This is a genomic window from Methylobacterium sp. Leaf89, from assembly GCF_001422215.1.
Lineage (GTDB): Bacteria > Pseudomonadota > Alphaproteobacteria > Rhizobiales > Beijerinckiaceae > Methylobacterium.
This window is the reverse complement of the sequence record NZ_LMML01000023.1, coordinates 1,148-58,318: the sequence shown is the minus strand read 5'-3', so window position 1 is coordinate 58,318 and position 57,171 is coordinate 1,148. Positions and strand designations below refer to the sequence as shown.

Below are 57,171 nucleotides of genomic sequence, written 5' to 3'. Positions count from 1 at the left end.
TCTGTCGAGCAGAAGATTGTTCTACAATTGCGCCGTGCGCTTCCTTTTTCACACAGCGTGCACCCATGTCGGTCGTGGAGCGAACTGGCTGATCCCGACCTACGTCGGACGCTAGTTTTATGGGCCACAACATGCTGACCTGATGGTCGCCCGTTTAGTAACTCCCACCAACTCCACGCGGACATGCGAAAGCTTGGGCTTTAAGTCAGAACTTGATCACGCCGTAGGCGTGGTGGCGACGTTCGCTTTTATGCAAATCTGTCCATAAGCAGACCTTCTTAAATCGACCCAACCCGGTCGTTCAGGCTGCGAAATCAGATGCTCGGAAGCAGACGTTGATATGGCTTCGACGCCAATGTGCTGAGCCATCCTCGCCCCCTGCTAGACCGTAAGGTCTCTCAGCCTTTCGGCCAGGCTTGCCGAGGCGAGGTCGCCGCGATTGAGGATCTGGCTCGCGCCGCGAAGCTTACTCCGGTCGTCCGCCGAGAACTCTCGACCCGTCAGCACGATCACCGGGATGTCCGCGCATCCGGGCACGGCTCGAACGCCTTCCAGGAAGCCGAAGCCGTCCAGGATGGGCATGTTCAGGTCTACGATCACCACGTCCGGCTTGTTATCGATCACCTGCTGCAAGCCCTCCTGGCCGTTCGAGGCCTCCACGACCGACCAGCCGTCCTCCTCCAGGGTGGAGCGCATCGCCATGCGGGTCATGGCCTCGTCTTCGACCAAGAGCACGGTGCCGCGCCGGTCCGGCTCCGCCAGCCTGAACTGGTTCACGATCTTGCCGAACCGAGCCCAGTTGACCGGCTTCAGCATGTAGTCCGAGGCGCCGAGGGACGCCGCCAGCTTGCGTTGGTCGACGGATGTCACCATCACGACCGGGATTGGCGCCAGCAACGCGTCCGACTTGATCTGGCTCAGCACCGACCATCCATCCACGCCCGGCATCATCACGTCCAGCAGGATGGCTCGCGGCCTCAGCTTCCGGGCAAGGTCAAGCCCGCTCCTGCCGTTCGTGGCCGTCCGGACCTGGAAGCCCTCGCGGTGGAGGAACCGCGTCGTGAGGGCGAGCTGATCTGTATCGTCGTCGATGACCAGGATGATGTCACCCTCCGCCCCGCCATCGCCGATGACGTCCGGATCGGGGGAGGCCTGCTCGTCGACGGGTGGAACATAGATCGCCGGCACGGTGAACGTGAAGGTGCTGCCCTGGCCGGGCACGCTGGACACCGTGATGGTCCCGAAAAGGATGTCGGCGAAGGCACGCGTGAGCGAAAGACCAAGGCCGGTCCCGCCGAAGTTGCGCGTCGTGGAGGAATCGGCTTGCTCGAAGCGCCGGAACAGACGCGACACCTGCTCGGCCGTCATGCCTATTCCCGAGTCCGAGACGGAGAACGATAGCTGGTCTCCACCCGAGGGGTCCGTGATGCGGGAGGCGGCAACCGTGATGGTCCCCTTGTCCGTGAACTTAGCTGCGTTACTCAGGAAGTTGAACAGCACCTGCCGCGTCTTGGTCAGGTCTGAATGCATCCGGCCCAGCCCGGGGGCGAACTGCATTTCAAGGCTGTTGCCCTTCTTGCCAACCAACGTCGCGACAGAACCCGCGACGTCGCGGAGCATGTCCTCCACCGCGAAATCCTCGGCATAGACATCCATCTTGCCGCTCTCGACCTTGGAGAGGTCCAGCACGTCGTTGATGAGCCCGAGCAGGTGGCGGGCGTTGCGCTCGACCTTGCCGATGTCGGCCACGAGGTCCGACGCCGCACAGCGGTCGCGATCTCCTCTCCCATCATCTCGCTGTAACCGATGATTGCGGAAAGCGGGGTGCGGAGTTCATGGCTCATGTTCGCGAGGAAGTCGCTCTTCGCCGCGTTGGCTTGCTCGGCCGCTTCCTTGGCGGCCTTCGCCACGGCGTTGGCGTCGGTCAACGCCGTTTCCCTGTCAACGAGGACGTGGTTCGCGGCGTTGAGCCGCTCCAGTGTGGCTTCGTTCTGCGCGACGGACCGTCGCAGGGCATGGCAGATCCACACCATGGTCGCGCCGACCGTCGCGTACTGGCATAGCAGGGCGACGTCGACACTGCCGAGCATCCCATCGCGGGTGTAGAACCACGCGGCGATCAGGGTGGACAAAAACAGTGCCATCGTCCCGGCACTCCAGCCGAAAGCCAGGGTGACAACGAGCAGGACGGGAATATACAGCAGGAACGGTGCGACATGGGCCGGGGCCAGGAACCGGACGAACGTCATGGCCCCCACGAGCAGCAACGTGACGCCGTAATCGGTAACCGGTGAATGACGTCGGCGGGCGACGGTCCCGATCAGTTTGTGCAAGCTGCTCATGGAAGGGGAGTGTCACGGCCCGGGGGCTTTGGAAAGCGACCGATTCCCGCTGCCGGTTGCTTCCAAACGAAATGACCGTCGTTGCAGAATGCGGGTTTAGCAGTCCAGCCTGAACAGGCCGGACGAATGGTTTCGGCACAAGGTCGCCCAGGGTCATTCCTAAAAAAACGCCCGCCCTTTTGCTTTTATCGCCCTCGAAGCGAGGCAGTGAAATCTACCCTTTGCCGACAGGACCGGGAGCTGCCAAGTGCTGGGGCTAGCCTCCTGCGGTAGATTTTAATGAGCAGTGGCGAGTGGGCTAAGATGTGCTCGACTTAACTCAGTCAACGGAACTTCCATGCCGACACGTAAGCCCTTCTCCGCGTAATCGAGGGTGACCTTCCCGTCGAGTTCGCGCTCAATGCTCATCGTGATCAAGCGCGTGCCAAAACCGCGACGTTCGGGAGAAGCTGCCGGTGGACCCCGAGCCTCAATCCAATCAAGGAGCAGGTGCCGCTCGCTGCGCCCAGTGCCGGCAATCGACCAGGCGACACGCACTTCGCCCCCCGGCACGGAAAGCGCGCCGTACTTGGCTGCGTTGGTGACGAGCTCATGCAGTGTCATGCCGAGCGATAGGACGTGACGGGGCGGCAGGTCGACGTCGGGTCCCTCGATCACGAAGGTGCAATCGCCGCCCCGGTATGGCCCAATCTCATTCTCCAGCACCGCGCGAAGGGGGGCGCTCGACCAATCGTCCTGCGTCAGCAGGTCGTGGGTCTTTGATAACGCTAGGATACGGGCCTCCAGCCGCTCCCCGGGTGCGTCGCCGCCCCGGGTCGACTGCCGCGCCAATGCCTGGACCGTGGCGAGTGTGTTCTTCACGCGGTGATTCAACTCGTGCAGCATCGTCACCTGCCGTTCCTGCATCGCCCGGCCGTTGCGGATCTCCTCTCGCAGCTCCGCCTCGTTGCGTTGCAGGCTTCCCGCCATGGCATCCAGCTTGCGCCCGAGCCTGCCGAACTCATCTCCCCCCTCAAGCCCGTTGCGGGCGGCGAAATCGCCGGCCTGCCACCGGGACGCCGTCCGAAGCAGGCGGCCGAAGGGACGCCGGATGAAGAAGCGCCCGGCAAAAAGCGCGGCCATGACCGCCATGATGGCACCTAGCGCGATCAGGACCACTCCCCGACGTGTCGCCGCATCGACGTCGGCGTAGGCAAGGTCGCGGTCGCGGCCGACGGTGACCCAGGCTGCCGAGGTCGGGCCGGAAGGTTGGGTGTTTGCCAGGACCCTCTCGCGTCCGTCGATCCCGAGATCGACACGGACACCTTCGCCCCGTTCAATAAGGATGCGTAGTCGCTCAGGCGGGATCGGCTTTCCGATCCAACCATCGCCGCCCGGGTAGCGGACCAGGATCACATGGTTCTCGTCAGCGACGGTGACCGAGGTGCTCGACAGACGCAGGTTGCGCCGCAGATATTTAGCGAGCCAGTCGAGGTCTATGGCGGCGGCCAGGACGCCGACCGTCTGGCCGTCTGCACCGTGAAGGGGCTGCGCGAAGTGTAGTGAGTCCTTCCGCGAGGCGTTGCCTCGGGCATAGGTGCCCATGACGAACGTGTCTTCAGCGACCGCACGACGCTGGTAGCTGCGGTCGGGTACCGCATACGAGCCAGCGGGCGATCCCACGCTGTTGCATACGACGGTCCCGTCGATCCGCGTCAGCGCCAGGACCGCGAGATGAGTATTGTCCGTCGCGGCACGGCGAAGGTACTCGGTGCAACCTGCGGGTTCCATGGCGCGCACGGAGGGGTCCTGCGCCACGAAGTTTAGCGCTTGGCGTGCCGTCTCGGCGACCTGCGAGAGGTCTTCAGCCACGGTCCGGGCGGTGGCCATGGCATCGGCGCGCACCGCCTCGTCGCGCGAGGTACGCAGGGCGTATTCGTTATATCCTTGAATCGCGAGGGCCGGCGTGAGCGCGAGCATCACCAGCAGCAGTATGCGGGTCGTCAGGGTCACGGCCGGCTCCGACCCGCGGTCACTCCGCCGCGGCTGACTTAGGATCGAGGAGAACGATCCGCATCCACCGCACTATCGAAACAAGGTTAATATCCGGCATCGCGCACCTCTAACGCTGGGCGACGGAATCCTACAGGGGCCGCTAACCCTTCGAGGTTCGTGGAAGATGCGGCATAGCGATGTGGATCCAACCGTCGCGATCAGGCGGGACCTTCCGACGCTTCTTGACCGCAGCGCTCCCCGGCTTAGAACCGCGAAGTCTACTTCCGAGCCTTCCTCACCCTTGCGTCCGGCAAGAGGGGCGGTCGAACGCAGGTGATCCGTCCATGGCGCTGGTGAAGAGGACGCGGCTCGCGCCGCAGGGAGAGGCCGCGGATGCCGGCGCGACCGTTCCGAACCCTTCGCCCGTCGCGCCCATCCCAGCCGGACGTTCGCGCGAACGGTCCCGCGCCAGACGGGAGAAGGCATCCGAACGGCTTGCGGCGGCGACGGAGGAACTCGCCGCCGGGGTGATCGAGGCTTCGTCGGCCGCAGAGGAACTGCGACGCTCGATGGAGCAGATCGCTTCCGGTGCCGAGGAAGCCGCCGGCGCCGCTCAGGAGTCCCTCGGTGCCATCGCCGGAATTTCCAGTCGCCTTTCCGAGGCCCGAGGGCGGGCGGACGCCTCGCGCCAGTCGACCACGGCATTCCAGACGCTGCTCACGGAGACCGGGGTCCATATCACCACGTCGGTCGCCGCCGTACAGGCCAATTCCGAACGGCAATCCGCCTCGGTCACGCTGATCGACGAGCTCGACCGCGCGGCCACGAGCATCGGCGAGATCACCGGCACGGTCGAGCACGTTTCCGACCAGACCAACCTTCTGGCCCTGAACGCCGCCATCGAGGCAGCGCGGGCGGGCGAGGACGGCCGGGGCTTCGCTGTCGTCGCCGATGAGGTGCGGGCTCTCGCCGAGACATCCGAGGCGAGCGCGGCCGAGGTCCGGACGCTGGCCGAGGCGATCCGCACCGAGGTCCGGGGCATTGGGGAGATCATCCGCGCTGCAGCCCGCACGGCGACGGCCGAGGCCGAGGCAGGCGCGCAGGTGACCGAGCGGTTGGAGGCGGCGCGGTCGGAGCTCGGCACGGTGTCGAACGGCGCACAGGCGATCCTCGCCGCGGCAATCGAGGCCGAGACGGCCATCAGGGAGGCGCAACGTGGCGCCGAACAGATCGCCGCCGCGGCCGAGGAACAGGCGGCGGCCGCTGGCCAGGCTCAGCAGGCGGTGGCGCAGCAGACTCAATCCCTCGACCAATCCCAGACGACGGCACAGGCGTTGGCGGGCCTTGCCGACGACCTGACGGGTAGCGGGTCGGTTCAGGGGCAGGCCGATGAGGTCGCCTCGGCTGCCGAGGAACTCTCCGCCACGGTCCAGGAGCTTTCCGGGGCGGCGAGCGAGATCCTCGCCGCCATCGACCAGATCAGCCGCGGCACCGGCATCCAGAGCGCCGCCGCACATCAGTCCAGCGTGGCGATGGAACAGGTCGAGCGCAGCGCCGCGGTCTTCAAGGCGAACGCGACGGTTGCCCGGGAGACGGTCGCGGGCATCGCCGCAACCCTGGCGGACGTGCGGGTCGGGGTGGGCTCACTTGTCGACGGGGTGGCGCGCTCGCTCGACGAGACCCGCGCCTGCCTAGGACGCGTCGGTGCACTGGAAGCCAGCAATCGCCGCATCGAGAAGATCATCGGGTCAATCGCCCTCGTCTCCGTGCAGGTGAACATGCTCGCGGTCAGCGGCGCCATCGAGGCTGCGCGTGCCGGCGAAGGGGGTCGAGGCTTCGCCGTCGTGTCGAACGACATCCGCGCCTTGGCCCGCGACGCCTCGGAGAACGCCGACCGCATCCGCGACACCGTCCGCGACATCCAGGACGGGGTCGGCGGTGTCCGCAGGGCACTTGAGCAGGTCGTCGCGGCGTCCGAGACGGAGATGCAACGCAATCGAGTGCTTTTCGCCACCCTCGCCGGCGTGGAGGGGGACGTCGTACGTTTGGAGGCAGGCAACACCGATGTCCTGGCCGCCGCAGACGTTATTGTCGTCGCGGCCCGAGAGGGACTAAAGGGCTCGCAGCAGATCGCCGCCGCGGCGGAGCAGGCCGACCGTGCCTCCGGCGAGGCCGCCACCGCCGCACGCCAGCAGTCGAAGGGCGCCGAGGATCTCGCGGCGAGCATCGAGGAAATCGCATCGCTCGCCGACGAGCTGCAGGCCACGGATGCCTGAGGCAGACGGCACGGGCGACAGGCGCTACCTCGTCTTCACGCTGGGCACAGACGATTACGCCCTCGATGCGGGCCTCGTCCGCGAACTGCTTCGTCCGCCTCGGCTGACGCGGGTGCCCGGCGCCCCGGCCGCCTTGGCCGGGCTCGCCAACCTTCGCGGCACCGCCCTTCCGGTGCTCGACCTCCGTCGCGTTGTCCGCCCCGATCTGGAGCCCCCCACGGAACCGACCCGGGTCGTTGTGGCGGAGGCGGGCGAGGCGGTCGGGCTGATGGTCGACCGTGTCGTGTCATTCTTGGGGGGAACGGAATCGTTCGAGGGGGACGAGGCATCCAAGACCCGGCATCTCACCACCGCGGTCGGGTCGGGGCAGATTCGCGTGCTCGATCTCGGGACATTGATCACCGCCGCATTTCCCCGACGCCGGGCCGGAACGCCAGCGGTAGCTGGCGTTCGGCCCTCACGAGAGGAGTTTTCGGGCGCGGCGGAGGCGGAGCGCGTCGCGTTGGTTTCGTTCACGGCGGGTGGGCGATCCTATGCCCTGCCGTTGGAGCGGGTCGCGGAAGTTCTGGCGCTGCCGCCGGACGTCGTGCCGGTGCCGGGTGCCCAGACCGCCGCCCTGGGCATCATGGCGTTGCGAGGCGGAGTGCTGCCGTTGCTGAGCCTGCCGGTCCTGCTCGGCCTGGCCGCTCCCCCGCCAGGGGCGGAGGCGCGCATCGTCGTCGCGCGGATGGGGGGAACGGAAATCGGCCTCGTCGTCGATGCGCTGGGTCCGATCCTGCGGCTGGCGCCCGATGCTGTCGATCCGGTGCCGGCGGCGCTGGGTCGAGGCGGAACGACCGCAATCGACGCGATCTGCCGCATCGACCAGGCAGGTACGCTGATCTCCGTGCTCTCCGCCGACCGTTTGATCGAAGGAACGACCGTGACCGCCTCGCCTGCACGTTCCTCCGACGCCAGGACCGAGAACGCCGAGGCGGCGGGAGCGACGGAACAGTTCGTCGTCTTCGACGTCGCGGGTGAGAGCTACGGCGTCTCGGTCGGGTCGGTGCGCGAGGTGCTGCGCGTACCCGAGGTGATGACGCGTCTGCCCCGGTCGCCGCATATCGTCGTAGGCGCCATCGACGTGCGCGGCACCGTGCTCGCCGTGGTTGACCAGCGCCGGAGCTTCGGCCTTCCGCCCGGCGAGGCAAGTCCGCGGCGACGCATCGTCGTGCTCGAAGCCGGGGCCAATGTCGCCGGCCTGCTGGTCGACGGCGTCTCGCGGATGCTGCGCCTCGAAGCGGACGCCATCCGGCCGACGCCCGATTTTTCCGGCGACGCTGGGAACGGGGTCGACCGGGTCGCGACCCTGGATGACGGCAGCCTCCTGCCCATCGTTGACGCATCGGCCCTGCTTGCCGGGACCGAGCGGAGGGTGCGGGCGACGAATAAGCGGTCGGGCGTGCGAGAGGCCGGGACGGATACCGCGGAATGATCCGCCTCCTGGTCGTCGACGACTCCGCGCTGATGCGTAAGCTGCTTGGCGGCGTGTTCGCGCAAGAGGCGGATTTCGAGGTGGCCTTCGCCCGTGACGGCGAACAGGCGCTGGCCGAGCATGCCAGCTTCCGCCCCGACGTCATCACGCTCGACATCAACATGCCGGGCCTGGACGGTCTCGCCTGCCTCGACCGCATCATGCTGGATCGACCGACCCCGGTGGTGATGCTGTCGTCCCTGACCGCGGACGGCGCGGAAGTCACCCTCGATGCGTTGGAGCGCGGTGCCGTCGACTTTGTCGCCAAGCCCGGCGGAGCGGTTTCCCTGGAGATGGACCGTCTCGGCCCGCTAATCGTGCAAAGGGTACGGGCGGCTGCACGCGCCCGCCTTCGTCCAACTCTGCGCCTCGCCGAGCGCATCCGGGCCAGGAGCGCTACTTCGGCACGCGGTGCGGTGACACGTGCGCCGAGGCCGAAGTCCCTACCTTCGCCCGGCCCGACGTCCGACCCGTCTCCCACGCCCGGGCGCATCGAGGGCATCGAGGGCATCGAGGGCATCGTACTGGTCGGGACATCCACGGGCGGGCCGCCTGCGCTCGATGCCTTGCTGTCGCGTCTGCCCGCGGATTTCTCGTGGCCGGTCGTGATCGCCCAGCATATGCCCGGCAACTTCACGGGTCCCCTGTCACGCCGGCTCGACGGCCTGTGCGCCCTGAAAGTGCAGGAAGCCTCGCGGCCGATGCCGCTGACCCCGGGCAACGTCTACGTCGGCAAGGGAGACGCGGACATGACGCTCGCGCGCCGGCCCTCCGGATTGGTCGTGCAGCCGGTGCCGGCCCATGCCGACTATCCCTGGCACCCGAGCGCCGACCGTCTCGTCGCCAGTGCCCTCGAACTGGTCGAGCCCTCACGGCTGATCGGTATTCTCATGACGGGCATGGGTCGGGACGGCGCGGCGACGATGGCGGAGTTGCGGGCGAAGGGCGGCCGCACCATCGCCGAGAGCGAGGAGACGGCGGTGGTCTGGGGCATGCCGGGCGAACTCGTCAGGGCCGGCGGCGCAACGGTCGTCGTCCCGCTCGACGGCATCGCCGACGCACTCCTCGATATGGTGCTCTGATGCCGCTCGTCCGCCGAGATCCAACTTCTCCGACGATTTCCGCGACCGCGTCCACGCCTGACCTACAAAGGGATGCGGACGATCTCGGCTTCGACCTCGGAACGGAAAAAGACCCGCGCGCCCGCGAAACCCTGCTTGCGACGCTGGTGGCCATCGCCGATCCATCCGCTGCCGTCGCGCTCGCCCGGCACCTGCGCTCGGAGGATGCCGGGCTGCGCAACGCGTGCATTGAGGCGCTTCAGTCGATGCCCGCCGCAGCGGGCTCGGTGCTTCCGGGATTACTCTCCGATCCCGACCCCGACGTCCGAATCCTCGCAACCGAGATCGTGAGGACGCAGCCGACCGGACCCGCAAACGAATGGCTGGCGGGCCTGCTCGACGTCGAGACGCACCCGAACGTCTGCGGCGCGGCGGTCGAGGTCTTGGCCGAGGTCGGGACGCCGGACGCGATATCGGCGTTGCTGGCCGCCCGGACACGGTTCGCCTCGGAGGCATTCCTGCCATTGGCCATCGATACCGTGCTCGCGCGCCTCGACAAGGGTCGTTGAGCGCGTGGTCGATACCCCATCGCCGGTCACCGACGCCGACTTCGCGCGCTTCTGCGAGTTCCTCTACCGGCGCACCGGCATCTTGTTCACGCCGGCCAAGCGCTACTTCGTCGACCGCCGGCTCGCCGAGCGCATGCAGGCGACCGCGTCCCGCTCGTTCACGGTATATCTCGCCCGCCTGCGCGCCGACCTGGACGGCGAGGTCGAGAACCTCATCAACGCCTTCACCATCAACGAGACCTACTTCTACCGCGAGGACCACCAACTCCGCTGCCTGACGTCCTCCTTGCTACCGGAACTCGTCGCCCACCGACCGGAAGGATCGACCGTGCGGATCTGGTCGATGCCCTGCTCGACCGGGGAGGAGCCGTACTCGGTGGCGCTCTGGCTGCTGGAGAACTGGCCGGAGGTCGACCGCTACGACATCGAGATCGTCGGATCGGACATCGATACCCGCGCGCTCGCCGCGGCCGAGGCAGGTCTGTACGGTGAGCGCGCTCTGATGCGGTTGAGCCCGGAACTCGTCGCCCGCTATTTCGTGCGCGAGGAGACGCGGCTCGGCCCGGCATGGCGCATCCTAGCGGACTTGCGCGGCTCGGTGCGCTTCACCCCTTGCAACCTGACCGATGCGACGACGATGGCTGTCCACGGCCGCTTCGACGTCGTGTTCTGCCGCAACGTGCTGATCTACTTCGACGACGCCTCCCGGCGGCTCGCGGCGGACAACATCTACGATGCCCTGGTTCCGGGCGGCTTCGTCTGCCTCGGTCATACCGAGAGCATGAGCCGGATTTCCCCGTTGTTCAGGGTCTGCCGCTACGACGACGCCATCGTCTACCGGCGGCCGCGTGAGGGCGAGCATGTCTGACACCGGTTCCCTACGCGTTGAGGCGCCACGCGTGCTCGTCGTCGACGACGGAGCTCTCGTGCGGATGTACTATCGCGGCATCCTTGAGCGGGCGGGTTTCGTGGTGGACGAGGCGCTCAACGGCATCGAGGGGCTGGAGCGCGTGTTGGGCGCGACCTACGACCTCCTCGTCGTGGACGTGAACATGCCGAAGATGGATGGATACAGCTTCCTTCGCGCCGTGCGTGGTCGCGAGCCCCCGATACGTTCGATCCCGTCCTTAATGACCAGCACGGAGGCCGCCGATGGCGACCGGGAAGCGGCGCGGGTCGCGGGCGCGAACTTCTACCTGGTGAAGCCTTTGTCCGAGGACGTGCTGGTCGCGCATGCCAGGGCGCTTGTGGGCTCCTGTCCGTGAACGACCTGCTCGAACAGTTCCTCGACGAGACGCGCGAACTCGTCCTGTCGGCCACCGAGGACCTGTTGGCGCTGGAGGCGGCGCCGGATGATACCGAGGCGGTAAACCGGGTGTTCCGCGCCTTCCACACGCTCAAGGGGTCCGTCGGGCTCTTCGATTTCCCGCCATGGTTCTCGCTCCTGCACGCCGCCGAGGACGGTCTGTCCGCAGCACGGGCCGGGACCCTCGCCGTCGATGCCGCGCTGATTGATCTCTCGCTGGAGACCCTCGACGCGACCGGACGCTGGGCCGACGCCGTCGAGACCGAAGGGACACTGCCGGGGACTGCCGACGCCGAGGGAAGCGTCCTTGCCGGACGATACCGTTCCCTTCTCTCGTCAGGACCGAAGGCTCGCGCGATGGACGCCTCGGCGCTACCGGGCTGGGCGTCACGCCTCGCAGAGCCCCTGCGCGGTGTCGAGGGAAGGCCGCGGATCGCGGTGCGGTACCAGCCTCGCAGTGATTGCTTCTTCTCCGGTGACGATCCCCTCGGCCTCGTCCGGAAGGTCCCCGGCCTGCTCGCCGTCTCGGTCGAGCCGGCGGCGCCGTGGTCCCCGGACGAGGAGTTCGACGCCTTCGCCTGCAACCTCGCCATCGCGCTGATTTCGGATGCGCCTCGCGCCGAGATCGAGACCGTTTTCCGTCTGGTGGGCGATCAGGTCACGGTCGTGGACTTGCCGACCGCGACCGACCAGCGAAACGCGTCGGGCGGGACGATATCGGCTAGCGCACCCGCGATGGAGCCAGTCGTTGCCGCGATACTCGCGGAACAGGTCCGGGTACTGGCCGCAGCGGGAGAGGCGCAAACCGACGCGGGCCGTTTGGAAGCCTGCGCGCGCTCGGCGATGAATACCCTGCGGTCGGCCGGGCGATCCGGTGACGCCGACCGCTGTGGACAGGCACTCGGAAGCGGTCCGGATGCGCTTCGAGCGACCCTCGAAGCCATCCTGACCGACCGGTCAGACGCCGCGTCGCCAACGGATGGCGAGGAGGATCATGGAGCGTCCGAGCCGCTCGGCGGTGACGCGGTCCGCACCCTGCGGGTAGACGCGGCTCGGGTCGACGCCCTCGTCGCGCTGGTCGGCGAGCTCGTCGTCGCGCGCAACGGCCTGGGCTATCTCGCCGCCCGGGCCGAGGCCGGCGAGGATGCGGGCATGCTGGCCCGGGCGATCCGGGAAGCGGATGCGAACATCGGACGCCTCTCGAGGTCGTTGCACCGGAGCGCGATCTCACTCCGGCTCACGCCGCTGTCGAGTGTGTTCCGCCGATTCGGGCGCCAGGTGCGGGACGCGGCGCGCGGCCTCGGCAAGGATGTCGTCCTCGTAGTCGAAGGCGAGGCCGCGGAAGCGGACAAGGGCATCGTCGAGAACCTGTTCGAGCCGCTCCTGCACGTCGTGCGGAACGCGATCGATCACGGGCTTGAGGACGCGGTGAACCGGCGTCAGGTCGGCAAGCCCGAAGCTGGACGCATCTGCCTTGCCGCCGAGCAGGATGGCGACGGCATCGTCGTGTCGGTCTCCGACGACGGGCGGGGGATCGACCCGGCCTTCATCCGGCGCCGGGTCGTCGATCGCGGGCTTCTCCAGCCCGAGGCCGTCGCGAGCATGGATGATGCCGCCGTCACAGAGCTAATCTTCGCCCCCGGTTTCTCGACCGCCGAGAGCGTGGGGGCGCTGTCGGGTCGCGGTGTCGGCATGGATGCGGTACGGGCGGCGGCGGCGCGCATGGGGGGACGCGTCTCGGTCGAAAGCCGCGTCGGCCTCGGTACCACGATCCGCCTGCACCTGCCTCAAACCATCGCCCTGGCACGCATCATGGTCGTCGGTGCGGGCACGGAATCGTATGGCATCGCGATGGACGCCGTCGTGGAGGTCGTACGCAGGCCACGGACGTGCATCCACGCAGTCGCAGGCGGAAACGCGACGGTCCTGCGAGGCCGGACGGTTCCGGTGTTCCGGCTCGTCGAGTTGCTTGGTCGGAGAGATCGTCCCCTCGACGGCGACGATGCGCTACTCTTGGTCGTCCGAGCGAACGGGGAGACGATCGCCGTTGAGGTCGACCGCTTCGAGGACCGCATCGACACCGTGGTCCGGCCGCCTGCGGGCCTCGTCGGGTCCGTGGCGGGCGTGGGGGGGACGACCCTGCTCAGCGACGGCCGCGTGTTGCTCGTGCTTGACCCTGGCGGCATCCTCGCGGACGCGTCGGTACCCGCCAGGGCGGAGGATAGGTGATGGCCGTCGTTCGTCGAGTCGATGCCGGGCCGGGGACGCCGGTACGATTGGAAGGCGTCTGCCCGGTCGAGGACGCCGAGACGCTCGCCTCCCTCATCCTGGAAGACCCGAGTGCACCGGTGGACTGGACCGCCTGCACGCGCATGCACACGGCGGTGTACCAAGTCCTGCTTCGGCTGCGGCCCACCATCCTCGGTACCAGTGGCGACCCGTTCGTCGGCCGCTGGCTGACCCCGCCCAGCCCAGGATAACCCAACGCCACCGATACTTACGGCTTTGACTGGGGATGGTCCCGACGCATAGTGCCCGGCATCCTCATGCCTTCAATCGAAATCAGGGCACCATCGCCTTTCATGCCGACCACAGTCCTCATCGTCGACGACAGCAAGCTCGCCCGCCTTGTCGCCGCCAAGCTCCTACGCCAGCTCAAGCCGGACTGGGAGGTGGCGGAGGCGGCCAACGCCGATGCGGCGATGGCCGTCATGGACGAACGTCAGGTTGACGTGGCGCTGCTCGACTTCAACATGCCGGGAAAGGACGGCCTCGAATTGGCCGCCGACCTGCGGGCATCCAGACTCCACATGCCCATCGCCGTGGTCTCGGCGAACATCCAGGACGAGATCATCGCACGGGCCCGAAGCGTCGATGCCACCTTCCTGCCGAAGCCCCTCACCGAGGAGGCGCTCGCGGGCTTCCTGTCGGGTGCCGCGCTCAGGTTGCGCAGGACGGCCTCGTGACGACGGCCACCGTCGACCTCACGGAACTGCAGCGCGACGCCTTCACCGAGCTCGTGAACATCGGGGTTAGCAAGGCCGCCGCGAGCCTGCGAAAGATGATCGGCGTCCAGGTGCTCCTCTCTGTGCCGGCCGTGGAGATCGTGTCGCAGGCTCAGGCAGCGCGCATGATCGGCGAGCGCGAGGCGTCCGAACTCGTCGTGGTCCAACAGGACTTCACGGGCGCCTTCGCCGGACGCGCCCTCCTGATCTTCCCTCAGGAGAACGGGCGTGAGCTCGTGCGTGCGGTGGCCGGGGAGGAACTCACACCGGAGGAGGTGGCGGAGCTTGAGGACGAGGCCCTCACCGAGACCGGCAACGTCATCCTCAACGGATGCCTCGCCACGATGGCGAACCTGCTGCAGCGAACCCTGACGATGTCGCTGCCGGAGGTCATGCGGGGCGACGGACCCCGGATCTTCCGGACGGTCGGCCACGACGGGACCGACGCGCTTGTCCTGTTCCTCTACATCAACTTCGCGGTGCGGGAGCGCGACATCCGTGGCTACATCGCCATGCTCATGGACCTGCCCTCGCTGGAAAGCCTCAAGGTGTTGATCGACGAATTCGTCGAACGTGCAATCGGTGAGACGGAAGCGTGACGGAAGACCCGGGAGGCGCAGGCATCGAACCGCATCGATCCGAGGAGCTTGGTTCGCTTCGCCAAGCAACGGATGAGATGCGTCGCTTGGCTGGCCCGTTCATCGCTGCGCTGGAACTCATCCGCCAGCCGATGGTGGTCACGGACCCGCGCCTTCCGGACAATCCCATCGTCTTCGCAAACCGCTCCTTCCTGTCGTTGACAGGGTACGACTCAACCGAGGTCCTTGGACGCAACTGCCGATTTCTCCAGGGTCCCGACACGGACCCGGCTTCCGTGGCGCTCGTTCGAAGCGCGGTCGCAGGGCACAGGGAAATCAAGGTCCAGATCCTCAACTACCGCAAGGACGGCGGTACGTTCTGGAACGAGCTCTATCTCAGCCCGGTCTTCGACGAGACCGGTAGGCTCATGTACTTTTTCGCCTCCCAGGTGGACGTCACGCCCTCGCGCCAGGGGGCGGTCGCGCGAGAGCGACTGGCTAGTATCGAGCGGCGCTTGGCCGAAGCGCAGCGTCAACTCAAGATCACCGTCGCGGCGGCGGGTATCGCCGGGACCTGGGCTTGGGACATTCCGGGAAAGCGCCTCCACGTCGACGAACGCTTCGCCCTGCTCAACGGGATCGAACAGGATGTAGGCACCGATGGCGTTCCAACCGGCGCCTTCTTCAACCGCATCCATTCGCAGGACCTACCGAGGGTGCGCCTGGCGGTCAGCGGCATCCTGAATGGCGCCGAGGTCTTCGATAGGGAATATCGCCTCCAGGCACCGGACGGAGCGATCCGCTGGGTCCATGCCCGCGGACGGTGCGATTATGACGCCGACGGCAACCCCTTACGCTTCACCGGCGCCCTCGTCGAGATCACCGAACAGAAGCGGGTCGTCGAGCGATTGCGCATCGCCCAGACCGCCGGCCGCATCGGGACGTTCGAGTTCGTACCGGGGTTCGCCACCGTCGAAGTCTCTCCCCAGTTCTGCGCCCTCCTTGGCGTCGTCCCAGCGGTCAATCTGTCGGTTAGCGCAGTCAACGCCCTTGTCATCGACGGTGGTCCCTTGCTGGATCCGGGCCTCCGCGAGGCCGGGGAGCTTCCCTACGCCGAGATGCGTATCCGGCTGGCGGACATGGGCGAGACGCGCTGGCTCGCCCGGCGTGGCGAGGCCGTTCGCGACGACGAATCCTCCGAATTGCGACACGTCGGCGTGATCTACGACGTGACCGCGACGAAGGCGTCCGAGGTCGCCTTGCGAGAGATGAACGACACCTTGGAGGCCCGCGTCCAAGAGGCCATCGCCGAACGCGAGCAGGCCGAGGAGCAGTTGCGCCAGTCCCAGAAGATGGAGGCCGTCGGACAGCTGACCGGGGGGATCGCGCACGATTTTAACAACCTGCTCACCGGCATCGTCGGGTCACTCGACCTGATGCAGACCCGCATTAACGAGGGCCGCACCGAAAATCTGTCACGCTACTCCAACCTCGCCATGGCCTCGGCGCAACGGGCCGCAGCGCTCACCCATCGCCTTCTCGCGTTCTCGCGCCAGCAACCGCTTGAGGCGAAGGCCGTCGACGTGAACCGGCTCGTTGGGTCCATGGACGACTTGCTGCGCCGCACGCTCGGTGAGCGCGTCCGCCTTGAGGTCGTGGTCTCGGGTGGCCTTTGGCTGACCCTCTGCGACCCCAACCAGTTGGAGAACGCCCTCCTGAACCTTGCCATCAACGCCCGTGACGCGATGCCGGAAGGGGGCAGGCTCATCATCGAGACGGTGAACAGCTTCCTCGACGACGCCTACGCCGCACGCGAGATCGGGGTCCGAGCCGGGCAGTACGTCTGCGTCTGCGTGACCGATACGGGCACGGGTATGCCTCCGGACGTCATCGCCAAGGCGTTCGATCCGTTCTTCACAACGAAGCCCATCGGGCAGGGCACCGGCCTCGGACTGAGCATGATCTACGGATTCGCCAAGCAGTCAGAGGGCAACGTCAAGATCTACTCGGAGGCCGATAAAGGGACCTCGGTGAAGCTCTACCTGCCACGGTTTTTCGGTGAGTTCGAAGAGCCTGGCACCACCAGGGGCGAGACGCCCCGTGCCGAACTTGGCGAGACGGTCTTGGTTGTCGAGGACGACGATACGGTACGAACCCTCGTCGTCGAGGTGCTAGGTGAACTCGGCTACGCCACCCGGGAAGCGCCCGACGGACCTTCCGGTCTCCGCATCCTGCAGTCGGACGCGCGCATCGACCTCCTGGTCACGGATGTCGGTCTGCCTGGGCTCAACGGCCGACAGCTCGCGGACCAGGCCCGAACCGGGCGGCCGGACCTGAAGGTGCTGTTCATGACAGGCTACGCGGAGAACGCCGCCTTCGGTGCAGGCCACCTCGCACCCGGTATGCAGATGATCACCAAGCCTTTTCCGGTCGAAGGACTTGCGAGCAAGATCCGCTCGATCATCGAAGCATAAAGGTCGCCTGGTTACCCAGATACGCTTGACGCCAAAAATCGAGCTTGTAGGCGCCAATGGACATACGGGTTAATCAATCGTCCATGGCAGAACGTCAGCTTTCCGCGTCCTACGAACCGTAAGCAGACAGACTGAAAACCACCCAACCCGGTCGCAGAACAGACGGGCGGGTCCCGACCCAATGTCGCCATTGATGGCCACGTCCGGGCATCTCGAAAGCGGTCGTTCGTCGGTGGACATCGTCGCGGTCGGGGCTTCCCCGGGCTCTGTGGCATAGCTTGAGCGAGTGCTTCGTAGCCACGCTCGAAAATCGGGTCTGGCAGACGGTGTTCAGGGACAGGAGTGGTGCAAGGCCGAGGTTCCGAAAGGTGCTACTCGGAAACTTGCACCCCATGTCACATCGGGCCGCAGTGCATCGTCACTCACGTGAAGCAATCACGTGGGAGAGCTCGATGATCAGGACGATTCCGGTACTCGCCGCCATCCTCGGCGCAGGCCTGGCCGGAAACGGCATCTTCATGCTCTCCTCGCCCGAGGCATGGTACTTCGCGGTGCCGGGCGTGACGACGACTGGCCCCTTCAATCAGCACTTCCTGCGCGATATCGGTCTGATCTTCGTGTTGATCGGGTTGGGTTTCGTGTACGGGGCCGTGAGACCCGGATTGCGTGTCCTACTCTGGTGCATGGGTGCGATCTGGCTCTCGGGCCATGCGCTGTTCCATTTCTGGGAGGTTGCGGTGGGCATCTGCGGGCCGGAGGTTCTGTCCCGAGACTTCCCCGCGGTGACGCTTCCTGCGCTTATCGCGGTCGCCCTCAGCGTCTGGTCGTTCCGCCATGCCGACCGTTGATGATCCGACCCGCGTCTTCGAGCAGGAACGGGCGCGGCTCGTCCGACTTGCCTACCGCATGCTCGGGTCCCTCGGCGAAGCCGAGGACGTCGTACAGGACGCTTGGCTGCGCTGGCGCCACGTCGACCATTCCGAGGTTACCTCAGCCGGCTCTTTCCTGTCGCGGACGGTGACGCGTCTCTGCCTGGACGTGATGAAGTCCGCGCGGGTCCGGCGTGAGACCTATGTCGGCACATGGCTACCCGAGCCTGTCGCCCTCGTCCCAGACGAAGCCCCTGGCGACGATCTCACTCTCACGCTGATGCTGGCCCTTGAGCGGCTTTCACCGCTTGAGCGGGCGGCCTTCATCCTGCACGACGTCTTCGCGGTCCCACTCGCCGAGATCGCGGCCACCCTCCAGCGTGAACCACCGGCGGTCCGTCAGCTCGCCGCAAGGGCCAGGAAACACGTGCAGGCCGCACGCCCGCGCTTTCCTGTCGAGCGGGAAGAGGGCGCGCGCATCGCGAAGGCCTTTTTCGAGGCATCGGCGACCGGCGACATTGCGGCGCTACGCAGCATGCTCGCCGATGCCGTCGTCGTACACTCCGACGGAGGCGGAAAGGTTCTCGCCTTCCCGCGGCCGATCATCGGCATCGACAAGGTCACGCGCATGTTCGAGGGGGCTGCGCGCAAGGCGTGGATCCAGCATGCCCGGAAGCTGCAGGACCTCTGGATCGACGGCCTGCCGGGCTATTTCAGCCTGGAGCCCGGTGGAATGCTCCAGACCGTCGCTCTGGACATCCAAGGTGGATTGATCGTCGGCATCTACTTCACCCGGAATCCAGACAAGCTCCAGCGAATGGCGAAGTTGTTCGGAGGATCCGAGACAGTGCCGACGCCTCACTGAGCCTCAACGGCGGGCGATTGCCAGTTCCCTGCGGCAAACGGTTGAGAACGCGCAGAGCGGGTCGAGGCCGCTATCGTGGCGGATGTCCGCGAAGGCGGCGAGATCCTTGTTCGGGGCGAAGTAGGTCTCGCCGATGCGTTGCATGACCCGCTCGGCTTCCTGGAGCGTGTCCGGCTCTCCGAAGAGCCGGATCTTGTTCACGATGGCATAGAGCGCCACCAGCTTGGCCGGGTCGTCGAGTTCGTGCCGGAAGGCATCGCCGAACAAGGTCGACGCCTCCCGGATGAACTCGCCATAGAGAGCTTCCCGTCGCGCGCGGTCCTGCACCAGGAGGGTTGCGCGCTCCTGGCTGTGTTGGGTCAGCCACGTGGTCGCGAAGGAGGCCATCGCGCCGATGGCCGACCCCGCAAGCGCGGAGAGCGCCGAGATGTAGGCCGCATCCATTGGCGGCAGGTCTCAGGCCGCTCGCTTCGGCTGTCCCGCCAGCCATTCGCCGTAGCGCCGCTGCGAGAGCCACGCGTCACCCGTGGGCGTCAGCCAGGGGCCTCCGAGAACCACCCCGAAATACGCGGCCGTATCGTCCGTGATGACGTCCCGGGGCTCGCCGATGCCGTCGAAGTGGCGCCTCACCAGCTCGGCCATCGGCAAACGCTCAGGGCCGGCGACTTCGATCATGCCGTTTCGGGGTGGCGCCAACGCGGCCTCCGCGACCTTCGCCGCAACGTCGGCCGACGCGATGGGCTGGATCGACGCGGAGGTCACGCGCGCGGTGCCGTCGATGATCGAAGCTCCGGCAATCGCCGCGACGAACTCGAAGAACTGCGTGGCGCGGACCAACGTCCAGGGCACACCCGCCGAGGCGATCAACTCCTCCTGAGCGAGCTTGGCGCGGAAGTAGCCGCTGTCGAGCAGGCGCTCGGTTCCGACCACCGAGAGCGCGACGTGATGCGAAACGCCCGCGGCCTTCTCGGCCTCAGCCAAATTCTGTCCAGCGCGGACGAAGAAGTCCATTGCTGCGTCGTCGGCGAAGGAGGGTGAGTTGGCGACGTCGATTACGACATTCGCGCCCTGCAGGGCTTCCGCCAAGCCCTCGCCCGTCACAGCGTTCACCCCCGTATTGGGCGAGGCCGCGAGCACCTCGTGTCCAACGCTCCCTAGGGTGGTGACGACCTGCGAGCCAATCAGCCCGGTGCCGCCGATGACGACGATCTTCATGTGACGCTCCTTTCAAGTCCGACCCCAGCGGGCCGGTTGCAGCGATGACGAGGAGCGCACTTGTCGTGTGACATAGACGGGCGGATTCGATGCTATCGACTTCGACCCGGCGAGGGCTTGACCTTCCGGGATATTCCGGCAGTCGACGGCCCAGACTAAAAAAGCCGTTCCGGGATGAGCCTTCCGGAACGGCACGCGACCTCACGGAAGCGCGTCCTCGGAAGAAATTTCGGGGATGAACAAGTGGCGATGGGTCATCTGTGTGCCGGTGCTCGTCGAATGGAGCGCCGGGCCAGCACGGACCCCTTGCAGTCAGTAGTCCCAGAAAACGGGAATCCAGCGAAAAGCGTCGCCATCGACCGCGACCCGACCAACCGACGGGAACGGCAGGTGCGTGGCGATCAACTGCTCGCCGGTCGCCGCCAATTCTCGCAGGAGCCGAACGCGAACACGCTCTGCCTCCTCGGGATCGTGTTCGAAGCCGTTGTGCCAGTCGGGATGCTCGAACCCGACCGAGAACACGGCGTCACCGGCGAACGTCAGCCTGTCGCCGCCGGATGCCAGGCGGACCACGCTGTGTCCCGGGGTGTGGCCGCCGGTACGAAGCACGACGACCCCTGGCGCGACCTCGTGTTCCTCTTCGAAGAGACGAATTTGACTACGGTACTCTCGCGCAAACCGCTGGGCTGCCGCTCGAAGTGCCTCAGGGAAACCCTCTGGCATGTTGACGTGAGTGAAATCCGGCGCCTCCCAGAACCTGACCTCGGCAGCCGCCACGTGGATCCGCAGGTCCGAGCGCAGTCGCTCTTTCACGCCATCGACGAGGAGCCCGCCGACATGGTCCATGTGCATGTGGGTAAGCACCACGTCGGTCACGGACCCTAGGTCAATGCCAACGGCGTCCAATCGCCTGACCAGTTGTCCAGCCCGCGGCAGGTTCAGGTTCGGATCCAGCCCCAACCCAGCGTCTATGAGAATAGTCTGGTCTCCACTGCGAACCAGGACCACGTTCAACGACCAGTCGAACGCGTCCTGCGGCAGGAACATGTCCTTCAGCCAGACAGCCCTTACGGCCGGTTCGACGTTGTGCCCCAGCATCTTGGTCGGGAGCGGCAGCACCCCATCGCTGACGACCAGCACGTCGATTTCGCCGATCCGGACCGCGTAGCGCGAGGGCACCAGCTCCTCGCTCCCCGTACGCGAAAGGCCACTCGGTTCCGGATCGGTCCGCCCAGCGTTGGCAGGTGTCACAATAGTCATCGTCATCCCTTCTGTGATACGCGCGTGCATCTGTTTCGGCGGTCGCAATACGCGCGTCATGCCACAGGGACGAGATTGCGTTGGCAGATGTGACATGAGCGATGGAAAATAGAATTTAGAGGCGATCTTCGCTTCCATGCATCGCCACCCCAAAATGGGCCGGCAGAAACTCGACCGTCACGGTCGCAGACCTGACCGGCAGGTCTCGACCCAACTCAGTCGCCCGGATCGCCGTCGGCGCTTTTTGAAAACGGCCGTTCGTCGGTCGTCCGTCAGATTTGGCTCGGGGTGGTGAGCAGCAATTCGGTCCCCGTCGCAAAGAGTAACTCCGGCTTGGCGTCTACATCGGCAATTCGGTCTCTTGATTTAACTGCCCCGCAGCCGAAGTTGTGCGTGGATGGTAGATTTCGTGGAACTCAGCAGCAAAAGCTTGATACATCCGAGGTTTTCGGCTGATTTTGGCTAAATGCACACCACGTAGTATATACAAATATTACATCAAACCACATCTGAGGAATGTTTTATATGATACGCGATGATTTGAGCAGTAAGCTTATTCATCTAACAAAGGGAGAGCCGGAAGCGGCGTTGCATAATCTACTTGATATTTTGAGGGACCAAGCATTGAAAGGCGGGACAGGCTACATCATGGGGGCTCATCAATGTGTCTGTCTCAGTGAAGCACCCATCTCGAAGATTGGCCATCTAATCGCTAACGGCTTTCCCAGATTTAAGTATCGGCCTTATGGCGTTATGTTCGATAAAAAGTGGGTTTATGAACAGGGAGGTTTGCCTGTAATATACCAGCCCGCAAGAGAATACGACGTTCTACCTGAAGAGAAGAAACACCTTCACGTGACCTACGACCTGAGCGGAGATGCGCCTGTAGATTTTACCTGGGAACGGGAGTGGCGTCTCAAAACTGATAAAATGACTTTCAATCCGGAAGATGTTACGGTTATCATTCCCAATAGATGGGTACTAAATACCATACGAGAAGTTTATGTTGGAGATAAGCCTGATCCACTGCACTATCTGGTCCTCGAAGACCTGGGGATACATGTCGACCATGGCCTTTTTTAATAAATTCCTTTCGCCAGCGGCGCCATCGAAGCTAATATGAAAAGCAAAAGCCGCTCTCATGTGGGCTTTTGCGCTAAACAACGAGCAGTGTGGTAATAAGCAGACCGTCCGAATGGGCGAGATGGGTCGCGAACGGTCTTAATCGGCTATGTCCGCTTCCTTGCATCCGCATTCCGGAAGCAGACCAGCATAGATCCACCCATCCCTGCCGTGGCGCAAGCGAAAGGGGCTCGCCGAGCCTTATCGGGTGAGCCCCGAGGGATCAGGCACCTTCGCGAACCACCACCATGCTGCCCGTCCCTGGGTGCGGCTCGATGGCGTCGGCATCGGAACGGGACGCCCCGGCCCGGCGGTGCATGATCCAGGACATGGCCCAGGCCAACGCGAAAGCGCCGACGATCCCGAATCCAAGCGTGTCGTAATGGTCGGAGATTCCACCGAGCCAAGCCCCGATCCCGCTGCTCGACCCGAACTTATCGACGACGAGATCGAGGGCCTCGTAAGTCCCTATTCCCAAGGCGACCACGACGGACAGGAAGGTGACGATCAGGTTGTAGAGCATCTTCCGCTTCGGCTGCACGAAGGCCCAGCTGTAGGCGCCGAGCATCAGGACGCCGTCGGTGGCATCCACCAGCGTCATGCCCGCGGTGAACAGGGCGGCGAACACGAAGACGAGCCGAAGGTCAGCCCCGCCCCCGGCCTGGGCCGCGGAAAGGCCGAACAGGCTGATTTCCGTGGCGGTCTCGAAGCCGAGCGCGAACAGCAGGCCCAACGGATACATGTGCCAGGAACGGGTGATCAGCCGGAACAGGGGACGCAGCAACCGGGTGAGGACGCCATGACGGGGCGGCATGCCTTCGGTATCCCGTCGCTCGTCCCCCTCGCCGCGGCGCAGGCGCAGGAATGAGCGGAACACGCCGGCGAGGACGACGCAATTGACGAGGCCGATGAGGATTAGGAACGTCGCGGACACGCCCGTCCCCACCAGGCTTCCGAGCTCCCGGTATCGCCCGGGGACGTCGAGCATGCTGGTCGTGGCGAGCGCGACGAACGCGGCCGCGGCCACGACGACGGTGGAATGCCCAAGCGCGAACCAGAGCCCGACCGCGACGGGTCGCTCGCCCGCCTGCATCAGCTTGCGGGTGACGTTGTCGATGGCCGCGATGTGGTCCGGATCGACCGCGTGCCGCAGCCCGAGGACGTAGGCCAGGACCGCGGTCGAGAGTAGGGCGGCGTTGCCCGCGAAGAGGTCGTACGCCCAGGCCCACGCCGCGACGTTGGCGGAAATCAGGAACAGGTACAGGGCGCCGATACGACGCCCTGTCGAGCCGCGCGGACCCTGGTCGGTGGAAATGCTGAGGATCAAGGGCTCGCTCCGATTGGCTTCGTCCGCCGCAGCTCGACGCAAGTCCCTGTCATCGGCGCGTTTCCAGATGCCCCGACGCGGGTCGGCGCACAGGCGTTCCGTTTCGTCGGACGACGGATCCCCCCGGCACGCATCCCGTCCGATGCTTCAACCCGTGGCCTGGCCTGCGTGTGCGCCCGTCGCGGGTTCGGGCGGGACCTGGGTCCCCATCACGCGTTCCAGGGCGTTCAGCCAGCACTCGTAGTAGTCCCAATCCAGGTCGTCACGGGCGTGGGACACCTCCCATGCCGTGATCTCGGCGATCAGGCACTGCCTGAACTCCTCCCATTCGAAGTGCCCGTCCCGGGCCAGCGCGACGGCGAGGCCGAACGCCTGCCGCTCCCACGGCTGGTGGAAGCAGAGGCCGCCATTGGCCTTAGGAGGGGCATCGGACTGCCCCATCATGCTGGCGAGGGCAAAATGCTCGAAGCTCGTCTGCATGGCAGCTGGCCTACGCGGCCTTCGGCAAGGCGACGGCCACGCCCATCATCGTCTCGGGCGTGACGAGCGCCGCGAGCTCGTCCTCGCTCAGGCCCTGGGTGCCGTCCGGCCGCTCCGGTACCACGAACCAGCGGATCTGGGCCGAGCTGTCCCAGGTCCGGATCTCCTTCGACGGCTCGACCTCCAGCCCGAACTCCTTGAGCACCGCCCGCGGCTCGCGTGCCGCCCGGGCGCGGAAGGACGGGTCCTTGTACCAGTAGGGCGGAAGACCCAAGACCGGCCAGGGGTAGCAGGAACACAGCGTGCAGATGATGAGGTTGTGGACGTCGGGCGTGTTCGCGACGGCCCGCATGTGCTCGCCCTCAGCCCCGGCCGCGCCGGTCGGCAGCCCGAGCTGGGCCACAGCCGCCATGGTGTCGGTCACGAGCAGGGCCTTGAAGGCGTCATCGACCCAGGCCCGGGCGACGAGCTTGGCGCCGTTGAAGGGACCCATCTCGGTCGCGAAGGTCTCCATCACCTTATCCACGGTCTTGTCGGTGATGACGCCCTTCTCGATCAGCAGCGCCTCCAGCGCCCGAACGCGCGCCGCGTTGCGCTCCTCGCGGTCATGCGGATAGGCGAAACGATCAGTCATGGGATTCCTTCCTTCTCGATACCGGGTCGCCGCCACCGACGAAGGGGGCGGGAGGGGCGACGTTCCGCGGACGGTCGCCGGGCGGATGCAGGGATGGACCTCGACGGGCCGGGCTCGTCGAGGAGGACGGGCTCAGGCGGCGGCCTGCTGCTCCAGCGGGCGCAGGTAGGCGTCGAACAGGTCAGCGTAGATGACGAAGCCCGGCTCGGCGTTGCCCGGCCACAGGTGCTGCGGGTCGAACTTGATGCAGTAGACCGGCATCGCCGGACCGATGCCGTCGGGGCCGGTCGAGCACAGGTAGCTGAACGCGTCGTCGTAGACGGTCTCGACGACGCCGACCTTGTTGCGTAGGTAGCCCGGCAGGCGGGTATGCTCCACGCTCGGCGGGTCGCCGATGAGGACGGCGTCGCCGACGGCGAAGCGCGGCTTGTCCGCCCATTGGTGCCAGGGCGAGTCCCCGTCGATCAGGTACTTGTGGATGCGGTCGTCGACCTCCGGGGTGCCGCCGGACGGCAGGGGCTTGGCCGGATCGGCGAGGTACTCGTCCGTGCGGGCGTCGAGCTCGGCTTGGGTGATGTAGCCGTTCGCGACGAAGTAGCCCGAGATCCCCCCAAGCCATTTCTCGTAGTAGCGGTACTTGAAGTAGTCAAACGGGTTCATGGCCTCCGCGCCCTTGCGCAGGTCCGCCCAGGTCCAGACCGTCCTGAAGGTGCTCGACGTCTGCGGCAAATTCAGCTGGGAACTTAGCGCCATCATCGCGGTGTGGATGCCGAAGATGCGCTCCTCCCAGGGCTCGACGAAGACGCGCAATTCAGGTGCGACGGGGTCGAGGCCTTCGAGGCCGCCGAGGGTATGCTGAAGTTTCATGTGACCTCCGTTTAGCGAACGGTTGCGGGGGCGGTGGAACGCTGGGTCAGGGCCTGCGCCAGCATCTCGGAGACGATGCCGAAGAGGGCTCCCACCAGCATCGAGAACCCGGCGACGAGGGTGGGATGGGTGATGTCCCCGTCGAGCACGCCGTGGCCGGTCGCCTGGGTCGTGCCGACGAGGGAGGCGAAGCCGAAGACGATGGCCGGCGGATACCCGAGGAAGCCTGCCGAGGCTGCGAGGATCATGAGGCCGCTGCCGACACCCACCGAGAGGGCGGCGACGACGGGCGATTCCGGTGCGAACGAGATCACCAGCAGGCACAGGCTCGCGATGACGATGCCGGTCCAGTTAGACGCGACCGACTTGACGAGCCCGGGGACGCCGCCGCCGCAGGCGAAGAACGAGGCCCAGGCGATGAAGGTGACCCAGACGGGGATCGGGAGGGCGGTCGCCGTGAGGTAGGTGTCGACGCCTCCGAGGACGGCGATGCTGGTGGCGAGGGCGAGCGTGGGGGACATTCGAGGCACTCCTGTCGGAACGGGGCGAGACGTGTCTTCAGGCGGCGGCTGCCCGCCTCGCGATGCAGGCGCGGACCTCTCCCTCGATTGCGGTCCGGTCGAGGTTGCGCCCGATGAAGACGATCTCGCCGCGACGCACCTCCCCCTGCCGCCAGGGGCGCCCGGGCCGGCCGTCCAAGGTCATGTGGACGCCGTGGAAGACGTAGCGGCGCGCCTCGCCCTGTACGGGGACGATGCCCTTGATCCGGAAGATGTCGGAGCCCTTGGCCTGGACGAAGCCGTTCAGCCACTTGAAGAACGTCGACGGATCGAGGTCGTCCTCGATTGTCAGCGCGACGCTCGTGATGGCGTCGTCGTGCTCGTGCTCCAGGTCGGACAGCAGCTCCGGCTCGATGGCGAGGGCGTTCTTCAGGTCGAAGGCGCGGATGCCGAGCACCTCGGCGGCCGGGACCGTCGCGTCGCGGACGCGCAGGATGCGCGCGAGGGGATTGAGGCGGCGTAGGTCAGTTTCGCGGAGGGCGAGCGTCTCCTCGTCGACCAGGTCGGTCTTGTTGAGGATCAGGAGGTCCGCGAAGGCGATCTGCTCACCCGCGATGTTCTCGCCACCGGCCGCCTCGGCCTCCTCGCCCATGGCGAGCCAGAGGGGATTGTGGAGCGCATCGACGACGGTGACGAGCGCGTCCAGTTCCGTGCTTTCCCGCAGCCGCTCGTCGAGGATGAAGCTCTGGAGGACCGGCGCCGGGTCGGCGAGCCCAGTCGTCTCGATCAGGATGCGACGGACCGCTTGCGGCTGCGCCAGGAGGCGCTCGATGGTCGAGACGAGATCCGCCCGCACCGTGCAGCAGATGCAACCGTTGTTGATCTCGATGACGTCCTCGTCGACGCCGACGACGAGCTGGCCGTCGATGCCGACCGCCCCGAACTCGTTGACGATGACGGCGGTCCCTTCCGCACCCTCCTGGGCCAACAGCTGGTTCAGGAGCGTGGTCTTGCCCGAGCCGAGGAAGCCCGTGAGGACCGTGACCGGGACTTTGCCGTTGGTCTCCGACATCAGATACGTTCCTTGGAAGTCTTCAGGTTTCGGGAGCGAGGCTAGGACCGCGGATCGATGGTAGCCAGCATGAAGACGCGGCAGTTCCTGCCAAACGGGATGCAGATCTAGACGGCTGGTTCGACTTGGCGCGGGCTTGGGCATCCTCTGCCTAACGGGTGCGCAGGGCAGCCAAGCCGGTCTGTTCGGTTTGCGCGTCGAGGCTCCGCGCGGCCCCCTGGAAGCGCTGCCGATAATCGCCCGGCGCGATCCCGAGGTGGCGCAGGAAGGCGCGTCGCAGGGTGTCGGTCGACCCGAAACCGCATCGATGGGCGACCTGCTGGATGCTCGTCGCCCCCGACTCGATGAGGCTTCGGGCGGCCTCGACGCGTGCGGCCTCGACGTACCGGGCCGGGGTCGTCTGCAGTTCCTCCCGGAACAGGCGCATCAGGCTTCTCTCGCTCATGGCCGCATGGCGGGCTATACGGGCCAGGGAGAGGTCCGCGGACAGGTTGGAAAGGACGAAATCCGAGATGCCGCCGAGTTGGGATTGCTCGGAGCTGGCCCCGCTGTAGTTCACGCTGAACTGCGATTGCCCGCCCGGCCGGCGCAGGAACACGATCAGCGCCCGGGCGACGGCGAGCGCGACGCCGGAGCCGCAATCCTGCTCGATGAGGGCGAGCGCGAGGTCGATGCCCGCGGTGACGCCGGCCGAACTGTAAATGTGCTCGTCGCGCACGAAGATCCGGTCGGGTTCGACCTGGACCCCTGGATAGCGCGCCGCCAACGCGCCAGCGTATTGCCAGTGCGTGGTCGCGCGCCGACCCTCCAACAGCCCCGCCGCGGCCAGAGTGAAGGCGCCGTTGCAGATGGAGACGATCCTGCGCGTCGTCGGGGCCTTCCTGACGAGCCAGTCCCTCAGGGCGGGATCCTGCGTCTCGTCCTGGATGTCGGGGCTGCCCACCACGAGGAGCGTGTCGAAGACCTCGCTCGCCTCGTCGATGAGCCGGTCCGGGAGGACGCGAAGGCCGGACGAGGCGAGGATCGGTCCCGGTGCGGTGCCGAGCAGGGAGACGGCGTAGCGGACCCCCGCATCGGGTATCCGGCCCACCTGCGCGAACGTATCCACCGGACCGATGATGTCGAGGGTCTGCGATCCGCCCGGGGCGACGATGCCGACGTTGATCACACGGCGTTCGAAGTCTGACATCGGGTTCACCGGGCCGGGGCGCGAGCGATGCGAGAAAGCCTCGGCCGGGGAAGCCGAAGCCGCCCCGGCCGGAAGCGTGTGCCGGTCGCCCGGGGACCGGGCGCCGGGGATGGTGCCGTCAAAGACGTGCGGTGTTGGTCTCGCGCAGCAGCAAGGCCCCGATGAGCGCGGTGCTTGCGGCGATGGCGACGGTGTACCCAAGGCCCGCGAAGACATCGCCGGCGCTCACCACCATCGAGGCGGCGATCAGAGGGGCGAAGCCGCCGATCCACCCGTTGCCGAACTGCAGGGCGACCGACACGCCGCTGTAGCGGATGTGGGTCGGGAAGAGTTCGACCAGCATGGCCCCAAGCGGCCCGTAGACCATGGTCGCCAGGAAGACGAGGACGAACAGCAGCGCCACCATCATCGGGGCGTTGACCTGCGCCGGGTCCGCCTTCAGCGGCAATCCCGCCTCGACGAGGGCGGCCTTCAGGACCGGCTCGTCGAATCCCTCGAACGTGCGGTCGCCCAGGCGCAGGGTGAACCCGTCACCCGACGCGACGGTGTACGGCACGGCGTAGGCCGTCAGGAACGACTTCGCCTTCGAGCAGGGCGTGGTCTTCGCCGGCGAGAACAGTTGCGTCACGATGGATTGCTCGGCGATGCAGTCGGCGCCCTGGAGCGCCACCGTGTGGCTTGCCCGGAACGCCGCGAGGCGCGGGTTGCCGTAGGTCATCAGCCCGTTGAAGATCGGGATGAAGAGGATCGCCGACAGGGCGCAGCCTGCGATGACGATCCACTTGCGGCCGATGACGTCGGACAGCCAGCCGAAGATCACGAAGAAGGGCGTCGCCAGCACGAGCGCGACCGTCAGGTAGATGTACGCCGTGCTCGCGTCGAGGCGCAGCGTATTGGTCATGAAGTACAGGCTGTAGAAGTGACCGGTGTACCAGATCACGGCCTGGCCCGCGACGGCGCCGAAGATCGCGACGAGGACGATCTTCAGGTTGCGCTTCTCGCCGAGGACTTCCTTGATCGGGTTCTTCGAGGTTTTCCCCTCCGACTGCATCTGCTTGAAGACGGGGGATTCATGCAGCTTCAGCCGGATGTAGAGGGAGAGCAGCAGCAGGCCCAGGGAGCCGACGAACGGGATGCGCCAGCCCCAGGAAGCGAAGGCCTCGGGGGACATCGCGTTGCGGCACGCGAGGATGGCGAGGAGGGAGAGCAGGAGGCCGCCGGTCGCGGTGATCTGTATCCAGCTCGTGAGGAACCCGCGACGCTTGGGCGAGGCGTGCTCCGCCACGTAGGTGACGGCACCGCCGAACTCGCCGCCGACCGCCAGTCCCTGCAGCAGGCGAAGGGAGACGAGGATGACCGGGGCCCACCACCCGATCTGGGCGAAGGTGGGCAACAAGCCGACGACCGCCGTCGCCACGCCCATGATCAGCATGGTGACGAGGAACGTCACCTTGCGGCCGACGACGTCCCCGAGACGGCCGAACACGAGGGCGCCGAACGGCCTGAGGACGAATCCGGCCCCGAAGGTGGCGAGCGAGGCCAGGAAGGCCGCGGTTTCGTTGCCGGGCGGGAAGAAGAGCACCCCGAAGAAGGCGGCGAGGCTTCCGTAGATGAAGAAGTCGTACCACTCGAACACGGTGCCGAGGGCGGCGGCGAGCACGACGCGACGGGTCCCGGCGGGATCGTGGACCCCCGGGGCCTGGTGGAGCGCGGCGCCTTGGCCGCCGTTCGGTGTGATGGCACTGGTCGACATCGGTATCCCCTCGATCTTCGGATTTCGGCTTTTGGGTGGAGCGCGCCTTCCCGGTCCGGGGCTGACGTCAGTGGGATGCGTGGCGGCCGAGGAACTCGCCCAGGACCGCGTTGAAGGCTTCCGGCTGCTCGATCATCGGGAAGTGCGCCGCATCGGGGATCACCGAGAGCATGCTGACGGGAATGCCGTCGGCGAGCGCACGGGACTGGTCCGGCGGCGTGATGGCATCCTCGGCGCCGACGACCACGAGCGTCGGGACGGCGATGGAGGCGAGCTCGGACCTGCTGTCGCTGTCGTTCAGGGACCGGATGGCGGCGCGCGCGACGTGGTCGGGGGTCTGGATGACCTCGTTCTTCGCCCATTCCACGAGCGTGGCGGAGGCGCAGGCGGCGAAGGACCGTTCGATGACGTTCTGGCTCGCCTTCGCGACGCCGACGCTGCCGATGGCGGCGAGGACGTTGTCGACCTTCACGTCGGGTCCTAGGCCGTGCGGCGTCGCGCCGACCAGCACCAGGGTCGTGACGCGGTCGGGGTTCTTCAGGGTGAAGCGCTGGGCAATCGTCCCGCCCATGGACAGTCCGACGAGGACGCACGTCTTGATTTCGAGGGCGTCCAGTACCCGTTCCACGTCCGCAACGAACGCGTCGATGGTATAGTGCCTATCAACCGGATGCGGGGAGACGCCATGCCCCGGAAGGTTGATGCGGACGACCTTGCGATTTTCCGAGAACGGCTCGACCTGTTCCTTCCAGAACTCGGCGGTAGTCGTAAATCCGTGCACGAAGACAATCTCGGGACCATGGCCCGTAATCTCCACGGCGCAATCGCCGATCAATCTCCGTTCGATCTTCATCACGCCGATCCTCCAAAGGGCTCTTGACCCGCGGACACGGCGCAACTCGGAAGCCAGATCGGCATAGTTTTGTGCTTGTGCTTCAACCCTCTGAAAAGGCTAATCTATTCGGTTGATTTCCTCACGTGATGACGCATTGACGTCACCAGCCGACAGGTCTTAGGATCGCATTTATGAGACGCCTGTCGCAGATCTGATACGTCATGTCCCCGTTGCTCGCCTGGCCCTCGGCCGGAACGGATGACGCGCAGATGCTGCGCCTCCTGCTGGACCACGTTTCGGATTGCCTCGTCGCCGTCGACGGCGCCGGGATGATCGTCCTGATCAACCGCCCCTACTGCACGCTGCTGGGTGGCAGCGAGGAGGACTTCCTACGCAGGCACATCACCGAGGTCATCGGTCCCCAGACGCGCCTCCATCTCGTCGCCCAGGGCGACAAGCCTATGTCGCCCTATCCCTTGGAGGTGCGGGGTCAGAAGCTGCTGGCGCGGCAGGTGCCCGTCCTGAAGGACGGGAAGCCGGTCGGGGCCATCGGCATCGCCCTGTTCTCCAGCCCCTCGGCCCTCCGGCGCGCGTACCAGCGCTTCGAGAGCGCCGTCGCGGTCCAGGCCCCTACGGCGACTTGGCGGGCGAAGTTCGATCTCCGTGACATCGTCGGGAATGACCCAGCGATGGAGGAGTGCAGGTCACGGCTGAGGCGGGCGGCCGAAACGGACTTCCCGGTGCTCATCGACGGCGAGACCGGGACGGGCAAGGAACTCGCGGCCCACGCCCTGCACGCCGCGTCGTCCCGGTCCGGCGGACCGTTCGTGTCGGTCAACTGCGCTTCCATTCCCGCCGAACTCATCGATTCCGAATTGTTCGGTTACGAGGGTGGCGCGTTCACCGGCGCGGCGAGCGCCGGCAAGGTCGGGAAGGTCGAGCTCGCCTCCGGCGGCACCCTTTTCCTCGACGAGATCGGCGACATGCCGCTGCGCCTCCAGGGCAGCCTGCTCAGGGTGCTGCAGACCGGGGAGATCGTACGGGTCGGCGGAACGAGGCCGATCCCGGTGGACTTCAGGCTGGCCTGCGCCACGCATCGGACGCTTGAGGACCGATTGGCGGCGGGAGCCTTCCGAAGCGACCTGTTCTACCGCGTCGCCGTCCTCCGCGTGCGGATGCCCGCCCTTCGCGAGCGCGCCGACCTGACCATGCTCGTCGGCGCGCTGCTCGGCCGGATTTGCGAGACGAGCGGAGCCACGGCCAGGGAACTCACAACAATGCAGATGGACCGGTTGAGGTCCCATCAATGGCCGGGGAACGTTCGCGAACTCGAAAGCGTGCTTTCCCGATACCTGGTGATGGGTGAGATTGAGATCAGCAAGATCCCCGGCGCCGGTCCCGTCGTCGAGGAGGCGCCGACCGGTAACCTGAAGGCGCTGACCGATCGCCAGCGCGCTCAGGTTGCCGAGGAAGAACTCGGCAAGGCCGGCGGCGATGTCGAGGAGGCCGCCCGCCGGCTTGGTATCAGCCGGTCCCAGTTTTATCGCATACGATCTACGGGGCGCCGCACGCACCCTGGATGACAGGTTCCAGTGATTTGGCCGCCAAGGAATTTTCCTGCGATTTCGATCCCTCCTACCGCCCTCAATCGGCGACTTCTATCTGTGTCATCCGGGCCGCCGAGCAGGGCCAGGGCACAGGCGGAGAGGGTTCGTAGGCGCGTCGGATACATGGTGTCTCCATGACGGATGTCCTCGGGGAGGGGTCAGGCCGGCCTGACGACCGTGCGCAACCAAGCCTCGCACCAGCCCGGCCACTGCGCGCTGGGCGTGCCGGGCCGGCCCATGCCGAAGCCGTGGCCGCCGCTCGGGAGAGCATGCGCCTCGACCCGCACGCCGGCGCGTTCGCAGGCCTGGGCAATGATCCGGCTGTTGGCGATGTCCGAGATCGGGTCGTCCTCGGCCTGCGTGTCCGTCTCGACGATCGAGAGCCTCGACCGCCGCGGTCTGCTGGACGAGGTCCAGGCCCACGCAGCGAGCCGTGCCACGCCCGGACGGCGCATTTCCTGAAGCAAACCCGCCGTCCGGGCGGTCACTTCGCCGGCATCCAGTTCTTCCACGACCGGATCGACACAGCGCGCTGGCCCCATCGCCTTCCCGGCCCGGTCAGCAACCTGGCTACTGAGATGACAAGCATCGAAGCCGTGCTGGCCGCGCGGGCGGAGGCGTCGGGCGTCACGGTCCTGCGGGGCGTGGGGGTCGAAGGCTTCAGCCAGACGGACGAGGCTGTCGTCGTCCAGGCGGGTGGTCGAGCGTTCCGAGCCCGCTGGCTCGTCGGCTGCGACGGCGCCCGCAGCGTGGTGCGCAAGGCGGCAGGCATCGGCTTCGCCGGCACCGAGCCCGAGTTCACACCCATGGGGTGCCGGCGGTCTGTATCGAAACCCGTCGCACCAATGCGGCCATTGGCGCCATGCCGTTCAGGACCGATCGCGGGGATGCGCGCGGCATCGCGCCGTTGATGCGCATTGCAGGGGCGAAAACCCCATTGCCGAAACCATTGCCGAAGCAGTTCGGATCAGAATTCCTAAGTACCTACAACGGTTTAGTTCTACGGATGAAATCTCCTCTGGAAATCCTTCTGGGTCGAGAGGGATTCCTTTTGTGCTCACGACACGTTCCCCCCGGTCCTGGGCGGCGCCAGGCTGTCGAACGGCAAAGATCAAATCGCCAGGACGGCCCAGCCCTGGGGGCCGAGGCTCACCCGAGCATCCGGCGTTCCGGGCGCTGCCAGCGACGCCTCCCCGGCCTCGACGATGCGCGCATTCGGCGCCGGCAGGAGCAGGCCGGCCTCGGCGAGGTTCAGGGCGAGGAGGAGGTGCTGGGTTCCGTCACCCACCGCGAGCACGAGCTGTTCGTTGGTCAGGTGGAGCGTCCGCGTGCGGGCGCGGTGCAGCCAGGGATGCCGGTGCCGCAGGGCGATCAGGGTCTGGTGCAGACGGTAGATCGGCCAGCCATAGGGGGCGAGCCCGGCGGGCGTGTCCGGGAAAGCCGGCCGGATCGCATCGTCCCCGCCGACACGCTCCTCCTTCACGCCGCGGAAGGCCTGCTCGTCGCCCGCATAGATCGAGGGTGTGCCGCCGCAGACCAGCAGGATCGCGAGGGCCTGGGGGAGGTGGCGCTCGTCGGCGAGGCGGCTCGCGATCCGCGTGACGTCGTGGTTGCCCACGAAGGTCAGCGGCACGAAGGTGTCGAGGAAGCCGTTGTGGCGGTCGAGCGCATGGGCCAGTTCGAACAGGTTGCGGTCGTTGAGGGCGCTCCAGATGGCTTTCCAGAGCTCGTACTGGGTCACCGCATCCAGGCCGGTGTCGCGCACGATGGCGGCGTAATCCCCGTGGATGACCTCGCCGACGAGGTAGGCGTCCGGATGGACCGACCGCACACGCGCCAGGACGTCGGACCAGAAGCGCCGGGGCACGGCGTAGGCCGCATCGAGGCGCCAGCCATCCACCCCCAGGGCGAGCCAATGCGTCATGACGGAGACGACGTAATCGGCTACGGCGGGTGCGTCGTGGTTCAACGTCACGAGCTGCCGGTGTCCCTCGAAGCAGGCGTAGTCCGGCTCCGTGCCCGGATCGGTGCCCCGGGGCCAGGACAGCCGGAACCACGCGGCCCTGGGCGCCTGTGGCCCTTGCGCCAGAACCTCGGCGAAGGCGGGATGGTCGCGGCCGACATGGTTGAAGACGCCGTCGAGAAGCACGCGCAGGCCCCGCGCATGGGCGGCCTCGATCAAGGCGACGAGATCCGCCTCGTCGCCGAGCCGCGGATCGACCCGGAAGGGGTCGATCGTGTCGTAGCCATGGGTCGAGGCGGCGAAGACCGGTCCGAGGGCCAGCCCCGTGGCGCCGAGCTCGACGGCATAGTCGAGCCACGCCTGGACATGGCCCAGGCGATGCACGACGGGAGCGCCCTCGACGGTCTCGGATTCGGCTCCGACGAAGCCGAGCGGGAAGACCTGCCACCAGATCGTGTGTTCCAGCCAATCGGGCACGGCACCGCCTTGTTCCAGGAGTTGCAGGGAAACCCGCCGCTCGGGTCGGCGGTCCACATCCGAGCGGTGTTCGCCCTTCACAAGTTCGCGTTGAACCGATCGTCGCGTTCGAAAGAGCCGGTCCGATGTGACGCTTTCGAACGTTCGACGCCTTCGGGGGCCCTCAGGCCGCCTTCACCGCTATCAGGAACGTTCCGACCTCGTGACGGAGGCTCTCCGAATGATGGGAGAGTTCCTGCGCGGCGCCGAGCACCTGCGCCGCGGCACTGCCCGTCGAGTCGGCGCCCAGGCGCACATCGTTGATGCTACCGACGACCTGGCCGGTCCCGTTCGCCGCCTGCTGCACGTTTCGGGCAATCTCCTGGGTCGCGGCGCCCTGCTGCTCCATGGCAGCCGCGATGGCGTTCGAGGCCGCCGCCATCTGCCCGATCGTGCTGCCGATGGCCTGGATGGCCGCGACGGAGGCCTGGGTGACGCCCTGGATGGACGCAATCTGCCCCGCGATCTCCTCCGTCGCGCGCGTGGTTTGACCGGCAAGTTCCTTCACCTCGGACGCGACCACGGCAAAGCCCCGTCCGGCCTCGCCTGCCCGAGCCGCCTCGATGGTGGCATTCAGGGCCAGGAGGTTCGTGTGCCCGGCGATCTTGTTGATCATCGCGACGACGGTCTCGATCCGCTCGGCGGCACTGGCGAGTTGCCGGACCAGTCCGTCCGTGCGGCGAGCCTCATCAGCTGCCTGCTGCGCGATGCGGGCCGACTGACCGGCCTGCTGCGTGATTTCCTGGATGGATGCGGACATTTCCTCCGTGGCTGCAGCGACGGTCTGCACATTCGCGGAGGTGTGTTCGGCGGCCCGCATCGCCGTGCCGGATTGCCGGGTCGTCTGCTCCGCGGTGCCCGCCATGCCCTGGGCCGTGGCCTCCATCTCGGTGGAAGCACCGGCCAGACCCTGCGTGAGAACGGAGACATTCACCTCGAACGCCTTCGTCAGGGCGTCGAGATGGTCGGCGCGTCGCATCTTCGCATCCGCCTCCTCGGCTGCCGCGGCGTCAGCCTGCTCCTTGGCGATGAGTGCGTCCTTGAAGACCTGGACGGCCCGCGCCATGGCACCGAGCTCGTCGGACCGGTGGGAACCCGGAACAGCCACGCCATGGTCTCCGGCGGCCAGGCGCTGCATCGCGCCGGTCATGGCCGCCACCGGCCCGGACACGCCGCGGCCGACACGCCATGCGAGGAGCCCGCCGATCACCAGGGCCACGCCACCGATCCCGATGACAAGCTGGCTCAGCTGGCTGGCATCCGCGGTCATCACCGCCATGATCTGCTGCTGTTCCCGGACCGCCCGCTCACGGGTCTCCTTGCCCAGGCCGATCAACGCGTCGCCCGTCTGCTTCAGGTTCTGATACGCCACCTCGACCTCGCCGGCGCCCTGCAGGACACCGTCGAGGGCCGCCTTGAAGGCTGCGACCTTCCCGTTCGCGACTTTGAGCGAGGCTTGAAGCAGGCCGGCTTCGTCGAGTCGGGACAGGGCCAGGAGTTCCCGGGTGTAGCGGCCGAACTCGACCGTGGCTGTGCTGGCATCCGCCGGATTGTTGCTGGAGCGGAAAAGATAGACCGCGCTCATGCCGGCCTGAAGGGCCCGGTCGGCGCGGAAGGTCGCGGCGGCGAGACCCGGTTCCTGCGCGGCGAGCTGCGCCATCGCGTAACCGGCGTTGGAGAGCGCTGCACCGAGCTTGACCAGATCCCCGAGGGCGGCTTTCCGCTTCTGCATCGCGCCGACGAGTGCGTCGGTGCCGGTGACGTAGTCGAGGGCCCGACTTCTGATCGCCGCATCCTGGCCGCCCGAGGGTTGGCCGCCGCTGTCAGCCTTCAGGGCGCTGAGACCGGTCTTCAGGTCGCTCAGCATGTCGCCCTGTTCCGTGCGCATGTAGTTGAGCACCAGGCGCCGCACCCCGTTGAGGAGCAGTTCGAAAGCGCTGGCCTCCTCGGCGGCCTGCATGCGGGAGCGGGTGCTCTCGATCTCCGCGTTGAGCACGCTGACGCTGCGGAAGGTCGTCAGGGCGGAGATGGTGAGGAGCAGCAGCACCACGGCGAAGCCGGCCAGGATGCGTTGAGAGACCGAGAGGCGGTCGAGGCGGAGCGTGAACATGAGCGGGAGCCTCGAAAGCGTCAGCGGATGGACTTGATCTGGCGGATCGTCTCGGCGCCGAACTTGGCGCTGAATCCGGCGGTCACGGATTGCAGGCTCTGCTCGAAGGCTGCGCGATCGACCGAGGCGACCACGTTCATCCCGGCCTTGCGCAGTTCGTCCACGCCCTCCCGTTCGGCGCGCCCGGCCGCCTCGCGGGACACCTGGCCGGCGGCCCGGGCCGCCTCGGTGAAGGCCTTCTGTTCGGCAGGGTCCAGGGAATCCCAGGCCGTCTTCGACATGACCATGACGGCCCAGGAGTAAACGTGGCCGCTCAGGGTCAGGTGCTTCTGAACCTTGTTGAAATGGGAGGCCGAGATCACCGCGATCGGGTTCTCCTGCCCGTCGAACTGCCCGGATTGCAGAGCGCCGTAGAGGGCCGGGAAGGCCAGCGGCTCCGCCTTCACGCCGAGGCTTCGAAAGCCCGTGAGCATGATGTCCGACTGCGGCACCCGCATCGAGAGGCCTTTCAGGTCCTCGGGATTGGTGACCGGGTGCTTGGAGTTGGTGATGTGGCGCATGCCGTTCTCGCCCCAGGCGAGCGCGATCATGCCCTTTTGCTGGAACCTCTTCAGGTAATCCTGCCCGACCGCGCCGTCGAAGACGGCGTGGGCATGGCCCGCATCGCGAAACAGGAACGGGATGTCGAAGATCCCGAATTCCGGGATGATGCTGGAGAAGGGCGCACTCGTGATGAAGGCCATATCGAGGTGCCCGAGGCGGAGCTCCTCCGCCATCTCGACTTCGCCACCGACCGCGCCGTTCGGATACAGCTCGACGCGATACGCGTTGCCGGTGCGCTTGGCGACTTCCTTGGAGAAGCGCTCGGCACCTGCTCCGAGCTGCGAACTCTGGGCGAAGAGGAAGCCGAGCCTGAGGACGTGCTCCTCCGCCTGCGCCTGCGTGATGGTCAAAATCGAGCAGAGCCCGACGATCGTCGCTGCAACTCTGAGACGTCCAAGCACCGGCGTATCCTATGCGATAGTCGCCCACCGCTTAAACGCCTGCGCTTAAAAGAACATTGACAGCGTAGGTTAGCGAGCCAGCCTACCCTACACTCGAAATCATCTCAAAATGTAATCAGCAAGCTCTATGCCCTGCTCATTCGAAGTGCGATTGCTCTGATCGACACGCGGCTTACATGCGGCAGGCAGCGGAACTTTCGCCCGGGGAAGTGCCCGCCATGAATCCGACCATCAACACGGATGTCATCGACCCAGACGATCGGGGCGCGCGGATGCCTGTTCTTGGAAAAAGGCGATCCTCAAATGCATTCGGACCGTTCATCGATGGATAACTTGGCAGAGGCCAAAGGCGGACAGTTTTGCCACCTGGAAGCCTGCCCGAGTAATCCTCTCGATGGCTGCGCTTTGCGGTGGTTCACTGGGCCCAAGGCCAAGATGCTTCGGGCGTGGAAGGTCGATCAGGGCCGGCTTCTGCCGCCGTCGCCGCATTGAGTTCGTGCCGCCTGGGCCGAGGGCGCATTTCGAGCGCGACACGGGGCGAGAAGCCCTCGACCTCTCGGCCATCCGCGACACCCATACCGAGGAGCGCGGCGACCCGCCCGACCATCCCGGCACGATGGTGGCGCTCCTGCTCGACGGCGATCGCCGAGGCCCGTACGCTTTCAGGACCACGACGGCGGGATCGCCGTCGATGCGGTCCGCGCTCATCTCGGTCGGAAGCCGCGTGAGGTCTCGGGCGATGCCGGCTTTGCCAACGGGTCGAACCTGTCCGCGCCATGGCCGCACGCCTGAAGCGCGCTGGCCGCCGGAGCCGCGACTGCCCGAGAAGGCAGGTCGTCGAGCCGGTTTTCGGACCAATCCAGCAAGCCAGAAGCGTCCGGCAGTTCCTGCTGCGCGGGTTCGCCCAGGTTCGGGGCGAATGGGCCATGATCTCCAGCGCCCGCAACCTCCTCCCGTTGGCGAAGGCGACCTGCTCAGCCTGGCCGACAGGCATCCCGGATCCCGACCTCAATCCTGAAGCGCCAACCCCTCACGCGGACGGGCTCCTCGGCGGCCGTGCTGCGCTCCTTGGCTTTCGGTTCGGCACCCGCCTCGCGACCGCCCGCTGCGGTGCGCTTCTCGGCCCTGCAGGCTGCGATCCCTCACCGAACAAGCCACGTTCCGACATACGATAAGGCGGCCGAGTAGATCGGACGACCTTCCTCATCCGTCACCATCACCGTGAAGGCTTGACGTTCTCCATCTGCCGGCACCGCACCGGCTGCGATGAGAGGCAGTAACTTCTTCGCCTCCTGGGCTGCTTCGTCAGGACCAGCAAGCTCCGTCCCGTCTTCATCGCGCGTCATCACACGATCATGCGTGTCAAAGAAGTAGCGGGGCACTGCGACCTCCGGATGTATCCGGTAGGAGCACATAGGTCTCGTCGGGGCCTACGCCAGGGACGGGTGCAAGATTTTCCATCCCCCTGGAAGAACCGGAGAAAACCTCCGGAACAGGCATCGTCCAATCAATGGACGCGCTTCGATGTGCCTGCACGAATTTACGTGAGTGCTAATTTTGGTCGAAGGTGAAGATAGTGCTCGTCAAACTCCGAAAAATCTCTCAGTGCTTTCGAATTCAGGATCGTGACGTGCTTATTCTTGAACTCGACGAGTTTTTCGACCCTCAGTCGCTGCAGCATGCGATTGACATGGACGGTCGAAAGACCGGTTGCGTCACCAATATCGGCCTGGGTCAAAGGAAGGCCATACCGATCGCCCTCCGTGAGACCAACGGCTTCGAGGCGCGCGAGGAATTCACAAAACAAATGTGCGACCTGTTTTTCCGCTGAGCGACGCTTCGCCAGCACAAGCCACTCTCGCAGGATGCTCTCGTCGATGAGACTGATCCAGCGAAAGCCATAATCCAGGGTCGGGCTGCGCGCGGTAAGGTCGCTCAATTCTTTGAGCGGGATCTTTATGATTTCACAGTCGCTCAGGGTGCGAACCGAATAATCCATAGACCCCAAGAAATGCGCGTTGAAATCGCAAATGTCTCCCGGAATCAGGAAGCTCAAGATCAACCGACTGCCATCCGGCAGGGCTTTGTAGCGGCACGCAAAACCACTGTGGATCAGATGAACATGATCCGGCGCATCGCCCTGTCGGATGATGGCGCTGCGCGCGCGGACCGGGACGAGGTGGGCTTTCAGTCCCTCGAGGCAGGCCCTGTCGGCCCCGGAGAGGTCAAAGCGGCGTTCGAGCTTTTGGATCAGAGGGTTGGACATGCGACTGGAAGCGAGGGTCCCGGTAGGGTCGGAGTCATAAATACATTTTGTTGCGAAACAGCAAGACAACGATCAACGGCGCCTTACTATTACAAATTGTCATGATCGCATGCTTTTGATAAATTGATATATATTTCAAAATAATCATAAGTGAAAATTTGTTTCTAATGCTAGATCTCGTCTTTCGCCATAATGTAGGACATTTATTCCGGTAATACGCGAAGATATCAAAAACATAATCATGTTATTATAATGCATATTGCGCAAGCGCGACTGCAGAAGATCGAAACTATAGATTGGAGGGTCGTTCTTCTCACGGGGTAATAGATCGCTTTACGCAGATTTTTATTTGGATTACTCAGTTGGCATGGTTAGTTCTGATTTATCTGGTAGGACGCGCAGGCCTTCCTGGTAAAAATTTGCTATTGGCGAACGAGTACCTGTTGCAAACTTATCGGGGCGATTGAGACCCGAACGAATATTTTCGAGCCATCCCTCGAATTATAAATCTATTAACCAGCTGGGTTATTAACATCGATCATATCAGGGTCGATGGTTCAGGCGATGATGTGGATCGGATCAATCAGTGCGCGCGGTGTGGGCCCGGAGCGTGATCAACGGGCCGGAGCAACCTGCGCATTTCGCGGTTTAAGCCTCTCGTCGACAAGCTTGGCGGCTGTGTTGTGCGCCACCGCCGCGCAGGCGCAGGCGCAGTCGACGTCTCTGGTCGATGTGTGTGCGGGACTTGGCGTACGATTACCCCATCTGACGTCTCCCACGCCGATTGCGTCGGGGGGGCTGCTGGGCGCGGTGAGCACGACGCTGACGGGCTTGGTCGACAACATCAATCAGGGGATCATTGCGCCCCTGTCGGATGTGACCTTGCGCGTCGGCGTCTTCGACGCCAACGGCAACCTCGTCAGCGTCAACAGTCCCGCCGGCTGCAATCTCAGCGCCTCCAGCCTGACCCTCGACGCCAGCAAGGGCCTGGCGATCGGTGGCGGCCGCATCACCGGTCTCGGCAGCCTGACCGGGACCGTGGCGAGCGCGGGCGACGTCACCTCCATCGCCCTGGGGAGCGGCTCCGTCACGGCCGCAGGTAAGGCCAACGCGATCGCGCTGGGATCGAGCGCCACCGTCACGGCCAATCAAGCCCTGGCGATCGGGTTGCGTGGGAGCGTCAGCGCCGACGATGGCATCGCCCTCGGCACCGACGCGCACAGCGCAGCGGTCGCCGCCCTCGCTCTGGGTGCGCGCACGACCGTCGGCGCGGCAGGCGCGGTCGCCCTCGGCAGCGGATCCGTCGCCAACCGACCCGGACTCGGCGGAGCCGTCGAGAGCTTCAGCGGGACCACGGTCGCCTCCACCAGCGGTGCCGTCTCGATCGGCGATGCCGGCGCGGAGCGGCAGATCATCAACGTCGCCGGCGGGACGAAGCCCACCGACGCCGTCAATCTGCGGCAGCTCTCCAGTGTCGGCGGCAATCTCGCCAGCGGACTCGGAGGGGGCGCCAAGTTCGACGCCACCACCGGGCTCTTCACGGCGCCGAGCTTCACCGTCCAGGGCAGTTCCTTCACCAACGTCGGCGAGGCCCTCGGCGCTCTCGACCTTCGCGTTACCGGCAACACCGCGGCGATCACGAGCACGGCTGCCGGTCTGCAGACCCTGCAGAACCAGGTCACGAGCCTGCCCAACCATGTCCAGCAGGATGCGGTCGCGCGCACGCTGACGATCGGCAAGGGGACCGACGGAACGCTGCTGAGCCTCTCGGGGCTGAGTGGAGACCGGCGTGTGACGGGTGTGAGTGCCGGGATCAATGGCAACGATGCCGTCACTCTCACGCAGCTGCGCACGTCCGGCCAGGCCCTCGCGTCGTCCCTGGGCGGCGGCGCCGGCTTCGATGCCGTCACGGGGGGCTATCAGGCTCCGAGCTACAGCATCGGCGGGACCGCGTACGCGTCAATCGGCGGTGCTCTCGGGGCGCTCGACACCCTTTCGGTCCAGTACGTCCCGGGAAGCGGCGGTGCGGCGACCGCCTCGATCGATCTCAGCAAGGGCGGCATGCTCGGCGCCGTCGGGATCCATGGCTTGGCGCCCGGTCTCGTCGCCGGTGGTTCGACGGACGCCGTCAACGGGGCGCAACTCTACGCCACGAACCAGCAACTGGCATCGAACAGCGCTGGCCTCGCCAGCCTGCAGACCGTCGTCGGCAGCAGTTCGCTCGGGCTCCTCAACCAGGATCCGACCAGCCGCACCCTGACTCTGGGCGCCGCGACGGATGGCACGCGCGTGAGCATCGCCGGAACCCTCGGCGCGCGCCAGCTCAGCGGTGTCGCGTCGGGATCCGTGAGTGCGGGCTCGACCGATGCGGTGAACGGCGCGCAGCTCAACGCCACGAACCAGGCCCTTGCGGGCAACACCGCGGCCATCACCAGCGTGCAGGGCCAGCTCACGAGTACGACCACCACCCTCAATGCCTCGCTGGGGACCCTGCAGGGGCAGCTGGGCACGACGGCGACGTCCCTTGCGAGCACGACCGGCGACCTCACCAGCCTGCGCGCCGGTGTCCAGAGCGGAACGATCGGTCTCGTGCAGCAGAACGCGATCACCCGCGACCTCTCGGTCGGCAGTGGCACCGATGGGGGCCGGATCAGCGTGGCCGGGACCGCGGGGCCCCGTCAGGTCTCGGGCATGGCGGCCGGCACGGTCGCGACCAACTCGACGGACGCCATCAACGGTGGGCAACTCCATGCCACGAACCAGGCGGTTGCGGGCAACGCCGTCGGCCTCGCCAGTCTCCAGGGCCAGGTGAGTGCCCACACGAGCGAGATCGCCAACACCACCGCGAGCCTGAGCACGCTACAGGGCCAAACCACGACGAACGCGAACGGCCTTGCCGGCACCGCGAACAGTCTCGCCAACCTGCAGATCGGGCTGGCCAACGGCAGCGTCGGCCTCGTCCAGCAAAATGGTGCCGCAGGAACCGTCACGGTTGCCGGCGATACCGGTGGGAGCCTCGTCAGCGTCGGGGGGCGGGGGGCCGATCGCCGTGTGACCGGCGTGGCCGCTGCAACGGGCGCCAATGACGCCGTCAATCTGGCTCAGCTCAATACCATCGTGGCCGGCCTCGGTGGGGGTGGAGCGCCGGCGCTCGCGAGCGACAATCTCTCGGGTGGCGCCCTGCCGCTGGCGACGGGCCGTGACGCGGTCGGTGTCGGCTACGGCGCACAGGCCACGGGCGCGCGCAGCATCGCCCTCGGCGCCGGCTCGATCGCCGATGGCGCCGATACCCTGTCCGTCGGCGCGGCCGGAGCGACCCGCCGCATCGTCAACGTCAGCGATGGGGCGTTGACGGCCGCCTCGAGCGACGCCGTCACCGGACGGCAGCTCCATGCCACGAACGAAGCCCTGGCGGCGACCACCGGACGGCTCACGGGCGTGCAGGGAGGCCTGACGGGCGTCGGTCAAGCTCTGGGTGGGGGCGCGGCCTTCGATCCGGCCACCGGAACCTTCACGGGTCCGACCTTCACGGTGGCCGGGCTCGGCTATGGCACCGTCTCGGGCGCCATCGGCGCCCTCGATGCCCGAACGGAGGGAAACAGCACCGGGATCGCGGCCCTCCAGCGCGCCGGCTCGGCCAATGCCATCACGGTCACGAACCTCCAGGGGCAGGTGACCGCGAACACGACCCATCTGACGGGCGTGTCGGCGGGGCTCTCCAGCCTGCAGACCGGCCTCGCCGACGGCACCCTCGGACTCGTTCAGCAGGATCCGGCGAGCCGTAATCTCAGCGTCGGTGCGACTACGAACGGGACCCAGATCAGCCTGTCGGGGCGTGCGGGCGATCGGCGCATCACCGGTGTGGCCGCCGGCCTGAGCGCCAACGATGCCGTCAATGTCGGCCAGCTCAGCGCGGCCCTGACGAACGTGAGCACGGGAAGTTCCCCAGGCGTCGCCATCAACGGCCAGTCCGGTCTGCCGATCGCCGCGGCGACCGGGGGCGATGCGGTTGCCCTGGGCTACGGTGCCGCGGCGGGCGCGGCGCGCTCGGTGGCGCTCGGCAGCGGCTCGGTCGCGACGCAGGCGGATACGGTCTCGGTCGGTGCTCCCGGAGCCGAGCGCCGCATCGTGAACCTGGCCGGCGGCACGCTCGCCTCGGGGTCGACCGACGCGGTCAATGGCGGCCAACTCTACAATACGAACCAGCAGGTGAGCGCGCTCTCGACGTCGCTGACCGCCCTGCGCGGCAGCCTGGACGATGGCGCGATCGGTCTCGTGCAACAGCAGGGGGCCAGCGGCGGCATCACGGTGGCCGCAGGGACGGGCGGCAACGTCGTCGATCTCACGGGTTCGCAGGGCACCCGGACGCTGAGGGGGCTCGCCGCGGGAACCGCCGGCAACGATGCCGTCACGCTCGCCCAGCTGGATGCGGCGGTGACGGGGGTCGGCACCCGCATCGGCGATCTGCCGCTGGCCACGAGCAATCCCTCCGGCCTCGCGGCGCCGTCCGTGACGGCCCGTGATGCCCTGGCGCTCGGCCAGGGGGCGACGGTCACGGCAGCGCGCGCCGTTGCGCTGGGCAACGGCGCGCTTGCGGATCAGGCGGACACGCTCTCCATCGGACGCGTCGGCGCCGAGCGGCGCATCGTCAATGTCGCCGGGGGCGGCCTCGGCAGCGGTTCCACCGATGCGATCAACGGCGGGCAGCTCTTTGCCACGAACACCCAGCTTGCCGGCATGCTGGGGGGCGGGGCGCGCTTCGATGCCGTCGGTGGCTGGACCCGGCCGAGCTACAGCATTCGCGGCAGCACCTACACCGATGTCGGCAGCGCCCTCAGCGCCGTCGATACGGCTTTGGCCCGCAACGCCACGGACATCGGGGCGGTGGCGCAGCAGATGGCCTCTCTCCAATCCAGCACCTCCGGCGGTTCGGTGAGCCTGTCGCCGACGGGCTCGGGGGGAGCCGTCACCGTCGCGGCACAGGCCGGTGGAACCGTCGTCAGCGTGTCCGGCACGGAGGGGCCGCGGCAGGTCAGCGGCGTCGCCGACGGCAAGGCCGCGGGTGATGCGGTCAACCTTGGCCAGCTCAACACGACGGCGCAGGCCGTCGAAGCCAAGCTTCAGGACTTCCCGGTCCGGTCGAACAACACCCGTGGCGCGGTCAAGCCGGTCGCCTCCGGCGCCGATGCCTATGCCAGCGGTTACGGGGCCATGGCCGTGGGGGTCGCGAGCGTTGCCGTGGGCTCCATGACCACCTCACGGGGCGAAGGCACGACCAGCATCGGCCATGACAGCGCGGCGGCAGGGGACCGGACGACGGCCGTCGGTGCGAGCAGCCTCGCCAGCGGCGCCGACAGCGCAGCCTTCGGACAAGGCAGCCAGGCGATGGCTGCCGCGACCACCGCCATCGGCACGGCGGCTCAGGCGACCTGGGATGGATCGACGGCCATCGGCTACGGGGCACGGGCGATCGCGGACCCGACCACGGCCGTCGGCTACAACACGCTGGCCAGCGGGAACGAAGCCTCGGCCTTCGGTGCCTTCGCCAGCGCGACGGCGGAGAACAGCACGGCCCTTGGCCGCTCGGCAAATGCCGCTGGCGCGGGCGCCACGGCCGTCGGGATGAATGCGAGCGCGCAAGGTTCCGACGCGATCGCCCTGGGACGGGGGGCCGTGGCGAAGCAGGACAATGCCATTGCGATCGGAGCGGGTGTCGCCACGGCTCGGGCCAATCAGATCGCCATCGGCTCGCAGCGCAGCAGCTACACCTTGGCCGGGGTCGGCTCTTCGCAGAGCAGGGCGGTCCAGACGGGCGCCACCGCGTTCGTGACCGCCGATGCCGCCGGCAACCTAGCGACCTCCGACTATGGACCTGGCCATATCGCAGGCTTGGCGAACCAGGTTGAGACCCTGGGGGCGCAGATCAACGGCATCGGCCAGTATGCCACGGCAACGCGGCGTGAAGCGCGCCAAGGCATCGCTGCCGCCATGGCGATGACCTCGGCCTCCATGCCGTCGCAGCCCGGCAAGACAAGCTGGACGCTCAACGGCGCCACGTTCCGGGGCGAGTGGGCCGGAGGGGTCGGGCTGGCGCATCGGCTGGATACCACGATCCCGATCGCGCTGACGGCCGGCTACAGCTACAGCCAGGCCAATCAGCAGGGCGTCCGCGCGGGGTTGGCCGGAGAGTTCTAAAGCGATTGCCAGCGCGGGCTTGAAGAAATGCAGACTCTGCCAAACGAAAGATCAAATCGACGCCGGCGTTTGCTGTGTGGTTCAATCAATGCTTCGTCTCAGCATCCGATGCGCGAGACCGCAGCGCTACACTCCACCAACACAGGCGGACGGGCGGCGTTTCGCGTGCAAGGTCATGCATGACGAACGCGATACGATCACCGTGTTGTCTGTTCAAAATTCCTCTGTCGGGAAGGCTGGATGATCGACCGACGACTCCGCGACAGGATGCGCGACCGCGAATGTCCCTCGGCGCAGCTCGAGAGGGACGGAACGATCCGATCGGATGAACGCGCCGCAGGCTGTCCGCGAGGCCAGCGGCCGGCCGCGGCAAGGGACCTTCCCCTGTTCCGCGTCGCCTGAAGGCGAAAACGGCCCGTTCAGTACCGGATCGCCGCGGGCGTCGTACACCACGGCGGCGTGGCACGGCGTTTCATTCGGCGTGCGAGACCCTGTTCACCGGATGAGCCAGGTGCCCGTGTAGGTCATGGCAGCCGAGTAGATCGGATGCCCGTCCTCGTCCGTCACCAGCACCGAGAAGGCCTGGTGTTCGCCATCCTTGGGCACCTCGTGTGCGACGATCCCCGGCAAGACCGATTTGGCGTGCTGGGCCGCTTCCTCAGGACCACGAAGGTCCATGCCCTCGTCGTCGCGAGTCGTTTTGCCGTCATGAATATCGAAGAAGTAGCGAGGCACGGCGTTCTCTACGCGCAGCAGGCGGGAGCACACGGGGTCTCACAGGCGCGGAAGGCCGGGACTACATGGCCGCGATACCTCGCAGCATAGGCCACGTGCCCGACCAAAGATTTAACAAATGGGTGTGGCGTCTTGTCCCTAAGGACGCATCGGATGTCCTACAGGGCCGGGTGAGGGGGAGCCTTCGGATGCAGGTGAAGGTAGTTCGGATTGAAGCCCGCATAGCCCTGGATGGCTGCAACGTTCGGTAGGGTGACCCGCCGCTCCTTGATGACGACCAGCCCCAGGCCCCGCAACTCCTGCAGCACGCGGTTGATGTGGACGTTCGAGAGCCCCATGGCATCACCGAGGTCGAGCTGGGTGAGCGGGAACGGGTAGCTGTTGTCCGTCGCGAGCCCGACCGTCTGCAGACGGACCAGGAGCTCGCAGAACAGATGCGCGACTTGCCGGTCAGCCGAACGCCGACCCATGCACACCAGCCATTCCCGGAGGATCGCCTCGTCGACCAGGCCAGCCCACTGCAGGGCGTGGTTCAAGGCCGGGTGACGCGCGGTGAGATCGTTCACGACCGAGCGGGGGATCCGCACCACGTCGCAGGCACTGATCGTTCCGATGCAGTGGTCCATCGCGCCGAGGATCGAGACGTTCAGGTCGCAGAAGTCTCCGGGGATCAGAAAGGCGACGATCGACCGTGCGCCGCCGGGAAGAACCTTGTAGCGGCAGGCAAACCCTCTCTGGATGAGGTGGACGTGATCCGGCACGTCCCCCTCCGAAATGAGGGTGGTGCGGGCGTGAACCCCACGAAGGTGTGCACTCGCGCTTTCGAGCGCCTTCTCGTCAGTCCGGGAGAGTGCGAAACGGCGTCCGAGCTTCTGGATGAACGGATTGAGCATGCGCCCTCCTGGGCCATGCCCTGCGGTCAGTATGTCGACCTAAGCAGCCTCGATCGGAAAGGTTGCGCCGTAGCTTAGAACACAATCCTCGACATCATTGCAATGTGATCGTTGCACAGCATGCCGGTCGATTGCGGGAATGCTAGGTCCTGACGTTCCGTTTGCGGCCAGCGAGCGTCCGCAAGCCGTTCGCGTCAGGCTTTGGTCTTATTTATCGACGTGTCTCGGATCCGGTCGTTTTCCCGGCATCCTCGCAAGACCTGGTTCGTGCAGCGTCGGGACGCCCCGTTTCTGTCGGGAAAATCGAACCGCAGTCTCATGGTGGATGAGACGGATCGGAATCGCGATCCCACATGCGCGTCGGATACCGTCCGAACCACGCGCGGGGTCCCGGCCACCGGGCATCGCGATCACGACACGGCGAATACCGGGCCTGGAAACCTCGCGGCCTTCTGCCAGCGCTGCCCCATGAACCACGATCGGCCCGAACGCCGACGTTGATCCTGGTATACCTTGTTCGAACGCAGGGCTTTAGGCGATCCTTTCCGCGGCCCGTGCCAGAAGGGCCGAGACCAGATGTCCCTCATCCGCCTTTAATCCGGCGCATCACGTGTCTCCTGGCACGTCGGGAATGACAAGGGCTACCTATACTCCTTTCAGACAGAGAGAAACGAGCTGGCGACTTGGTTCGTACTGTAAAGGAGCGCGTCAGCCTCAATGAAGACCCGTATCGCCGCCCTCGCCACCGCCCTTGTCCTTGGCGTTGCCTCGATCCCGTCCGCGATGGCTTACGACAGCCCCTCTCGTTACACCACGTTCTCGCCCTACGACGTTGAGACCACCGGATCTCTGGACGGCCGCCGCATCGCGCCGCTGCGCAATCCCGATCGCTGTCCGATGAGCTCGGCCGCCGAGGGCAATGCCAACCAGCAGAACTTCCCCACCCAGCAATACGGCCAGACCTCGGGCGGGAACCGCTGCTGAGCGCGGGAGGGGGGACACCGGCATGCTGCTGAAAGGCTTTTCCTACGCCATGATCGCCGTCTTCGCGGGTGGGCTCGTCTTCACCATCGTCGGCTCGGCCAACGCCTTCCTGGGCCTGTAACGGCTCGAACCCACCGATCTGCCTTCGGTGATCCGCGCCGACTCTTGACCGGAGCGGGTCTTCTTTCCCGAATGGCCTGTCGGCTCGAGCGGCCCCTTGCAGGATCTCGGACGGTCAGTGGCGGGGCGAAAGCCGCGCCGCTTACGTGTCAGGTGTATGTCGCGAACGATACATCACCGAGTTGAGCAAGTGCTCGTCGGCTGCATCTTGAGGCACTATCCACGGCAGATCATCTCTGCGCCTCAAAATTGATCTATGTTTCAGTGTCAGCCGCTGTTCACCCACTTTGCTGATCTGCAAAAATTGCAGTTCCTTCCGTCTAAAAACTGTGAAACGCTCACGCGAACAGTGGGGTGATTTGGCTCGACGTTGATCGATTGGCGAGGCATGGGAGATCAGCATGAACAACGCAGATCGGGCCTGGGACTTGGATCGCCAAATTGAAAAAAGCGAAGGAGAAATTTCCCAGCTTATCGGCGATATCTTGGATGCGATCGAGGTCTCCTGCGATGTGGTGCAGGAAGAGAAGGAGTTCTTCGAGCTGACCGCGAAGCTGTTCGAGCTTCGCATCCAGCGCGCGTGTCTTCCCGGCGTGCCGGCGCCGATCCCCCTCGTGAAGCGTGCCTGGCGGCCTGAGGTCACCGGCCCCGCTCCGGCAGCCCCGTCCATGTCTTGTCGATAATGGCCCTGTCGATAATGGCTTGCCCCGTCCGTTGCCGACCGTCGGAATTTGGCCTCCGCACAGCGAAGGTCTCCGCGGCCTGTCGGTCCATCCGTCGAAATCCGCCTCCGCATCGCCTGCGGCCGGAACCGGGTCGGCCACAGCGCTGAACGGGTCCGTCACGGCACCGACCTTCCGAGCGCGCAGGCGCTGCGGGCTGCCCGGATCGGCGCCTTCAATGGGGATGGGGTGGACTCGCCTCGCGAATGCGTGGCCCCACGCTTCGACGTTCTTCGCGGGTAGCCACTCCCGACCAAACACCAGGGGCGCCCTGGTTGGCACCAGGGCGCGCAAGGCCGGCACTTCGGCTCGCGGCTCGGTCCGCCCGCTGCAGGACAGGCCATCCAGCCTCGTGGGCAGCCTGTTCGATGGCCCGTCGACCGCAGCGCCGGACTCTTCACCGTGGAGACGTCTACGCCGCTCGGGCCGCGACCTTCGCGAACGTTCCCGTCGCAATCTGGTCTTCGAGCTGAGCCTTGAAATCCGCGATACCAAGGACTTGGACCGGGTTTCCGCTCTCATCGAGGAACTCGTAGAGCGCGTCCTCGATGTTGCGGTTGCTGAAGAACACGATGGCGTCCTGATCGCCGCCGCCTTCCATGTGCGGTTCGCCGTTCGCCGCGCCGGAGACGAAGCTGCCGGTGGGGCGAACTTCTTTCGGCTCGCCAGTCTCACCGTAGAACCGAAGCTCGCCCTGCATCACGAGGGTGACGTAGGGGCACTTGTGCCGATGGAGCATCACCCGCTGGTTCGCCGCGAACTTGAACACGACATCGACGATGCGGTTCTCCTCGTCGACTTTGTAGACGAAAAACGCGATGTGCGGGAGCCAATCCAACGTCCGCCACGTGATGTTGCGCTCATCGAAGGTGGAGTTCGGCATTCGGTTTCCTTCCGTTTGTTCTTATTGGTTCGGGACCGGCACGCATGGCGTCGGCGCTCCGGCCCCGTCGATGGCTGCTCAACCGTGCGGTTTGAACACGACCTTGGTGCAGTTGTCCTTCTTGTCCCGGAACATCTCGTACAGGGCCGGGCCGTCCTCCAGGTTGCTGGAGCGATGGCTGATGATGAAGGACGGATCGATGTCACCGTTCTGGATGCGCTCCATCAGCGGTTTCATGTAGCGCACCATGTGGGTCTGGCCTGTCTTCAGGGTCAGCCCCTTGTTCATCAGGACGCCCAGGGCGACGGGACCGACCGGACCGGCGAAGACGCCCGGCATCGAGACGTTGCCGCCGGGACGGCAGGCCAGGATCGCCTGGTTCAGCGCGAAGGGGCGCTCCAGGCTGACGGTGTGCTCCATGATGGCGGAGGAGACCTTCTGCAGCGTCGTGTCGGCGCCGTGGGACTCCATGCCGACCGCCTCGATGACCGAGTCGGGACCCAGGCCGTGGGTCATCTCCATGAGCGTGTCCTGGATGTTCTCGGTGGCCAGATCGATGGTCTCGGCACCGGCCTGCCGCGCGAGAGCCAGGCGCTCGGGGACGCTGTCGATGGCAATGACGCGCTTGGCGCCCAGCATCAGGCAGCACTTGACCGCGAGCACGCCGACCGGGCCGCAGCCCCAGATCGCCACCGTGTCTTCCGGACCGATGTCGCAGTGCTCGGCGGCCTGGTAGGCCGTCGGGAAGATGTCGCTGAGGAACAGCACCTGCTCGTCGGTGAGCCCCTCCGGCACCACGATGGGGCCGACATCGGCGTAGGGCACCCGCAGGTACTCGGCCTGCCCACCGGCGAAGCCCCCCGTGATGTGCGAGAACCCGAACAGGCCGGCGAGCGGATAGCCGTAGGTCTCCGCCTGCAGCTTGCCGTTCGGGTTGGTGCGCTCGCAGCAGCTCCAGTTGCCCCATTTGCACTGCCGACACTCGCCGCAGCAGATGGTGAAGGGCACCACGATCCGGTCGCCGACCTTGAGCTTCTGGTTGTCGCGTCCGACCTCGATGACCTCGCCCATGGTCTCGTGGCCGAGGACGTCGCCACACTCCATCGTGGGCATGAAGCCGCCCATGAGGTGGAGGTCGGAGCCGCAGATCGCGCAGGCGGTCACCTTGATGATGACGTCGCGGCCGTGCTCGATCTTGGGATCGGGGACGGTCTCGCAGGAGATTTTGCCCCTGCTCTGCCATGTGAGGGCTTTCATCGGGGGTTTCTCCGCAGATTTTGAAAAGGGTCTCACTCAGCCAACCTCCGAATCTCCCGAATGATCCGGCTGGATCTCGTTTGCTTCATCGCCCGGCCGGATGTGCCCGCTTCAGGCCCGTGGGGGCGTTTCGGCCAGGATCCGGGCCTCGGGGACGCTCAAGGGGCGCGACCCCGTGCCTCTGCCGGACCTGACGCGACGCCTCTTCCAGCTGCGCGAGCGTTCGCGCGGCCGCCTCGGTCCCTTGCGGGCCGCCATCGGGTCCAGGCGCGATGTCCCGACGGGAGGCTCGGTGTTCTCCCTTGACACCCGAGGGCGCGGTATGCCTTGTCGAAGGCCGTGACCTTGCCTCACAGCCACGCGATCTTCACGGCCCTCCAGTTCGGCGACTGGGGGGCCGTCGTGGTTTCAGGGTCTATCTTGCGGCGGTGATCTGCCCCGATGCCGGCGAACGCCTCGTCCCGAAGGGCAAGCGCAGCCGGACATGCCGGGTCGCGTGCCCGGCGGGGTTCAGTCACCGGTAGCCCCGTCCCGATCGAGAACCAGCTGGAAGGCAGAGCATCATGACGAGCGACGACAGCGGCGCCCGGGATCGTCGCGAAACGAAGGTTGCAAAGCACCTGGAAAAGGCGCGCGCCGGGGGCGAGGCCCGCGCTGACTACGACGCGACCCAGCAGGCCACCGAGGACAAAACGGTACGCCTCAAGGCGTTGCGGCTGGCCAAGGAGAAAGCCGAGAGGGAAGGCTGATTTGGTCCTCCGGGTCCAGAGGAGCCGCAGAACCGACGGGCGAGATGGCCCTTCGGAGGGCGCGACATCGATCGGGAGACGGCGCGTCGTCGGCCAGTCCCGTGCGCGTCATGCCGAAGATCGAAAAAGGTCTTTCGTTGCCAGGCAGGGGGCCGGGACCTGCTCAGGGTGGATTCCGGCCGTTCCCTCGACGTCACACGGGCAAACGCGCATCTGACCTGCGTTTCCTGTTGCGCCGCAACATACGTTGTTGTGGCTCGTTGATGGGGCGCTACCCTCGCATCGACGGGTGAGGGACGGCATCGACGGTTCGCTCGCCGAGCGACGCCCACGATGCTGCGCCGACCCCGAAAGGTCCTCCCGATGCGCGTGATCGCCCTCCTCGCTTCCTTCGTTGCCCTCGCACCGCTTCCGGCGCTCGCTTCTTCATGCGGGGAGCAGATCGGCACGATCGAGCGTCGGCTCGACAGTGCCGGAGCCATCCAGATCACGGGCCTCCAGGAAGGTCACACCCTTCGCACGGGTTCGCCGCGCGGCATCAGTGCCGTTCGTCTCGATGCACCGACCGATCCCGAGACCCTCTCGACAGCCTCTCACATCGCTGAGGCCCGCATCCTGATCGCGCGCGCATCCGGCGAGGATCGCCAGGGCCAGCAACGCGCCTGCGAGAACACCATGAGCGAGGCCAAGGGCATGATCGGCGCCCTGCCGTAGTCGAACCGGAACCACCTCACGCGGCCTGGCCGGCGAAAGCGTTCTCATGACCGGATATCTCGGGACGGCCCCAACGATGACCCGTGAGCGGGCCATCGACTGGCCGCAGGCGCTGCAGCGGCGGTTCGGCAACGAGGCCGGCAGCCGGGCCTATGACCTGTTCGTGCCATCGAGCTATGGCGAAACGGCCCTTCCCCTCGTGGTGATGCTGCATGGCTGCTCGCAGACGTCGCGCGACTTCGCCATCGGAACACGGATGGACCATCTCGCCGAGGAACACGGCTTCCTCGTCGCCTATCCGGATCAGCCCAGATCCGCCAACATGGCCAAGAGCTGGAACTGGTTCAGGGACGGCGACCAGCAGCGCGACCGGGGTGAGCCCTCCATTCTGGCGGGACTGACCCATCAGATCATGAGCGAATTCAGCGTCGACCCCGGACGGGTCTACGTCGCGGGTCTCTCTTCGGGGGGCGCTGCGGCGGCCGTGATGGCTCTCGCCTATCCGGACCTTTACGCGGCGGTCGGTATTCATTCCGGTCTGGCAGGCGGATCGGCGGGGTCGATGGCGACCGCATTCTCGACGATGCGCCGGGGAGCCCTGCCTGCGCTGCACCGTCTCGCGCATGAAGTGCCGACCATCGTCTTCCATGGGGACAACGACAGGACCGTGTCGCCCGTCAACGGCGATCAGGCCATGGCGCAGGCGCGGCCGGACGTCCCGTTCAAGACCAGCACCATCACGGGGCGATCGGAGGGCGGCATGGCCTACACACGGACGATCCTGACGGCGCCCGACGGCCCCTGGACCTCGGAACAATGGGTTCTCCACGGAGGCGGTCACGCCTGGGCGGGTGGCAACCCTGCGGGCTCCTACACGGACCCGGCCGGCCCGGATGCCAGCCGTGAGATGCTCCGGTTCTTCCAATCCCACGCAATGTCGACGGTCTGAGCGGAGGCCGTGCGCGCTCCGCCGAGCCCGGCCTCGATCTCTCATGGGCCGCCCTCGGCCCAGCAAAGGCATATCATGGCTGAGAACCCATCGAATTTCGTTCGCGACTGGATCAGCGAGCACGTCCGGAGCGATCCCTTCTTCAACGGGCATGTCGAAGAACGCGTCGGGCTCGTCCTGAAGCGTCTGACGTCGGCCTCGGAAGCGGCCGACATCCCGCAGGACGATCCGGAGCTCGCGCCCGACCTGCTCCGGGATCTCATCCAGGCCGCGATCGAGAGAACCCGCGACCCCTCCGCCGGGCTTCAGTCGTTCTGACGGTTCACGCCGGATGACGCCGGCCGGTGCCGGTGGCCTGTCCGGCCCACGAGGGAGTCGGCGCCGAGCGTCCCGGCATGCGGATCTCGCCGGTTCGACGAGGGACGGCCGTACGGCGACGGAGCAGGCTATGGCCGCCGTGGAGGCGACCCGGACGACCGCCCGTGGCGATTCTCCGACGGCGACTGCGGGCCTCCGCGCTAGCGACCGTCGGGCCGCCAGCCGGTCAAGCCCGCCCAGGCCTCGTCGATGATGTGCTCGCGTCGCGCGGCACGGTCCCGAGCGGCATCGGCGACGCAGCGCAGCGCGGCCTCCATGGCTTCGGGGCCGCCGGCTGCCGAGGCGTCCTCGCCCTTCCGCCGGATCGCGGCCTGGAAGGCCTTCACCGCGGGTCCGGCCGTCGGGCCGCTCTCGACCGCTGCGACGAGATCCAGCAAGGCCTTCGCGATCGGCACGATGGCCTCCTGCCATGGGGGCGCAGGCGGCGCCGCCGGACTGTGCGGTGCGGCGGAGGACGGCACGGTCGTTCGTGGGCGGATCATGACGGCGTACTCCCGAGGCCGAAGGGTGGGTCCGATACCTGAGTGCCAAACGGCACGACATTCCAGACGAGGCAGGCCTAAATCAAGGTCACCGAACAAGTCACGGCCCGCCGCCATTTGACGGAGACCGCGCAAACCCAAGTGGATTGTGCCATGAACATGCGTCTTGCTTCTGCCGTTGCTGCTGTCGTCCTGAGCGTCGGCGCGATGGCTTCGCCCGCCCTGGCCCAGAGTTACACCGCTCCCGCCGGCATCCCCACCGTGACGGCGCCCGGTGGACTCGAGGGCCGCAGCTACGACGCGATCACGACCGGATCGATCCGCACCGTGCGTGGCCACGACTCGGCCCAGGAGGGCAACGCCAACCAGCCGAGCTTCCCCGTCCAGCAGTACGGTCAGACCTCGGGCGGCCCGGCTCGCTGAGCCTCCACCTCTATGATGCGACCAGCGGCGAGGCGAAAGCCTCGCCGTTTTTGTTTCAAGGATCGGCCGATCGCGACCATCGCAGAATCGCGTCTCGGATATTTGATCCAAGGCCTTTCGTACCTCGATCCTAATGGCACAGCTTGAGCGCGTTCGGAAAGGCTATAGGTCATAGCGTGTGTACGAACGGGGCAAGCAGACCACATCCCTCTTGAATATCAGTCCTAGATCTATCATGCCTTTATCTGAGCTTATTACAACCAGATGGTAGCATGACGGACAGCGCAGACAACCAGAACTCCGATCTTGTCGACCTCGCCGGTGACATCGTCTCCGCCTATGTCGCGAACAATTCGCTTCCGACATCCGAGCTGGCGGGGCTGATTCGGAGTGTCCATGCGGCGCTCGCGCGGCTCACCACCGGGGTGGCCGAGCCCGTTCCGGAGGAGGCCCCCGAGAAGGCGACGCCCGCACAGATCCGCAAGTCGGTGACGCCGGCAGGTATCGTCAGCTTCCTCGACGGCAAGACGTACAAGACGCTCAAGCGTCACTTGACCGGCCATGGCATCGATCCGCACAGCTACCGTCAGCGCTACGGCCTGCCGGCGGACTACCCGATGGTCGCGCCGGACTATGCCGCCCAGCGTTCGGCCCTGGCAAAGTCGATCGGCCTCGGCCGGGTCGGCGATCGCAGCGAGGCGCCACAGCCAACGGCCAAGGGGCGTGGCAAGGCCGCGTAGCCCTGAATCGCCTGCAGGGCGGCCCGCCAGCGCGGTCGCCGGTCGCTTCACGACGGTCGGCGACAGCCGAGACGGGCCGGCGACGGCGGTATCAGGCGCTCTGCGACGTTCTGCGTTCGAGGGACGGCGCAGGGTTCGGCCGCCACGGCACCCGCAGCGCGGGACGGACGCGCATCCCCGATTGGCGGTCCCACATCGACACGCGGGACGAGGATTGGCCGTGAGCCTTCGGGTAACCGAAGGCCGGCATCCTGACGGCGAGCCACGTTGCGTACCGGCTCGCCTGTGAGATGGACGATCCTCCCCGCCAGCCCGTGAACAGATCGGGCGGCGGGGCTGCGTCATGAACCACGATCCGGACGATCGGGGCTTCAAGGCCGGTGTTTTGTGGAGCG

General features: G+C 66.3%; 50 protein-coding genes and 4 pseudogenes. 27 read left to right on the top strand and 27 right to left on the bottom strand.

Going from position 1 to position 57,171, the window contains the following annotated elements:
- Positions 1-381 precede the first annotated feature (381 nt).
- From ASF18_RS08375 to ASF18_RS08365, 3 genes are all read right to left on the bottom strand, one after another.
- Positions 382-1,530, bottom strand: a complete 1,149-nt coding sequence (locus ASF18_RS08375; RefSeq protein WP_244472640.1) for a response regulator — start codon at positions 1,528-1,530, stop codon at positions 382-384.
- Positions 1,515-2,342, bottom strand: a complete 828-nt coding sequence (locus ASF18_RS24635) for a histidine kinase dimerization/phospho-acceptor domain-containing protein (RefSeq protein WP_082487258.1) — start codon at positions 2,340-2,342, stop codon at positions 1,515-1,517. Before ASF18_RS24635 ends, ASF18_RS08375 begins: the two co-directional genes overlap by 16 nt.
- A 276-nt stretch (positions 2,343-2,618) precedes the next feature.
- Positions 2,619-4,334: a sensor histidine kinase gene (locus ASF18_RS08365; protein WP_056350784.1), complete on the bottom strand. Its 1,716-nt coding sequence runs from the start codon at positions 4,332-4,334 to the stop codon at positions 2,619-2,621.
- A gap of 326 nt (positions 4,335-4,660) precedes the next feature.
- On the opposite strand from ASF18_RS08365, the gene ASF18_RS08360 reads away from it, so the two are divergent.
- The 13 genes from ASF18_RS08360 to ASF18_RS08300 all read left to right on the top strand — a co-directional run bounded on the left by ASF18_RS08360 (position 4,661) and on the right by ASF18_RS08300 (position 18,832).
- Positions 4,661-6,592: a methyl-accepting chemotaxis protein gene (locus ASF18_RS08360; protein WP_056350781.1), complete on the top strand. Its 1,932-nt coding sequence runs from the start codon at positions 4,661-4,663 to the stop codon at positions 6,590-6,592.
- Positions 6,585-8,066, top strand: a complete 1,482-nt coding sequence (locus ASF18_RS08355; protein WP_056350778.1) for a chemotaxis protein CheW — start codon at positions 6,585-6,587, stop codon at positions 8,064-8,066. The genes ASF18_RS08360 and ASF18_RS08355 overlap by 8 nt, the downstream gene beginning before the upstream one ends.
- Positions 8,063-9,187 (top strand): chemotaxis-specific protein-glutamate methyltransferase CheB, encoded by a 1,125-nt coding sequence (cheB, locus tag ASF18_RS08350; protein WP_056350776.1) that lies wholly within the window; start codon positions 8,063-8,065, stop codon positions 9,185-9,187. Before ASF18_RS08355 ends, cheB begins: the two co-directional genes overlap by 4 nt.
- Positions 9,187-9,735, top strand: a complete 549-nt coding sequence (locus tag ASF18_RS08345; RefSeq protein WP_056350775.1) for a HEAT repeat domain-containing protein — start codon at positions 9,187-9,189, stop codon at positions 9,733-9,735. Before cheB ends, ASF18_RS08345 begins: the two co-directional genes overlap by 1 nt.
- A gap of 4 nt (positions 9,736-9,739) precedes the next feature.
- Positions 9,740-10,603 carry a protein-glutamate O-methyltransferase CheR gene (locus ASF18_RS08340; RefSeq protein ID WP_056350772.1) on the top strand — a complete coding sequence of 288 codons (864 nt, stop codon included), beginning with the start codon at positions 9,740-9,742 and terminating at the stop codon, positions 10,601-10,603.
- Entirely contained in the window at positions 10,596-11,000 is a 405-nt protein-coding gene (locus ASF18_RS08335) for a response regulator (RefSeq protein ID WP_056350770.1), read from the top strand. Before ASF18_RS08340 ends, ASF18_RS08335 begins: the two co-directional genes overlap by 8 nt.
- On the top strand, positions 10,997-13,270 hold the full coding sequence (locus ASF18_RS08330) for a chemotaxis protein CheA (protein WP_056350768.1): 2,274 nt from the start codon (positions 10,997-10,999) through the stop codon (positions 13,268-13,270). The genes ASF18_RS08335 and ASF18_RS08330 overlap by 4 nt, the downstream gene beginning before the upstream one ends.
- Entirely contained in the window at positions 13,270-13,521 is a 252-nt protein-coding gene (locus tag ASF18_RS08325; RefSeq protein WP_056350766.1) for a hypothetical protein, read from the top strand. Before ASF18_RS08330 ends, ASF18_RS08325 begins: the two co-directional genes overlap by 1 nt.
- Positions 13,522-13,623: 102 nt before the next feature.
- A complete protein-coding gene (locus ASF18_RS08320) occupies positions 13,624-14,007 on the top strand; it encodes a response regulator (RefSeq protein ID WP_056350765.1) in 384 nt (127 codons plus the stop codon).
- On the top strand, positions 14,004-14,645 hold the full coding sequence (locus tag ASF18_RS08315) for a chemotaxis protein CheX (protein WP_056350763.1): 642 nt from the start codon (positions 14,004-14,006) through the stop codon (positions 14,643-14,645). Before ASF18_RS08320 ends, ASF18_RS08315 begins: the two co-directional genes overlap by 4 nt.
- Positions 14,646-14,722: 77 nt before the next feature.
- Positions 14,723-17,098: a PAS domain-containing protein gene (locus ASF18_RS08310; RefSeq protein WP_056350761.1), complete on the top strand. Its 2,376-nt coding sequence runs from the start codon at positions 14,723-14,725 to the stop codon at positions 17,096-17,098.
- 452 nt (positions 17,099-17,550) lie between these two features.
- Entirely contained in the window at positions 17,551-17,946 is a 396-nt protein-coding gene (locus ASF18_RS08305; RefSeq protein WP_056220783.1) for a hypothetical protein, read from the top strand.
- On the top strand, positions 17,933-18,832 hold the full coding sequence (locus ASF18_RS08300; protein ID WP_056350759.1) for a sigma-70 family RNA polymerase sigma factor: 900 nt from the start codon (positions 17,933-17,935) through the stop codon (positions 18,830-18,832). The genes ASF18_RS08305 and ASF18_RS08300 overlap by 14 nt, the downstream gene beginning before the upstream one ends.
- A gap of 3 nt (positions 18,833-18,835) precedes the next feature.
- Here ASF18_RS08300 and ASF18_RS08295 read toward each other — a convergent pair whose 3' ends face one another.
- From ASF18_RS08295 to ASF18_RS08285, 3 genes are all read right to left on the bottom strand, one after another.
- The gene (locus ASF18_RS08295) at positions 18,836-19,276 is read right to left on the bottom strand and encodes a hypothetical protein (RefSeq protein ID WP_056350757.1); all 441 of its coding nucleotides are present in this window, start codon (positions 19,274-19,276) and stop codon (positions 18,836-18,838) included.
- Between the two features lie 12 nt (positions 19,277-19,288).
- A complete protein-coding gene (locus ASF18_RS08290) occupies positions 19,289-20,047 on the bottom strand; it encodes an SDR family oxidoreductase (RefSeq protein WP_056350755.1) in 759 nt (252 codons plus the stop codon).
- Positions 20,048-20,359: 312 nt separating this feature from the next.
- Complete coding sequence (locus ASF18_RS08285; protein ID WP_056351015.1) at positions 20,360-21,307, bottom strand: MBL fold metallo-hydrolase; 948 nt, start codon at positions 21,305-21,307, stop codon at positions 20,360-20,362.
- A gap of 525 nt (positions 21,308-21,832) precedes the next feature.
- Here ASF18_RS08285 and ASF18_RS23600 point away from each other — a divergent pair.
- The gene (locus ASF18_RS23600; RefSeq protein WP_156649730.1) at positions 21,833-22,390 is read left to right on the top strand and encodes a hypothetical protein; all 558 of its coding nucleotides are present in this window, start codon (positions 21,833-21,835) and stop codon (positions 22,388-22,390) included.
- A 262-nt stretch (positions 22,391-22,652) separates the two neighbouring features.
- On the opposite strand, the gene ASF18_RS08280 is transcribed toward ASF18_RS23600, so the two are convergent.
- The 9 genes from ASF18_RS08280 to ASF18_RS08240 all read right to left on the bottom strand — a co-directional run bounded on the left by ASF18_RS08280 (position 22,653) and on the right by ASF18_RS08240 (position 31,104).
- Positions 22,653-23,756 (bottom strand): HoxN/HupN/NixA family nickel/cobalt transporter, encoded by a 1,104-nt coding sequence (locus ASF18_RS08280; protein WP_056350754.1) that lies wholly within the window; start codon positions 23,754-23,756, stop codon positions 22,653-22,655.
- A 147-nt stretch (positions 23,757-23,903) separates the two neighbouring features.
- Positions 23,904-24,236, bottom strand: coding sequence for a nitrile hydratase accessory protein (locus tag ASF18_RS08275; protein ID WP_056350752.1), 333 nt, complete (start codon positions 24,234-24,236; stop codon positions 23,904-23,906).
- A gap of 10 nt (positions 24,237-24,246) precedes the next feature.
- Positions 24,247-24,870 carry a nitrile hydratase subunit alpha gene (nthA, locus tag ASF18_RS08270; RefSeq protein ID WP_056350750.1) on the bottom strand — a complete coding sequence of 208 codons (624 nt, stop codon included), beginning with the start codon at positions 24,868-24,870 and terminating at the stop codon, positions 24,247-24,249.
- Between the two features lie 132 nt (positions 24,871-25,002).
- Entirely contained in the window at positions 25,003-25,737 is a 735-nt protein-coding gene (gene nthB, locus ASF18_RS08265) for a nitrile hydratase subunit beta (RefSeq protein WP_056350747.1), read from the bottom strand.
- Between the two features lie 11 nt (positions 25,738-25,748).
- Complete coding sequence (locus ASF18_RS08260; protein WP_056350746.1) at positions 25,749-26,258, bottom strand: DUF1097 domain-containing protein; 510 nt, start codon at positions 26,256-26,258, stop codon at positions 25,749-25,751.
- Between the two features lie 37 nt (positions 26,259-26,295).
- The gene (locus ASF18_RS08255) at positions 26,296-27,309 is read right to left on the bottom strand and encodes a GTP-binding protein (protein WP_056350743.1); all 1,014 of its coding nucleotides are present in this window, start codon (positions 27,307-27,309) and stop codon (positions 26,296-26,298) included.
- A gap of 151 nt (positions 27,310-27,460) precedes the next feature.
- Complete coding sequence (locus ASF18_RS08250; RefSeq protein ID WP_162239167.1) at positions 27,461-28,498, bottom strand: GlxA family transcriptional regulator; 1,038 nt, start codon at positions 28,496-28,498, stop codon at positions 27,461-27,463.
- Positions 28,499-28,616: 118 nt separating this feature from the next.
- The gene (locus ASF18_RS08245; protein WP_082487253.1) at positions 28,617-30,251 is read right to left on the bottom strand and encodes an MFS transporter; all 1,635 of its coding nucleotides are present in this window, start codon (positions 30,249-30,251) and stop codon (positions 28,617-28,619) included.
- Between the two features lie 67 nt (positions 30,252-30,318).
- A complete protein-coding gene (locus ASF18_RS08240) occupies positions 30,319-31,104 on the bottom strand; it encodes an alpha/beta fold hydrolase (RefSeq protein WP_082487250.1) in 786 nt (261 codons plus the stop codon).
- Positions 31,105-31,307: 203 nt separating this feature from the next.
- Here ASF18_RS08240 and ASF18_RS08235 point away from each other — a divergent pair, with 203 nt between their 5' ends.
- Entirely contained in the window at positions 31,308-32,669 is a 1,362-nt protein-coding gene (locus tag ASF18_RS08235; RefSeq protein WP_056350737.1) for a sigma 54-interacting transcriptional regulator, read from the top strand.
- Positions 32,670-32,851: 182 nt separating this feature from the next.
- Here ASF18_RS08235 and ASF18_RS24630 read toward each other — a convergent pair.
- Positions 32,852-33,055, bottom strand: a pseudogene (locus ASF18_RS24630) (alpha/beta hydrolase); the annotation flags it as partial.
- Here ASF18_RS24630 and ASF18_RS25165 point away from each other — a divergent pair.
- Positions 32,963-33,436, top strand: a pseudogene (locus ASF18_RS25165) (FAD-dependent monooxygenase); the annotation flags it as partial. The pseudogenes ASF18_RS24630 and ASF18_RS25165 sit on opposite strands and share 93 nt — an antisense overlap.
- A 65-nt stretch (positions 33,437-33,501) precedes the next feature.
- A pseudogene (locus ASF18_RS24620) lies at positions 33,502-33,609 on the top strand (IS110 family transposase); the annotation flags it as partial.
- Positions 33,610-33,804: 195 nt separating this feature from the next.
- Here ASF18_RS24620 and ASF18_RS08225 read toward each other — a convergent pair.
- The 3 genes from ASF18_RS08225 to ASF18_RS08215 form a co-directional block, all read right to left on the bottom strand.
- Positions 33,805-35,133 carry an alpha-amylase family protein gene (locus ASF18_RS08225; protein ID WP_056351011.1) on the bottom strand — a complete coding sequence of 443 codons (1,329 nt, stop codon included), beginning with the start codon at positions 35,131-35,133 and terminating at the stop codon, positions 33,805-33,807.
- A 163-nt stretch (positions 35,134-35,296) separates the two neighbouring features.
- Positions 35,297-37,282 (bottom strand): HAMP domain-containing methyl-accepting chemotaxis protein, encoded by a 1,986-nt coding sequence (locus ASF18_RS08220; RefSeq protein ID WP_056350734.1) that lies wholly within the window; start codon positions 37,280-37,282, stop codon positions 35,297-35,299.
- 20 nt (positions 37,283-37,302) lie between these two features.
- Positions 37,303-38,286, bottom strand: a complete 984-nt coding sequence (locus tag ASF18_RS08215; protein ID WP_056350732.1) for a DctP family TRAP transporter solute-binding subunit — start codon at positions 38,284-38,286, stop codon at positions 37,303-37,305.
- 435 nt (positions 38,287-38,721) lie between these two features.
- Here ASF18_RS08215 and ASF18_RS22895 point away from each other — a divergent pair.
- Positions 38,722-39,254 (top strand): annotated as a pseudogene (locus ASF18_RS22895) (transposase); the annotation flags it as partial.
- A 174-nt stretch (positions 39,255-39,428) separates the two neighbouring features.
- On the opposite strand, the gene ASF18_RS22890 reads toward ASF18_RS22895, so the two are convergent.
- Together ASF18_RS22890 and ASF18_RS08210 are read right to left on the bottom strand one after the other, a co-directional pair.
- Positions 39,429-39,668: a hypothetical protein gene (locus tag ASF18_RS22890; RefSeq protein ID WP_082487324.1), complete on the bottom strand. Its 240-nt coding sequence runs from the start codon at positions 39,666-39,668 to the stop codon at positions 39,429-39,431.
- Between the two features lie 158 nt (positions 39,669-39,826).
- Positions 39,827-40,552: a Crp/Fnr family transcriptional regulator gene (locus ASF18_RS08210; RefSeq protein WP_056350730.1), complete on the bottom strand. Its 726-nt coding sequence runs from the start codon at positions 40,550-40,552 to the stop codon at positions 39,827-39,829.
- Positions 40,553-41,362: 810 nt separating this feature from the next.
- Here ASF18_RS08210 and ASF18_RS08205 point away from each other — a divergent pair.
- Positions 41,363-46,747 (top strand): hypothetical protein, encoded by a 5,385-nt coding sequence (locus ASF18_RS08205; RefSeq protein ID WP_056350727.1) that lies wholly within the window; start codon positions 41,363-41,365, stop codon positions 46,745-46,747.
- Positions 46,748-47,242: 495 nt separating this feature from the next.
- On the opposite strand, the gene ASF18_RS08200 is transcribed toward ASF18_RS08205, so the two are convergent.
- Positions 47,243-47,482: a hypothetical protein gene (locus tag ASF18_RS08200; protein WP_056351009.1), complete on the bottom strand. Its 240-nt coding sequence runs from the start codon at positions 47,480-47,482 to the stop codon at positions 47,243-47,245.
- Between the two features lie 158 nt (positions 47,483-47,640).
- Entirely contained in the window at positions 47,641-48,375 is a 735-nt protein-coding gene (locus ASF18_RS08195) for a Crp/Fnr family transcriptional regulator (RefSeq protein ID WP_056350725.1), read from the bottom strand.
- A gap of 717 nt (positions 48,376-49,092) precedes the next feature.
- Between ASF18_RS08195 and ASF18_RS08190 the strand changes: the two genes are divergently transcribed.
- Together ASF18_RS08190 and ASF18_RS08185 are read left to right on the top strand one after the other, a co-directional pair.
- Positions 49,093-49,359: a hypothetical protein gene (locus ASF18_RS08190; protein WP_056350723.1), complete on the top strand. Its 267-nt coding sequence runs from the start codon at positions 49,093-49,095 to the stop codon at positions 49,357-49,359.
- Between the two features lie 521 nt (positions 49,360-49,880).
- Positions 49,881-50,162 carry a hypothetical protein gene (locus tag ASF18_RS08185; RefSeq protein WP_156649726.1) on the top strand — a complete coding sequence of 94 codons (282 nt, stop codon included), beginning with the start codon at positions 49,881-49,883 and terminating at the stop codon, positions 50,160-50,162.
- A gap of 451 nt (positions 50,163-50,613) precedes the next feature.
- On the opposite strand, the gene ASF18_RS08180 is transcribed toward ASF18_RS08185, so the two are convergent.
- Together ASF18_RS08180 and ASF18_RS08175 are read right to left on the bottom strand one after the other, a co-directional pair.
- A complete protein-coding gene (locus ASF18_RS08180) occupies positions 50,614-51,084 on the bottom strand; it encodes a hypothetical protein (RefSeq protein ID WP_056277575.1) in 471 nt (156 codons plus the stop codon).
- Positions 51,085-51,162: 78 nt separating this feature from the next.
- Positions 51,163-52,341, bottom strand: coding sequence for a zinc-dependent alcohol dehydrogenase (locus tag ASF18_RS08175; protein ID WP_056216243.1), 1,179 nt, complete (start codon positions 52,339-52,341; stop codon positions 51,163-51,165).
- 563 nt (positions 52,342-52,904) lie between these two features.
- Here ASF18_RS08175 and ASF18_RS08170 point away from each other — a divergent pair.
- From ASF18_RS08170 to ASF18_RS08155, 4 genes are all read left to right on the top strand, one after another.
- Positions 52,905-53,090 carry a hypothetical protein gene (locus ASF18_RS08170; RefSeq protein WP_056216245.1) on the top strand — a complete coding sequence of 62 codons (186 nt, stop codon included), beginning with the start codon at positions 52,905-52,907 and terminating at the stop codon, positions 53,088-53,090.
- A gap of 363 nt (positions 53,091-53,453) precedes the next feature.
- Complete coding sequence (locus ASF18_RS08165) at positions 53,454-53,804, top strand: hypothetical protein (protein ID WP_056216247.1); 351 nt, start codon at positions 53,454-53,456, stop codon at positions 53,802-53,804.
- Positions 53,805-53,880: 76 nt separating this feature from the next.
- Complete coding sequence (locus ASF18_RS08160) at positions 53,881-54,753, top strand: PHB depolymerase family esterase (protein ID WP_244472628.1); 873 nt, start codon at positions 53,881-53,883, stop codon at positions 54,751-54,753.
- A gap of 75 nt (positions 54,754-54,828) precedes the next feature.
- On the top strand, positions 54,829-55,071 hold the full coding sequence (locus tag ASF18_RS08155; protein ID WP_056216251.1) for a hypothetical protein: 243 nt from the start codon (positions 54,829-54,831) through the stop codon (positions 55,069-55,071).
- Between the two features lie 200 nt (positions 55,072-55,271).
- On the opposite strand, the gene ASF18_RS08150 is transcribed toward ASF18_RS08155, so the two are convergent.
- Positions 55,272-55,526 carry a hypothetical protein gene (locus ASF18_RS08150; protein ID WP_056277584.1) on the bottom strand — a complete coding sequence of 85 codons (255 nt, stop codon included), beginning with the start codon at positions 55,524-55,526 and terminating at the stop codon, positions 55,272-55,274.
- 240 nt (positions 55,527-55,766) lie between these two features.
- Between ASF18_RS08150 and ASF18_RS08145 the strand changes: the two genes are divergently transcribed.
- Together ASF18_RS08145 and ASF18_RS08140 are read left to right on the top strand one after the other, a co-directional pair.
- Positions 55,767-56,036 (top strand): hypothetical protein, encoded by a 270-nt coding sequence (locus ASF18_RS08145; protein ID WP_056216254.1) that lies wholly within the window; start codon positions 55,767-55,769, stop codon positions 56,034-56,036.
- Between the two features lie 272 nt (positions 56,037-56,308).
- Entirely contained in the window at positions 56,309-56,776 is a 468-nt protein-coding gene (locus ASF18_RS08140) for a MucR family transcriptional regulator (RefSeq protein WP_056350718.1), read from the top strand.
- A gap of 91 nt (positions 56,777-56,867) precedes the next feature.
- Here the strand turns inward: ASF18_RS08140 and ASF18_RS24380 are convergent.
- Positions 56,868-57,171 (bottom strand): hypothetical protein (locus ASF18_RS24380; RefSeq protein WP_210166754.1); only part of this gene is annotated, 304 nt, incomplete at its 5' end.

What these genes read in the sequence shown, in the direction of transcription:
- ASF18_RS08375 (WP_244472640.1), bottom strand. Translation starts at nt 1,530, where the DNA reads ATGCATTCAGACCTGACCAAGACGCGGCAGGTGCTGTTCAACTTCCTG.
- ASF18_RS24635 (WP_082487258.1), bottom strand. Translation starts at nt 2,342, where the DNA reads ATGAGCAGCTTGCACAAACTGATCGGGACCGTCGCCCGCCGACGTCAT.
- ASF18_RS08360 (WP_056350781.1), top strand. Translation starts at nt 4,661, where the DNA reads ATGGCGCTGGTGAAGAGGACGCGGCTCGCGCCGCAGGGAGAGGCCGCG.
- ASF18_RS08355 (WP_056350778.1), top strand. Translation starts at nt 6,585, where the DNA reads ATGCCTGAGGCAGACGGCACGGGCGACAGGCGCTACCTCGTCTTCACG.
- cheB (WP_056350776.1), top strand. Translation starts at nt 8,063, where the DNA reads ATGATCCGCCTCCTGGTCGTCGACGACTCCGCGCTGATGCGTAAGCTG.
- ASF18_RS08345 (WP_056350775.1), top strand. Translation starts at nt 9,187, where the DNA reads ATGCCGCTCGTCCGCCGAGATCCAACTTCTCCGACGATTTCCGCGACC.
- ASF18_RS08335 (WP_056350770.1), top strand. Translation starts at nt 10,596, where the DNA reads ATGTCTGACACCGGTTCCCTACGCGTTGAGGCGCCACGCGTGCTCGTC.
- ASF18_RS08325 (WP_056350766.1), top strand. Translation starts at nt 13,270, where the DNA reads ATGGCCGTCGTTCGTCGAGTCGATGCCGGGCCGGGGACGCCGGTACGA.
- ASF18_RS08320 (WP_056350765.1), top strand. Translation starts at nt 13,624, where the DNA reads ATGCCGACCACAGTCCTCATCGTCGACGACAGCAAGCTCGCCCGCCTT.
- ASF18_RS08310 (WP_056350761.1), top strand. Translation starts at nt 14,723, where the DNA reads ATGCGTCGCTTGGCTGGCCCGTTCATCGCTGCGCTGGAACTCATCCGC.
- ASF18_RS08305 (WP_056220783.1), top strand. Translation starts at nt 17,551, where the DNA reads ATGATCAGGACGATTCCGGTACTCGCCGCCATCCTCGGCGCAGGCCTG.
- ASF18_RS08300 (WP_056350759.1), top strand. Translation starts at nt 17,933, where the DNA reads ATGCCGACCGTTGATGATCCGACCCGCGTCTTCGAGCAGGAACGGGCG.
- ASF18_RS08295 (WP_056350757.1), bottom strand. Translation starts at nt 19,276, where the DNA reads ATGGATGCGGCCTACATCTCGGCGCTCTCCGCGCTTGCGGGGTCGGCC.
- ASF18_RS08290 (WP_056350755.1), bottom strand. Translation starts at nt 20,047, where the DNA reads ATGAAGATCGTCGTCATCGGCGGCACCGGGCTGATTGGCTCGCAGGTC.
- ASF18_RS08285 (WP_056351015.1), bottom strand. Translation starts at nt 21,307, where the DNA reads ATGACTATTGTGACACCTGCCAACGCTGGGCGGACCGATCCGGAACCG.
- ASF18_RS23600 (WP_156649730.1), top strand. Translation starts at nt 21,833, where the DNA reads ATGATACGCGATGATTTGAGCAGTAAGCTTATTCATCTAACAAAGGGA.
- ASF18_RS08275 (WP_056350752.1), bottom strand. Translation starts at nt 24,236, where the DNA reads ATGCAGACGAGCTTCGAGCATTTTGCCCTCGCCAGCATGATGGGGCAG.
- nthA (WP_056350750.1), bottom strand. Translation starts at nt 24,870, where the DNA reads ATGACTGATCGTTTCGCCTATCCGCATGACCGCGAGGAGCGCAACGCG.
- nthB (WP_056350747.1), bottom strand. Translation starts at nt 25,737, where the DNA reads ATGAAACTTCAGCATACCCTCGGCGGCCTCGAAGGCCTCGACCCCGTC.
- ASF18_RS08260 (WP_056350746.1), bottom strand. Translation starts at nt 26,258, where the DNA reads ATGTCCCCCACGCTCGCCCTCGCCACCAGCATCGCCGTCCTCGGAGGC.
- ASF18_RS08255 (WP_056350743.1), bottom strand. Translation starts at nt 27,309, where the DNA reads ATGTCGGAGACCAACGGCAAAGTCCCGGTCACGGTCCTCACGGGCTTC.
- ASF18_RS08250 (WP_162239167.1), bottom strand. Translation starts at nt 28,498, where the DNA reads ATGTCAGACTTCGAACGCCGTGTGATCAACGTCGGCATCGTCGCCCCG.
- ASF18_RS08245 (WP_082487253.1), bottom strand. Translation starts at nt 30,251, where the DNA reads ATGTCGACCAGTGCCATCACACCGAACGGCGGCCAAGGCGCCGCGCTC.
- ASF18_RS08240 (WP_082487250.1), bottom strand. Translation starts at nt 31,104, where the DNA reads ATGAAGATCGAACGGAGATTGATCGGCGATTGCGCCGTGGAGATTACG.
- ASF18_RS08235 (WP_056350737.1), top strand. Translation starts at nt 31,308, where the DNA reads ATGTCCCCGTTGCTCGCCTGGCCCTCGGCCGGAACGGATGACGCGCAG.
- ASF18_RS08220 (WP_056350734.1), bottom strand. Translation starts at nt 37,282, where the DNA reads ATGTTCACGCTCCGCCTCGACCGCCTCTCGGTCTCTCAACGCATCCTG.
- ASF18_RS08210 (WP_056350730.1), bottom strand. Translation starts at nt 40,552, where the DNA reads ATGTCCAACCCTCTGATCCAAAAGCTCGAACGCCGCTTTGACCTCTCC.
- ASF18_RS08195 (WP_056350725.1), bottom strand. Translation starts at nt 48,375, where the DNA reads ATGCTCAATCCGTTCATCCAGAAGCTCGGACGCCGTTTCGCACTCTCC.
- ASF18_RS08190 (WP_056350723.1), top strand. Translation starts at nt 49,093, where the DNA reads ATGAAGACCCGTATCGCCGCCCTCGCCACCGCCCTTGTCCTTGGCGTT.
- ASF18_RS08185 (WP_156649726.1), top strand. Translation starts at nt 49,881, where the DNA reads ATGAACAACGCAGATCGGGCCTGGGACTTGGATCGCCAAATTGAAAAA.
- ASF18_RS08180 (WP_056277575.1), bottom strand. Translation starts at nt 51,084, where the DNA reads ATGCCGAACTCCACCTTCGATGAGCGCAACATCACGTGGCGGACGTTG.
- ASF18_RS08175 (WP_056216243.1), bottom strand. Translation starts at nt 52,341, where the DNA reads ATGAAAGCCCTCACATGGCAGAGCAGGGGCAAAATCTCCTGCGAGACC.
- ASF18_RS08170 (WP_056216245.1), top strand. Translation starts at nt 52,905, where the DNA reads ATGACGAGCGACGACAGCGGCGCCCGGGATCGTCGCGAAACGAAGGTT.
- ASF18_RS08165 (WP_056216247.1), top strand. Translation starts at nt 53,454, where the DNA reads ATGCGCGTGATCGCCCTCCTCGCTTCCTTCGTTGCCCTCGCACCGCTT.
- ASF18_RS08160 (WP_244472628.1), top strand. Translation starts at nt 53,881, where the DNA reads ATGACCCGTGAGCGGGCCATCGACTGGCCGCAGGCGCTGCAGCGGCGG.
- ASF18_RS08155 (WP_056216251.1), top strand. Translation starts at nt 54,829, where the DNA reads ATGGCTGAGAACCCATCGAATTTCGTTCGCGACTGGATCAGCGAGCAC.
- ASF18_RS08145 (WP_056216254.1), top strand. Translation starts at nt 55,767, where the DNA reads ATGAACATGCGTCTTGCTTCTGCCGTTGCTGCTGTCGTCCTGAGCGTC.
- ASF18_RS08140 (WP_056350718.1), top strand. Translation starts at nt 56,309, where the DNA reads ATGACGGACAGCGCAGACAACCAGAACTCCGATCTTGTCGACCTCGCC.